Annotated in this window: 49 protein-coding genes and 1 pseudogene (1 of these 50 cut by a window edge); 26 read left to right on the top strand and 24 right to left on the bottom strand. The window is 72.3% G+C overall.

Annotation, left to right across the window (positions count from 1 at the left end):
- The 7 genes in view from M3147_RS17955 to M3147_RS17925 are tightly spaced (at most 42 nt apart) and all read right to left on the bottom strand, a layout consistent with a single transcriptional unit that may run on beyond the window.
- On the bottom strand, positions 1 to 602 hold the 5' portion of the coding sequence (locus tag M3147_RS17955) for a LacI family DNA-binding transcriptional regulator (RefSeq protein WP_251204780.1). It extends 436 nt beyond the left edge of the window; only the first 602 of its 1,038 coding nucleotides appear in the window; the start codon lies at positions 600 to 602; its stop codon lies beyond the left edge, outside the window.
- A 42-nt stretch (positions 603 to 644) separates the two neighbouring features.
- The gene (locus tag M3147_RS17950) at positions 645 to 1,925 is read right to left on the bottom strand and encodes an amidohydrolase family protein (protein WP_251204779.1); all 1,281 of its coding nucleotides are present in this window, start codon (positions 1,923 to 1,925) and stop codon (positions 645 to 647) included.
- Positions 1,915 to 2,670: a (S)-ureidoglycine aminohydrolase gene (gene allE / locus M3147_RS17945; protein ID WP_251204778.1), complete on the bottom strand. Its 756-nt coding sequence runs from the start codon at positions 2,668 to 2,670 to the stop codon at positions 1,915 to 1,917. The genes M3147_RS17950 and allE overlap by 11 nt, the downstream gene beginning before the upstream one ends.
- On the bottom strand, positions 2,667 to 3,752 hold the full coding sequence (locus M3147_RS17940) for an aminopeptidase (RefSeq protein WP_251204777.1): 1,086 nt from the start codon (positions 3,750 to 3,752) through the stop codon (positions 2,667 to 2,669). Before M3147_RS17940 ends, allE begins: the two co-directional genes overlap by 4 nt.
- Positions 3,749 to 5,134 carry a dihydroorotase gene (locus M3147_RS17935; RefSeq protein ID WP_251204776.1) on the bottom strand — a complete coding sequence of 462 codons (1,386 nt, stop codon included), beginning with the start codon at positions 5,132 to 5,134 and terminating at the stop codon, positions 3,749 to 3,751. Before M3147_RS17935 ends, M3147_RS17940 begins: the two co-directional genes overlap by 4 nt.
- Entirely contained in the window at positions 5,131 to 6,450 is a 1,320-nt protein-coding gene (locus M3147_RS17930) for an amidohydrolase family protein (RefSeq protein ID WP_251204775.1), read from the bottom strand. The genes M3147_RS17935 and M3147_RS17930 overlap by 4 nt, the downstream gene beginning before the upstream one ends.
- Positions 6,451 to 6,455: 5 nt before the next feature.
- A complete protein-coding gene (locus M3147_RS17925; protein WP_251204774.1) occupies positions 6,456 to 7,145 on the bottom strand; it encodes a pyroglutamyl-peptidase I family protein in 690 nt (229 codons plus the stop codon).
- 260 nt (positions 7,146 to 7,405) lie between these two features.
- Between M3147_RS17925 and M3147_RS17920 the strand changes: the two genes are divergently transcribed.
- From M3147_RS17920 to M3147_RS17895, 6 genes and pseudogenes are all read left to right on the top strand, one after another.
- A complete protein-coding gene (locus tag M3147_RS17920; protein ID WP_251204773.1) occupies positions 7,406 to 9,046 on the top strand; it encodes an ABC transporter substrate-binding protein in 1,641 nt (546 codons plus the stop codon).
- The gene (locus M3147_RS17915; protein WP_251204772.1) at positions 9,043 to 9,999 is read left to right on the top strand and encodes an ABC transporter permease; all 957 of its coding nucleotides are present in this window, start codon (positions 9,043 to 9,045) and stop codon (positions 9,997 to 9,999) included. Before M3147_RS17920 ends, M3147_RS17915 begins: the two co-directional genes overlap by 4 nt.
- Positions 9,996 to 10,874 carry an ABC transporter permease gene (locus M3147_RS17910; RefSeq protein WP_251204771.1) on the top strand — a complete coding sequence of 293 codons (879 nt, stop codon included), beginning with the start codon at positions 9,996 to 9,998 and terminating at the stop codon, positions 10,872 to 10,874. The genes M3147_RS17915 and M3147_RS17910 overlap by 4 nt, the downstream gene beginning before the upstream one ends.
- Positions 10,871 to 11,716, top strand: coding sequence for an ABC transporter ATP-binding protein (locus tag M3147_RS17905; protein ID WP_251204770.1), 846 nt, complete (start codon positions 10,871 to 10,873; stop codon positions 11,714 to 11,716). The genes M3147_RS17910 and M3147_RS17905 overlap by 4 nt, the downstream gene beginning before the upstream one ends.
- Entirely contained in the window at positions 11,713 to 12,528 is an 816-nt protein-coding gene (locus tag M3147_RS17900) for an ABC transporter ATP-binding protein (protein WP_251204769.1), read from the top strand. The genes M3147_RS17905 and M3147_RS17900 overlap by 4 nt, the downstream gene beginning before the upstream one ends.
- Positions 12,471 to 14,201, top strand: a pseudogene (locus M3147_RS17895) (ABC transporter substrate-binding protein). Before M3147_RS17900 ends, M3147_RS17895 begins: the two are co-directional and overlap by 58 nt.
- A gap of 111 nt (positions 14,202 to 14,312) precedes the next feature.
- Here the strand turns inward: M3147_RS17895 and M3147_RS17890 are convergent.
- Positions 14,313 to 15,362 carry an alpha/beta hydrolase gene (locus M3147_RS17890; RefSeq protein ID WP_251204768.1) on the bottom strand — a complete coding sequence of 350 codons (1,050 nt, stop codon included), beginning with the start codon at positions 15,360 to 15,362 and terminating at the stop codon, positions 14,313 to 14,315.
- Between the two features lie 13 nt (positions 15,363 to 15,375).
- Positions 15,376 to 15,915: a GNAT family N-acetyltransferase gene (locus M3147_RS17885; protein WP_251204767.1), complete on the bottom strand. Its 540-nt coding sequence runs from the start codon at positions 15,913 to 15,915 to the stop codon at positions 15,376 to 15,378.
- Positions 15,916 to 17,256: 1,341 nt separating this feature from the next.
- Between M3147_RS17885 and M3147_RS19875 the strand changes: the two genes are divergently transcribed.
- The gene (locus M3147_RS19875; protein ID WP_439954211.1) at positions 17,257 to 18,630 is read left to right on the top strand and encodes a DEAD/DEAH box helicase; all 1,374 of its coding nucleotides are present in this window, start codon (positions 17,257 to 17,259) and stop codon (positions 18,628 to 18,630) included.
- Between the two features lie 105 nt (positions 18,631 to 18,735).
- Here M3147_RS19875 and M3147_RS17875 read toward each other — a convergent pair whose 3' ends face one another.
- Positions 18,736 to 20,868, bottom strand: a complete 2,133-nt coding sequence (locus M3147_RS17875) for a RecQ family ATP-dependent DNA helicase (RefSeq protein ID WP_251204766.1) — start codon at positions 20,866 to 20,868, stop codon at positions 18,736 to 18,738.
- 201 nt (positions 20,869 to 21,069) lie between these two features.
- On the opposite strand from M3147_RS17875, the gene M3147_RS17870 reads away from it, so the two are divergent.
- The 5 genes from M3147_RS17870 to paaZ all read left to right on the top strand — a co-directional run bounded on the left by M3147_RS17870 (position 21,070) and on the right by paaZ (position 27,602).
- Positions 21,070 to 22,389, top strand: coding sequence for an MFS transporter (locus tag M3147_RS17870; protein WP_251204765.1), 1,320 nt, complete (start codon positions 21,070 to 21,072; stop codon positions 22,387 to 22,389).
- 224 nt (positions 22,390 to 22,613) lie between these two features.
- Positions 22,614 to 23,810: a thiolase family protein gene (locus tag M3147_RS17865; protein ID WP_251204764.1), complete on the top strand. Its 1,197-nt coding sequence runs from the start codon at positions 22,614 to 22,616 to the stop codon at positions 23,808 to 23,810.
- On the top strand, positions 23,807 to 24,556 hold the full coding sequence (locus M3147_RS17860; protein WP_251204763.1) for an enoyl-CoA hydratase/isomerase family protein: 750 nt from the start codon (positions 23,807 to 23,809) through the stop codon (positions 24,554 to 24,556). Before M3147_RS17865 ends, M3147_RS17860 begins: the two co-directional genes overlap by 4 nt.
- 32 nt (positions 24,557 to 24,588) lie before the next feature.
- Positions 24,589 to 25,479: a 3-hydroxyacyl-CoA dehydrogenase family protein gene (locus M3147_RS17855; protein ID WP_251204811.1), complete on the top strand. Its 891-nt coding sequence runs from the start codon at positions 24,589 to 24,591 to the stop codon at positions 25,477 to 25,479.
- 26 nt (positions 25,480 to 25,505) lie between these two features.
- The gene (gene paaZ / locus M3147_RS17850) at positions 25,506 to 27,602 is read left to right on the top strand and encodes a phenylacetic acid degradation bifunctional protein PaaZ (RefSeq protein WP_251204762.1); all 2,097 of its coding nucleotides are present in this window, start codon (positions 25,506 to 25,508) and stop codon (positions 27,600 to 27,602) included.
- A gap of 23 nt (positions 27,603 to 27,625) precedes the next feature.
- On the opposite strand, the gene M3147_RS17845 is transcribed toward paaZ, so the two are convergent.
- Positions 27,626 to 28,150 (bottom strand): CGNR zinc finger domain-containing protein, encoded by a 525-nt coding sequence (locus tag M3147_RS17845; RefSeq protein ID WP_251204761.1) that lies wholly within the window; start codon positions 28,148 to 28,150, stop codon positions 27,626 to 27,628.
- Between the two features lie 26 nt (positions 28,151 to 28,176).
- Between M3147_RS17845 and M3147_RS17840 the strand changes: the two genes are divergently transcribed.
- Positions 28,177 to 28,374, top strand: coding sequence for a hypothetical protein (locus M3147_RS17840; RefSeq protein ID WP_251204760.1), 198 nt, complete (start codon positions 28,177 to 28,179; stop codon positions 28,372 to 28,374).
- A gap of 118 nt (positions 28,375 to 28,492) precedes the next feature.
- On the opposite strand, the gene M3147_RS17835 is transcribed toward M3147_RS17840, so the two are convergent.
- Together M3147_RS17835 and M3147_RS17830 are read right to left on the bottom strand one after the other, a co-directional pair.
- Positions 28,493 to 28,981, bottom strand: a complete 489-nt coding sequence (locus M3147_RS17835) for a hypothetical protein (RefSeq protein ID WP_251204759.1) — start codon at positions 28,979 to 28,981, stop codon at positions 28,493 to 28,495.
- Complete coding sequence (locus M3147_RS17830) at positions 28,978 to 29,400, bottom strand: hypothetical protein (RefSeq protein WP_251204758.1); 423 nt, start codon at positions 29,398 to 29,400, stop codon at positions 28,978 to 28,980. Before M3147_RS17830 ends, M3147_RS17835 begins: the two co-directional genes overlap by 4 nt.
- Before the next feature lie 360 nt (positions 29,401 to 29,760).
- Here M3147_RS17830 and M3147_RS17825 point away from each other — a divergent pair, with 360 nt between their 5' ends.
- Both M3147_RS17825 and M3147_RS17820 read left to right on the top strand, forming a co-directional pair.
- Positions 29,761 to 32,895 carry a DUF5979 domain-containing protein gene (locus M3147_RS17825; RefSeq protein WP_251204757.1) on the top strand — a complete coding sequence of 1,045 codons (3,135 nt, stop codon included), beginning with the start codon at positions 29,761 to 29,763 and terminating at the stop codon, positions 32,893 to 32,895.
- Between the two features lie 173 nt (positions 32,896 to 33,068).
- Positions 33,069 to 33,533 (top strand): DUF2871 domain-containing protein, encoded by a 465-nt coding sequence (locus M3147_RS17820; protein ID WP_251204756.1) that lies wholly within the window; start codon positions 33,069 to 33,071, stop codon positions 33,531 to 33,533.
- A 527-nt stretch (positions 33,534 to 34,060) separates the two neighbouring features.
- On the opposite strand, the gene M3147_RS17815 is transcribed toward M3147_RS17820, so the two are convergent.
- From M3147_RS17815 to paaI, 3 genes are read right to left on the bottom strand one after another with little or no spacing between them, the layout of a single operon-like run.
- Entirely contained in the window at positions 34,061 to 34,711 is a 651-nt protein-coding gene (locus tag M3147_RS17815; protein WP_251204755.1) for a TetR/AcrR family transcriptional regulator, read from the bottom strand.
- A 44-nt stretch (positions 34,712 to 34,755) separates the two neighbouring features.
- Positions 34,756 to 36,093 (bottom strand): phenylacetate--CoA ligase PaaK, encoded by a 1,338-nt coding sequence (gene paaK, locus M3147_RS17810; RefSeq protein ID WP_439954210.1) that lies wholly within the window; start codon positions 36,091 to 36,093, stop codon positions 34,756 to 34,758.
- A gap of 44 nt (positions 36,094 to 36,137) precedes the next feature.
- Positions 36,138 to 36,554, bottom strand: coding sequence for a hydroxyphenylacetyl-CoA thioesterase PaaI (gene paaI, locus M3147_RS17805; RefSeq protein ID WP_251204754.1), 417 nt, complete (start codon positions 36,552 to 36,554; stop codon positions 36,138 to 36,140).
- 156 nt (positions 36,555 to 36,710) lie between these two features.
- Here paaI and paaA point away from each other — a divergent pair, with 156 nt between their 5' ends.
- From paaA to M3147_RS17775, 6 genes are all read left to right on the top strand, one after another.
- Positions 36,711 to 37,718 (top strand): 1,2-phenylacetyl-CoA epoxidase subunit PaaA, encoded by a 1,008-nt coding sequence (gene paaA / locus M3147_RS17800; RefSeq protein WP_251204753.1) that lies wholly within the window; start codon positions 36,711 to 36,713, stop codon positions 37,716 to 37,718.
- Positions 37,719 to 37,786: 68 nt separating this feature from the next.
- Entirely contained in the window at positions 37,787 to 38,116 is a 330-nt protein-coding gene (paaB, locus tag M3147_RS17795; protein WP_251204809.1) for a 1,2-phenylacetyl-CoA epoxidase subunit PaaB, read from the top strand.
- Positions 38,113 to 39,042 carry a 1,2-phenylacetyl-CoA epoxidase subunit PaaC gene (gene paaC / locus M3147_RS17790; protein ID WP_251204752.1) on the top strand — a complete coding sequence of 310 codons (930 nt, stop codon included), beginning with the start codon at positions 38,113 to 38,115 and terminating at the stop codon, positions 39,040 to 39,042. The genes paaB and paaC overlap by 4 nt, the downstream gene beginning before the upstream one ends.
- A 92-nt stretch (positions 39,043 to 39,134) precedes the next feature.
- A complete protein-coding gene (paaD, locus tag M3147_RS17785; RefSeq protein WP_251204751.1) occupies positions 39,135 to 39,635 on the top strand; it encodes a 1,2-phenylacetyl-CoA epoxidase subunit PaaD in 501 nt (166 codons plus the stop codon).
- On the top strand, positions 39,635 to 40,858 hold the full coding sequence (gene paaE / locus M3147_RS17780) for a 1,2-phenylacetyl-CoA epoxidase subunit PaaE (protein ID WP_251204750.1): 1,224 nt from the start codon (positions 39,635 to 39,637) through the stop codon (positions 40,856 to 40,858). The genes paaD and paaE overlap by 1 nt, the downstream gene beginning before the upstream one ends.
- A 42-nt stretch (positions 40,859 to 40,900) precedes the next feature.
- On the top strand, positions 40,901 to 41,686 hold the full coding sequence (locus M3147_RS17775; RefSeq protein ID WP_251204749.1) for an enoyl-CoA hydratase/isomerase family protein: 786 nt from the start codon (positions 40,901 to 40,903) through the stop codon (positions 41,684 to 41,686).
- A 453-nt stretch (positions 41,687 to 42,139) separates the two neighbouring features.
- Here the strand turns inward: M3147_RS17775 and M3147_RS17770 are convergent, their stop codons facing one another.
- Together M3147_RS17770 and M3147_RS17765 are read right to left on the bottom strand one after the other, a co-directional pair.
- Positions 42,140 to 43,183 carry an ADP-ribosylglycohydrolase family protein gene (locus M3147_RS17770; protein WP_251204748.1) on the bottom strand — a complete coding sequence of 348 codons (1,044 nt, stop codon included), beginning with the start codon at positions 43,181 to 43,183 and terminating at the stop codon, positions 42,140 to 42,142.
- Entirely contained in the window at positions 43,173 to 44,180 is a 1,008-nt protein-coding gene (locus M3147_RS17765) for an ADP-ribosylglycohydrolase family protein (protein WP_251204747.1), read from the bottom strand. The genes M3147_RS17770 and M3147_RS17765 overlap by 11 nt, the downstream gene beginning before the upstream one ends.
- Positions 44,181 to 44,339: 159 nt before the next feature.
- Here M3147_RS17765 and M3147_RS17760 point away from each other — a divergent pair, with 159 nt between their 5' ends.
- The 4 genes from M3147_RS17760 to M3147_RS17745 are packed head-to-tail and all read left to right on the top strand — an operon-like array spanning position 44,340 to position 48,555.
- Positions 44,340 to 45,365: a LacI family DNA-binding transcriptional regulator gene (locus M3147_RS17760; protein WP_251204746.1), complete on the top strand. Its 1,026-nt coding sequence runs from the start codon at positions 44,340 to 44,342 to the stop codon at positions 45,363 to 45,365.
- Positions 45,366 to 45,368: 3 nt separating this feature from the next.
- Positions 45,369 to 46,718: an ABC transporter substrate-binding protein gene (locus M3147_RS17755; RefSeq protein ID WP_251204745.1), complete on the top strand. Its 1,350-nt coding sequence runs from the start codon at positions 45,369 to 45,371 to the stop codon at positions 46,716 to 46,718.
- Positions 46,715 to 47,638: a carbohydrate ABC transporter permease gene (locus M3147_RS17750; protein ID WP_251204744.1), complete on the top strand. Its 924-nt coding sequence runs from the start codon at positions 46,715 to 46,717 to the stop codon at positions 47,636 to 47,638. The genes M3147_RS17755 and M3147_RS17750 overlap by 4 nt, the downstream gene beginning before the upstream one ends.
- On the top strand, positions 47,635 to 48,555 hold the full coding sequence (locus M3147_RS17745) for a carbohydrate ABC transporter permease (RefSeq protein ID WP_251204808.1): 921 nt from the start codon (positions 47,635 to 47,637) through the stop codon (positions 48,553 to 48,555). Before M3147_RS17750 ends, M3147_RS17745 begins: the two co-directional genes overlap by 4 nt.
- Positions 48,556 to 49,084: 529 nt before the next feature.
- Here the strand turns inward: M3147_RS17745 and mnhG are convergent.
- Genes mnhG through M3147_RS17715 form a run of 6 tightly spaced genes read right to left on the bottom strand, consistent with a single transcriptional unit; the run spans position 49,085 to position 55,367 of the window.
- Positions 49,085 to 49,432, bottom strand: a complete 348-nt coding sequence (mnhG, locus tag M3147_RS17740) for a monovalent cation/H(+) antiporter subunit G (protein WP_230763789.1) — start codon at positions 49,430 to 49,432, stop codon at positions 49,085 to 49,087.
- Positions 49,429 to 49,701: a monovalent cation/H+ antiporter complex subunit F gene (locus tag M3147_RS17735; protein WP_251204743.1), complete on the bottom strand. Its 273-nt coding sequence runs from the start codon at positions 49,699 to 49,701 to the stop codon at positions 49,429 to 49,431. Before M3147_RS17735 ends, mnhG begins: the two co-directional genes overlap by 4 nt.
- The gene (locus M3147_RS17730; protein ID WP_251204742.1) at positions 49,698 to 50,336 is read right to left on the bottom strand and encodes a Na+/H+ antiporter subunit E; all 639 of its coding nucleotides are present in this window, start codon (positions 50,334 to 50,336) and stop codon (positions 49,698 to 49,700) included. Before M3147_RS17730 ends, M3147_RS17735 begins: the two co-directional genes overlap by 4 nt.
- Positions 50,333 to 51,925 carry a Na+/H+ antiporter subunit D gene (locus M3147_RS17725; RefSeq protein ID WP_251204741.1) on the bottom strand — a complete coding sequence of 531 codons (1,593 nt, stop codon included), beginning with the start codon at positions 51,923 to 51,925 and terminating at the stop codon, positions 50,333 to 50,335. Before M3147_RS17725 ends, M3147_RS17730 begins: the two co-directional genes overlap by 4 nt.
- Entirely contained in the window at positions 51,922 to 52,407 is a 486-nt protein-coding gene (locus tag M3147_RS17720) for an NADH-quinone oxidoreductase subunit K (RefSeq protein ID WP_251204740.1), read from the bottom strand. Before M3147_RS17720 ends, M3147_RS17725 begins: the two co-directional genes overlap by 4 nt.
- Positions 52,404 to 55,367 (bottom strand): Na+/H+ antiporter subunit A, encoded by a 2,964-nt coding sequence (locus tag M3147_RS17715; RefSeq protein WP_251204739.1) that lies wholly within the window; start codon positions 55,365 to 55,367, stop codon positions 52,404 to 52,406. Before M3147_RS17715 ends, M3147_RS17720 begins: the two co-directional genes overlap by 4 nt.
- Before the next feature lie 111 nt (positions 55,368 to 55,478).
- On the opposite strand from M3147_RS17715, the gene M3147_RS17710 reads away from it, so the two are divergent.
- Complete coding sequence (locus tag M3147_RS17710) at positions 55,479 to 56,699, top strand: ATP-binding protein (RefSeq protein ID WP_251204738.1); 1,221 nt, start codon at positions 55,479 to 55,481, stop codon at positions 56,697 to 56,699.
- Positions 56,700 to 56,812 lie beyond the last annotated feature (113 nt).

Raw genomic sequence — 56,812 nt, 5'->3', positions numbered from 1 at the left:
CAGCTCGCGTCGGCGCTGATCAGCGCGATCCGCCGTGCGCCCTGCTCGTGCAGGTGGTCGAGCAGCGTCCGCATGTTCTCGCCGTGGTCGCTCGTGACCGCGTAGGGCCAGTCGGGGCGGGCGGCATCCCGCTCCACCGTGACGACCGGCGTGCCGAGCCGCTCGAGCGCGGCGAGCCGCTCGTCGTTGCGCACGGGGTCGCAGAGCACGACCCCGTCGGCGCCGATGAGCCGCCAGCCGTCCTCGCTCGTCACCGTCGGCGGGGTGAGCGTGAGCGCGTACCCCGCCTCGAAGGCCTTCGTCGCGGCCGCGCGCGCCGCGGTCATGTAGAAGTCGAGGTCGAGCATCGGCACGGCGCCCTCGTCGACGGACGGCAGGGCGAACGCGATCGTGCCGGTGCGGCCGAGGCGGAAGGCGAGCGCCGCGCGGCTCGGCCGGTAGCCGAGCTCGTCGGCGGTGCGCTGCACCCGGTCCCTCGTCGACTGGCGGAGCTTGCCGCTGCCGTTGAGCGCGGCCGAGACCGTGCTCGTGGACAGGCCGAGCTCGCGGGCGACGTCGTGGATGGTGACGCGTTTCGTCGCCGGCTGATCACGCTCCGTCATGGACCTCGACCTCTCCGTCGGCACCAGGCGCGGGGAACGCCATCAACTGTAGACGAGCTCGGTGCTGACGCGGCGCGACGCGACGAGCGCGCCGCGGCGCACCGTCCAGCGCGACCCGGCCTCGTTGCGGAGCGCGTGCAGGCGGTCGCCCGCGGCGAGCACGACGAAAGAGGCCTCCGCGCCCGCCTCGAGCCGCGGGGCCGGTCGGCCGACGGCGGCGCGGGCCGAGCTCGTCACCATCCGCCAGGCGTCGTCCACGCCCTCGCCCGCGCGGTCGGCGAGCGGCAGCGCGTGCCACGCGAAGCGGGCCCGTTCGAGCGGATCGAGGGTGCCGAGCGACTCCCAGTTGTCCTCGTGGTTGCCCGTGCCGATCGTCACGGTCACCCCGGCGTCCAGCAGCTCGTTCGGCCGCGAGACGCCGCGGTACGGGTACGAGCTCTGCAGGTTCGACGGGCAGACGGTGATGGCGATGCCGGCCGCGGCGACCTTCTCGATTACCCGGGCGTCGTCGTCGTCGGCGTAGGTCTCGAGGGCGCCGACGTGGTTCGCGTTGACGAGCCCCTGCATGCCGTACGCGATGGTGAGCTCGGCGAGCGGTTCGAGCATGCGCTCGCTCGGGTCGGTGAAGTAGTCGACGTTGATGTCGATGGGGCGGCCGAACCGTTCGGCGAGTTCGAAGACGAGCCGGAGGTGCGTGAGCCGGGCCTCGTCGTCGGCCTCGTTGTTGGGCCAGCCGCCGACGCGGTCGGCACCCATCGCGAGGGCCTCGGCGACGAGCCCGTAGGCGCGCGCGTCGCCGACCATGCCCTCCTGCGGGAACGCGGTGACGACCGTCTCGATCACGCCGTCGCACTCGGCTCGGGCGCGCAGCACGCCCTCCACGGAGGCGAGCCCCGTGATCGAGTCGATGTCGGCCTGCCCGGCGATGAGGCCGACGCCCTCGAGCGCCGAGGCGCGGAGGAAGCGGCCGGCGCGATCGGCGACGTCGTCGACGGTGAACGCCGCCTTGAGGTCGCGCTGGCGCTGCATGAGCACGGGCCGCGGGCCGTGGGCGACAAGCCCGAGCTCGGCGATCCGCTGCCGGCTGTAGACCTTGTCGGGGTGGCTGTGCGGTTCGACGAACGGGGTGGTCACGAGGCCGCCGTCGGCGTCGATCACCTCGGTCGCCGTTGTTCCGGTCGCGGCATCCGGCCCGATCGCGGTGATCGCGCCGTCGCGCACGACGACGTCCACGAGCGCGCCGGCGGGCGCACCGCCGCCCGCGGCGTCCCGGTCGAGCCGGGCGCCGCGCACGACGAGGTCGGCGGTCGTCTCAGAAGCCATCGCGGTTCACATCCTTGTAGAGCAGGTAGGCGGATGCCTCGGGGCCGGTCGCGGTGAACGCCTGCGTGCAGTACGGCGCCATGTAGATGAAGTCGTCCTGCTGCACGTCGACGTGCTCGCCGTCGAGGTGGTACACGCCGCCGCCCTCGAGGAGATAGAGGCCGTGCTCCTGGTGGTGGATCTCGACCATGCGGAACCGGGCGCCGCCCTGGAAGCGCATGACGTTCATCGCGAGGTCGAAGCGCTCGTCGTCGGGCAGCAGCTGTCCGTAGCTGCCGTCGATGCCGTCGTCGTCGATGCCGACGATGTCGCCGAGCCGGCCGGAGACGACGGGCGGCGCCTCGACGCCCTCGACGGCGAGGTAGCGTTTCTTCACCCAGAGGGCGCGGGATGCCGCGACCGCCTCGAGCTCGAAGGTGCGGCCCTCCGGGAGGAAGAGGTAGCCGCCGTTTTCGAGCAGCCATTCCTCGCCGGCGGAGCGCACGCGGAGCCCGCCGCCGAGCGCGATGAGGAAGTTCTCGAAGCCCGCGCCCTGCGGGAGCGTGCTCGCGGCGCCGGCGTCGAGCTGCAGCAGGTACTGGCCGAAGCGGGCGGGGCTGCCCTGCGGGGCGGCGAGCACGGTGGCGGCGTAGGGCGGCAGGCCCGGCAGCGTGTTCTCGACCATCGTGTCGGGCGTCATCAGGTAGTAGCGGTCGCCGACGCGGCCGCGGCTCGCGCTCAGGTAGTCGTTGCGGTAGCTCGTCACTCGGGGCTCCAATCGGCCGGAAGGGGGTCGGGGTAGCGGCCGTCGACGAGGAGCGGTGCCCCGTCGACGGTGATGGTGGGGCGTTCGACGACGAGGTCGACGTGCACCTCGGAGTGCCAGTGCGCCCCGGTGTAGTCGCCGAAGGGGTGGCCGAGGGCGATGTGGCAGCCGGGGACGTTCTCGTCGAAGAGCAGGGTGCCGCTGAGCGCCGTGCAGGCGCGATTGGTGCCGACGGCGAACTCGCCGATGCGGCCGGCGTGCTCGTCGCGGCCGAACCAGGCGCGGAGGCGTGCGGCGAGCTCCGCGTCGGGGTGGTCGAGCGCGACGAGCCGGCCGCCGCGCACCTCGAAGCGCACGGGATCGGCGAGCAGGCCGGTCGAGGCGTTGAAGGGGTAGCCGAGCACGCTCGCCGCGATCACGCCGTCGGCGCCGACCGGGGAGCAGAACACCTCGCCCTGCGGCAGTCGGCCGCCCTCGCCGGCGGCGTGGTAAAGCCCCGTGAACGCGGTCCACGGCCGGGCCGGGTCGAGGGTGAAGCGGATGTCCGTGCCGAGGGCGTTGCGCACCTCGGCGGTCGTCGCGCCGGTGAGCCGTTCGCGGACGAGCCCGCTGAAGCGGGCCACTTCGCGGTAGTCGGCGGCGAGACCGATGCCGAGGCTCGGCCGGTCGAGCGCGGTGAGCTGGGCGTGCCTGGCGCCCACGGTGTCGAGGAGGGCCCAGAAGCGCTCGTCCCAGGCGAGGCGGTCGTCGCCGTCGCGCGCGGCGAACGCCGTCACGGTCGGCCGGTGCCCGGTGATCGCGCGCTCGATCTCGGCGAAGGCGGCCGGGTAGTCGTCGTCGAGTCCGGGCACGAGGTGCAGCCTGGCGTCGTCGGTGACGCGGGCCGCCGCGGCGACGATGTGCTCGGCGAGCCCGCGGGTCGCGTCGTCCGAGATGACGAGCACCCGGTCGCCGGAACCGACGGCGAGGCAGGTGTCGATGAGCTCGCGCGCCCCGCGGTCGAGGTCGGCGTCACTGACGGGCGGCAGCGCGCTCGGGCGCCGGAGCCCGGACGCGGCGCTGCTCGCGGCCGCCCCGCTCACGCGGAGCTCCTCGCGGGCGCGGGGACCGCGAGCGGCACGAAGGCGCCGGGGCCGTGGTCGGTGACGAGCCCGCCGTCGAGCACGACGAACTCGCCGCGGGCGACGGTCGCGCGCACCCGGACGGTGCTCGGCCGGCCCTCGTAGGGCGACCAGGGGTCCGGGCCGAACTGGCCCGACGCCTGCACGGGCCGGGCCGGGCCGAGCTGCAGCACCGCGAGGTCGGCGTCCGCGCCGGGCGCGATGCGCCCCTTCGCGGGCGCGGCGCCGCAGCGCTCGGCGGGTCGGCTCGTGACGAGGGCGAGCGCCTCGGGCAGCATCCAGCCGCGCCGCAGGGCCTCGTCGAGGAAGAGCGGGGCGAACTCACGGGCGCTCTGGATGCCGAACGGCCCGCCGAGCGCGTCGTGCTCGGCGACGGCCTTGTCGGCGAGGGAGTAGACGCAGTGGTCCGAGACGACGGCGTCGATCGCCCCGTCGCGGAGCCGCTGCCACATCCCCTCGACCGCGGGCCGGGCGCGCAGCGGCGGCGCACAGAGCGCGGTCCAGCCGAGTCGGAGGAAGTCCTCGGCGTCGAGCAGCAGGTGGTGGGCGGTGACCTCGCAGCTCGCGGCGACGCCGCGGTCCCGCGCCGCGGTCACGAGGTCGACCGCCTCGGGCAGCGAGAGGTGCACGAAGTGCACGGCCCCGCCGGTCTCCTCGGCGATGGCGAGCACGCGGCGCACGGCGTCGAGCTCGAGTTCGGGGCTGCGGGCCGCGAGCACGGCGGCGTAGTCGGTGCGGCCGGCGGCGCGCTCGGTGGCGATGCGGGCGCTCAGCCCCTCGCGGTCCTCGGCGTGCACGAGCACGAGCCCGCCGTGCCGCGCGGTCTCGGCGAGCCCCTGGCGGAGGTCGTCGTCGCTCGCCGAGGGGTAGTCCATGTCGTTCTCGGGGAGGAAGGCCTTGAAGCCGGGGGCGCCGAGCTCGCGCTGCCCGCCGAGTTCGCCGAGGCCGGGCCCGGTGAGCGCGCCCCACAGGCCGAAGTCGACGATCGCGCCGTGCGCGCCGAGCTCGGACTTCGCCGCGAAGCGCTCGGCGGTCGTCGTCGGCGGGGTCGTGAAGGGATGCTCGATGACGAAGGTGCAGCCGCCGAGCGCGGCGTTCGCCGTGCCGATGCGGTAGTCGGCGGCGAGGTCGTCGCCGGGGTTGTCGAAGTGCACGTGCAGGTCGACGAAGCCGGGGGAGACGACGTCGTCGCCGGCGTCGAAGACGCGCTCGGCGTCGACCTCGCGGTCGGCCCCGCGGCGCACGGCCGTGATCCGGCCGCCCTCGACGAGCACCGTGGCGGGCACCAGCTCGCCGCCGACGAGCACGCGCTCACCGATGACCGCGAGCTCGGCGCGGCTCATGCGCCGGCCCCCGCCGCGAGCCGGGCGTCGGCTCCGGCTCCGGCGATCGCCTCGTCGACGCTCCGCCGGGCGACGATGCGTCCCGCCTTGATCGTGGTGAGCGGGCCGCCCGGGCGGCGGAGCGCCTCGAGCCGGTCGCGGGCGCCGAGCAGCACCAGGTCGGCGGGCATGCCCGCCGTCACGTCCGGGCCGCGCCAGGCCTCGGCATCCGCCCGGCCGCGATCGTCGAGCGCGTGCGCCGCGCCCGCGGCGACCATGTGCCAGACGAGGTCGACGTCGTCGTCGCCGTAGCCGCCGCCGACGAGGGTCATGTAGGCGCGGTCGAGCGGGCTCAGCGTGCCGAGCGGGTACCAGCCGTCGTTGAGATTGTCGCTGCCGACGACGAGCTCGGCGCCGGCGCGGCGCAGCTCGTGCGGGCGGGAGAGTCCGCGCGGGCCGCCGTCGACGAGGTTCAGCGGGATGATCGCGACGCGCACGTCGGCCTCGGCGATCCGGGCGGCGACGCGGCGGGCGTCCTCCTCGGAGTAGCGCTCGATGCCGCAGCAGTGGCTCGCGAGCACGCGGCCCTGGTAGCCGCGGGCGATGGTCTCGTCGGCGACGACCTCGAGCATGCGCTCGCGCTCGTCGAGCCAGCAGTCGGCGTGGATGTCGACGTCGACGTCGAACTCCTCGGCGAGCTCGAACACGGTGCGCACGTGGGCGCGCTGCTCGGCATCCCCCTCCTCGACGTTGGGCCAGCCGCCGACGAGGTCCGCGCCCGAGCGCAGTGCCTCGCGGAGCAGCGGGAGCGCGCCGGGGTCGCGGCCGAGCCCCTCCTGCGGGAAGGCGACGAGGTCGACGTCGAGGATGCCGCGCACCTCCTCGCGCGCCTGCAGCACGCCCTCGAAGCCGCGGAGCCCGGCGATGAAGTCGATGTCGATGTTCGCGCGCAGCCGGGTGACGCCGTTCGCGACGGCGAGCTCGAACGCCCGGCGGGCGCGGCGGGCGACCCGCTCGGGCGTGAAGCCGGCCTTGATGCGGCTGGAGCGGGCGAAGTGGTCGAGCCCGGATGCCTCGGCGGGGTCGAGCTCGGAGAGGCTGAACGACTTGTCGGGGTGCAGGTGCGGTTCGACGAAGGCGCGGGCGAGCAGGCCGCCGCGAGCGTCGAGCCGTTCGGCGCCGGCGCGGTCGGCCCACTCGGCGAGAGCGACCGCGCCGATGGAGCCGCTCGCTTCGATGGCGGCGACGGCGCCATCCCGGAGGAGCACGTCGTGCGTGCCGGGGCGACCGTGCAGCGCGGCGCCGGCGACGAGGAGGGCGGGGGCGCTCGGTGCCATCCCGCTCACCACTCCCACTCGTTCGCCGGGACGTCGAGGTCGGCGTCGGGGTTCGCGATCGCGGCCGCGGCGGCGATCCGCACGGCCTCGGCCTGGAGGCGGAGGTCCATGCTCGGGCCGTTGCTGCCGATGCTCGCGACGTGGCCGGGGGTGTCGGGCAGATGGATGAATCCGGCACGGCTCGTGAGCCCCCGCTCGGCCACGAGGTGCAGGGCGGTGTACATCACCGCGTTGCAGCCGTGCGTGGACGCGGAGTTCGAGAGGAGGGCGGGGATGCCGCGTTCGCGGATCGCGTGCGTGATGGCCTTGATGGGCAGCGTCGCGAGGTAGGCGGTGGGGCCGTCGGCGTAGACGGGGTCGCCGGCCGGGCGGTAGCCGTCGTCGTCGGCGAACTGGAAGTCCTGCACGTTCGCGGCGATGCGCTCGATCGAGACGGTGCTGCGCCCGGAGAACACGCCCGTGGAGAGGATGACGGCGGGCGGCGTGGCGGCCTCGTCGAGGATCGGCGCGAGCGCCTCGGCGGGATGACGGTGCCAGGCGAGGCTCCGGCCGACCAGCAGGTGCCCGGCCACGGTCTCGCCGTCGAGCTCGGCGGCGAGCTCGGAACTCGGGTTGACCGGGTAGCGCAGGTCGGTGCGTTCGGCGGTGTCGCCGAACCCGCCGTTGCCGGTGATCAGGATCCACGGTTGGCTCACGTCTCGCTCCTTCGCATCACGGATTCGACGTGCCGGGAAGCCACCGGACCACGTCGTCGCCGGACCTCACGGTAGCTCATGCCGAGACGAAAAGGAACGTTACATTCGAAAAAAAGAACGTTCCATTTGCTTGACAGCGATCCGCGCCGCCGTGTTTACTCATCCGCAGACGGCCCCCATCGGCCACCGCAGGCGGAACCCCCCGACCGCACCCGGAACGCCGTCGATCGCACGTACCCACGACGAGGTGAGGAGCAGTGATGAGGCGCACAGCCAAGGCCGCCCGACGGGCCATGATCGCAGGAGGCGCGGCAGCCGTCGTGGTCCTCGCCGGGTGCGCGTCGCCCGCGGCCCCCGAACGCTCCGACCCGGCGGCGGTCGACGTCGTCGAACTCACCCCGGCCCCGACCGGCGAGCTCGACCGCATCACCTGGGCCGTCTCCAGCGAACCGGCCTCGCTCGACTGGATCTACAACGCCGACAACACCACCGGCTCGATCCTCGCGAACGTCTGCGAGGGCCTGCTGCGCCTCGCTCCGGACCTCTCGCTCGAGCCCGCGCTCGCCGAGTCGTTCGACCACCCCGACCCCACCACCTGGGTCTACACCCTGCGCGACGGGGCGAGGTTCCACGACGGCTCGCCGCTGACCGCCGACGACGTCGTCTTCAGTCTGCAGCGGCACCTCGACCCCGCCGCCGGCTCGTTCTGGTCCGGCGCGTTCGCGAACGTCGCCTCGATCGACGCCACCGGGCCGCTCGAGGTCACCGTCACCCTGAGCGCCCCCGACGAGCTGTTCAACGCCTACCTGTCGAGCCCCGCCGGCATCGTCGAGCGCGCCGCCACCGTGCAGGAGCTCGGCGAGCGCTACGGCACACCCCAGGGCGGCGTGAACTGCATCGGCCCGTACGAGTTCGACCGCTGGGACTCCGGGCAGACGATCACCCTCGTCCGCGACGACGACTACTTCGACGCCGAGCTGCGCGCCAAGACCGAGACCGTGGAGTTCGCCATCGTGCGCGACCCCGCCGCGGTCGTGAACGGCCTGCTCTCCGGCTCGCTCGACGGCACCTGGGACGTCGCCCCCTCGGCGATCACCCGGCTCTCGGGCAGCGGCGTCGGCACCGTCTACTACGGGCCGAGCACGCAGGGCTACAACGCGATCGTGATGGACCCCACCGGCCCCCTCGCCGACCCCGTCGTGCGCGAGGCCCTCTCCATGGTCATCGACCGGCAGGCCATCATCGACGTCGCCATCGCCGGCGCCGGCCAGGAGCAGCGCGCCCCCGCGGTGCCCGGCACCTGGGGCTACGAGCGCGACGCCTTCCGGGCCGCCTGGGACGACATCGACTCGGCGACCCTCGACCTGGATGCCGCGAAGGAACTGCTCGCCACCACCACGGCGCCCACCGAGCCGATCGTGCTCGCCACGACGAGCGCCGAGGCGCAGACGCCCGTGATCGGCGCCGAGATCCAATCGGCCGCCGCCAAGATCGGCCTCGACGTCGAGATCAGCTCGGTGCCCGTCGACCAGTACTACGCCGTCTACACCGACGCCGAGGCGCGGAAGGGCATCGACCTCTACCTCACCGCCTGGGGCACCGACTTCGCCGACCCGCTGCAGATGTACCGCTACTTCGAGACGGGCAACTTCTACAACTTCTTCGGCTTCTCGAACCCCGACTACGACGCCCTCATCGCGCAGGCGGGCACTCAGTCCGACCCCGCCGAGCGTGCGGCATCCATCGTCGAGGCGCAGCGGATCGTCGTCGACGAGTCGCTCTGGATCCCGCTCTACGCGCCCTACAACACGATGTTCCTGAACGCCCGCGCCACCGGGGCCCCGGCCTCCTACGTGCAGCTGCACTCGCCGTGGGCGGCGATGATCGGGGCCGCCGGATGAGCGCCTGGCTGCTCCCGCTCGCGCGGCGCGTCGGCTCCCTCGCCCTCGTGCTCCTCGCGACCTCCTTCATCGTCTTCGGGGCCATGTACCTCGCGCCCGGCTCGCCCGAGTCCTTCCTCGTGCGCGGCAACTCGGTGACGGCGGAGACGCTGCAGGCGATCCGCGACCAGTACCACCTCGACGAGCCGTTCCTGTCGCAGTACGTGCTGTGGCTCGGCGGCGTCGTGCAGGGCGACTTCGGCCTCTCCATCCAGTTCCGCCAGCCGGTCTCCGAGCTCATCGCGAGCCGGGTGCCGACGACGGCGCTGCTCGTCGGCTACGCCGCGGTGCTGATCCTCGTGATCGGCGTGCTCGTCGGCGTCCTCGCCGCGGTAAAGCGCGGCGGCGTCGACGGCACGGCGATCGTCGTCAGCACGGTCGCGATGGCCACCCCGTCGTTCGTCGTCGCGATGGCGCTCACCTCGCTGTTCGCGGTGACGCTCGGCTGGTTCCCGGCGTTCGGGGCGGGGGAGGGCTTCGGCGACCGGCTCTGGCATCTGACCCTGCCGGCGGTCGCCCTCGCACTCTCCTCCGCCGCGCTCGTGCTGAGAACCACGCGCACCTCGATGATCGGCGCCCTCGGCAAGGAGTACGTCGAGACGGCCAGGGTGCGCGGCTTCTCCTCCTCGCGCGTGGTGTGGGGGCAGGCGTTCCGCGGCGGCATCGTGCCCGTCGTGACCCTCGCCGGCCTCGTCATCTCCGGCCTGCTCGTGACGACCACGATCGTCGAGACGGTGTTCGGCCTGAACGGCATCGGCTCGCTGCTCGTGCAGGCCGTCAACGTGAAGGACTTCCCCGTCGTGCAGGCCGTGATCCTCATCATCGTCGCCGTGTTCGTGCTCTCGAACCTCGTCGTCGACCTGCTCTACCCGGTGCTCGAACCCCGCGCCCGGGCGAAGGGAGGCGCACGGTGACGCTCCCCACCACCGAGACGCGCTCGACGCACCTGCTCACGCGGCGCTCCTGGCTCGCCATCCGCCACCGCGGCAACGCGCTCACGCTCGCCGCCGTCATCGCGCTCGGCGTGCTCGTGCTCGTCGCGATCCTCGCGCCCGTCATCGCGCCGTACGATCCCAACCAGGTCTCCCTCATCGACGCCCTGCAGCCGCCGTCGGCGGCCCACCTGCTCGGCACCGACGAGGCCGGCCGCGACGTGCTCTCCCGGGTCATCTGGGGCGCACGGATCTCGCTCCTCGGCCCGCTCGGCGTCGTGCTCGGCTCGACCCTCATCGGCGTGACCGTGGGCGTGCTGTCGGCCTGGCGCGGCGGGTGGGTCGACGCGACCGCCTCGCGCTTCGTCGAGATCCTCTTCGCGTTCCCCGGCGTGCTGCTCGCCATCCTGATCGTCGCGGTCTTCGGCCCCGGCCTCGCCTCGACCGTGGTCGCGCTCGCCGTCGCGTACATCCCGTACATGGCGCGCACGACCCGGAGCGTCGCACTCGCCGAGCGGCAGACGCCGTACATCCGGGCGCTCGAACTGCAGGGCATGTCGGCCTGGCGGATCACCTCGCTGCACCTCGTGCCGAACATCGCCCCGTTCGTGCTGGCCCAGGCGACGCTGTGCTTCGGCTACGCCATGATCGACCTCGCCGGCCTCTCCTTCCTCGGCTTCGGCGTGCAGCCGCCCGAAGCCGACTGGGGCGCCATGGTCGCCGCGGGCCAGGCCGCCCTGATCCAGGGCTCGCCGGCCCCGGCGCTCGCGCCCGGCGTCGTCATCGTCATCGCCGTCGTCAGCTTCAGCCTGCTGGGCGAGGGCATCGCCGAACGCGTGAGGAGGACGAGCGCATGAGCGGATCGAACCAGCAGGTGGATGCCGCGGTGCTCGCGATCGATGACCTCCGCCTCGACGTCGGCGCCGGAGAGACCGCCGTGCGCATCCTCGACGGTGTCGGCCTCAGCTGCGCCGCAGGCGAGATCGTCGGCCTCGTCGGCGAGTCCGGTTCGGGCAAGTCGATGACGCTCCGCGCCGCCGTCGGCCTCGCACCGAAGGGCGCCCGGCTCACCGGTTCGGTGCGGGTCGCCGGGCGCGAGCTCGTCGGCGCCGGACGCCGCGAGGTGCTGCGGGTGCGCCGCGAGGTCGCCGCGATGATCTTCCAAGACCCGCGCGCCCACGTGAACCCGTACCAGCGCATCGGCGCGTTCGTCGCCGACGGCCTGCGCCGCACCCGCGGCTGGAGCCGCACCCGCGCGGCGCAGCAGGTCGTGTCGCTTCTCGACGAGGTCGGCCTGCCCGATCCGGAGACGCTCGCCGACCGCTACCCGCACGAGCTCTCGGGCGGCATGCTGCAGCGCGTGATGATCGCCTCGGCGCTCTCCACCGAACCCCGGCTGCTCCTCGCCGACGAGGCCACCACCGCGCTCGACGTCACCACGCAGGCCGAGATCATGGGCCTGCTGCGCCGCCTCCGCGAAGAGCGCGGCCTCGCGATCGTGTTCGTCACCCACGACCTCGACCTCGCCGCAGCGAGCTGCGACCGCATCCACGTCATGCAGTCCGGCGTCGTCGTCGAGCAGGGCCGCGCCCTCGACGTCTTCGAACGACCCGAGCACCCGTACACCCGCAAGCTCCTCGACGCGATGCCCTCCAGGCTCGACGCCGAGGCGCCCACGCCGATCGGAGGCGCCGCGTGAGCATCCTCACCGTCGAAGGGCTGAGCAAGAGCTACGACCACGGTCGGGTGAAGGCCGTCACCGACGTCTCCTTCGAGCTCGCCCAGGGCGGCTCCCTCGGCGTCGTCGGCGAGTCCGGCTCCGGCAAGACCACCCTCTCCCGGCTCATCACCGGCATCGAGCAGGCCGACGCCGGGCGCATCGTCGTCGCCGGCACCGAACTCGAGGCGCGCACCTCGCGGCGGGCCCGGCACGAGCGCGCCGGCATCATGCAGATGGTCTTCCAGGACCCGTACCAGAGCCTCGACCCGCGGCAGACCCCCGAGGAGGCGATCGACGAGATCATCACCCTGCACGGCGGCCTCCGCGGCGCGGCCCGCACCGCCCGCCGCCGCGAGGTGCTCGACCAGGTCGACCTGCCCGAACGGGCCCGGCGCGCCCTGCCCCGCGAGCTCTCCGGCGGGCAGCGGCAGCGCGTCGCGATCGCCCGGGCGCTCGCGGCATCCCCGCGCCTCCTGCTCCTCGACGAGGCGACGAGCGCGCTCGACGTCTCGGTGCAGGCGCAGATCCTCCGGCTGCTCGCGCGCATCCGCGCCGACACCGGGGTCGCCATCGTCTTCGTCAGCCACGACCTCGAGGTCGTCCGCTCGATCACCGAGGAGCTCATCGTGATGTTCCGCGGCGAGGTGGTCGAGTCGGGCGAGACGAGCCGGGTGCTGCGCGATCCGCAGCACCCGTACACGCGCCTGCTCCTCAGCAGCGTGCCCAGACCCGGATGGGACCCCGATCAGGTCTCCCGGGACCGCCGCACCTTCCTCCGTCAGCTCGCGTGACGGTTCCGCCGTCCCGCATCCCCCGCAAGGAGAGATCAATGTCGATGTCCCGCCGCACGCCGCGACTGGCCGGGGGCGCCGCCGCCCTCGCCGCCGCCGTGCTCCTCGCCGGCTGCACCGCCGCCGGCCCGTCCCCCTCGAAGGGGACGACGCCCGAGCTCACCGAGTCGCTGCCCGTCCCGACGAGCGAGGTGGACCGCCTCGACTGGGCGCTCTACGCCGAGCCGTCCTCGCTCGACCCCATCTACCCGAACGACTTCCCGCCGATGGAGGTGCTCGCGAACGTCTGCGAGAGCCTCATGCGCATCACGCCGGACTTCACGATCGAGCCCGCGCTCGCCGAGTCGTTCAAGCAGCCCGACCCGCTGACGCTCGTCTACACCCTCCGCGACGGGGTGAGGTTCCACAGCGGGGCGCCGCTCACGGCGGACGACGTCGTCTACAGCCTGAACCGCTCGCGCAGCGACGACCTCGGCTCGTTCCACACCGCCGTGTACGCGAACGTCGCCGACATCGTCGCGACCGCGCCGAATCAGGTCACGATCACGCTCACGGCACCCGACCAGACGCTGTCGCAGGCGCTCGCCACCGGCGCCGGCCGCATCGTGAACCGGGCGTCGACCGAGGCGCAGGGCACCGACTTCGGCACCCCCGGCTCCGACCTCGACTGCACCGGGCCGTACTCGCTCGCCTCCTGGCGGGCCGGTGAGGCGATCACCCTCGAACGCTTCGACGACTACTGGGACGACTCGCTGCCCTCGCTCGTCGCCGAGGTCGACTTCTCCTTCGTGCGCGACCCCGCCGCGCGGGTGAACGCGCTGCTCTCCGGCGAGGTCGACGGCACCTGGGGCGTCCCCGCCTCCGGCTTCGCACGTCTGCAGGGCGGCGGTCAGGGCACGCTCGCCTTCGGGCGCACCTCCGGCAGCTACGTCGCCATGGTGACCTCGCTCGACGGCGCGCTCGCCGACCCGCGCATCCGGCAGGCACTCGCGATGAGCATCGACCGGGAGGGCATCATCGCCGCCGCCGTCGCCGGAGCGGCCGACCCGCTCGCCGCACCCGCATCGCCCGGCACCTGAGGCTTCGCCCGCGAAGACTTCGAGCAGGCGTACCAGGAGATCGCCGACGCGACCGGCGGCCTCGAGGAGGCGAAGGCGCTCGTCGCCGAGGCCGGTGTGCCGAGCGAGACCCTCACCATCGCGGTGACGAACTCGCAGGCGGAGATGCCGATCATCGGCGCCGAGGTGCAGCGCGCCGCGCAGGCGATCGGGCTCGAGGCGGAGCTCACCTCGCTGCCCGCCGACGGCTACAACGCGCTCTACAGCGACCCCGCCGCCCGCGACGGCATCGACCTGATCTTCTCGCTCTGGCAGACCGACTTCCCGGACCCGACGCAGATCTACCAGTACCTGGAGAGCGACAACTTCTTCAACCTCTCCGGATGGTCGAACGCGGAGTTCGACCAGGCGATCGACGCCTCGCGGGCGAGCTCCGACGACGCCGAGCGGGCCGCCTCGCTCATCGCGGCCCAGTCGATCGAGATCGACGACCCGACGTGGCTGCCGATCTACACGCCGTACAACGCGGTGTTCCTCGGGAAGGGCCTGACCGGGGCGCCGACCGCCGCCGTGCAGCTCAACTACCCCTGGGCGGCGATGATCGGCGGCGAGTAGCAAGTGGTTCGCTGAGCTTGTCGAAGCGAGGAGTCCGCTTCGACGGGCTCAGCGAACCAATCCAGGTTCGCTGAGCTTGTCGAAGCGATCGCCGCTGTCGCTTCGACGGGCTCAGCGAACCACGCCGTCGAGCGCCGCGTGCAGGAACGCCGCCACCCGTGCGCGCATCGGCGCGTCGAGGATGCCGATCGAGTGCGCCGATCCCGGCACCACGAGCGACTCGACGGGAACCCCGGCCGCCTCGAGCGCCGCGACGAACGCGGTCTGCTGCCCGAGCGGGATGACCTCCGCATCCGACTGGGCGAGGAACACCGGCGGATCGCTCGCATCCAGGTGCGTCGCCGCGGATGCCTCGGCCGCCGCCCCGCACGCGGCGTCCCCCGGGGCGCAGCCGAGGTAGTCGGTCACGATCGACCGCAGCCACGGGGAGGCGCCGTCGGTGTCGAGGGCGGGCCCGGTGAGCCCGACCGGGCCGGACAGCTCGGCGACGGCCGCCACCCGCGATCCGGTGTCGAGCGGGCCGTCGCCGCGGGCGCCGAGCAGGGCGGCGAGGCTGCCGCCCGCCGAGCCGCCGAAGGCGCCGATGCGCCCGGGATCGATGCCGAACTCCGCCAGCTGCTCGGGCTCCCGCAGCCACTCGACGGCGAGCGCCACGTCGTCGAGCTGTGCGGGGAACACGGCGTCCGGCACGAGTCGGTAGTTCACCGAGGCGGCGACGAAGCCCTCGCTCGCGAGCCACAGGCAGACGTTGCGCCAGTCCGCGTTCGCCTTGTCGCCGCGGGCCCAGCTGCCGCCGTGGATCGAGACGACCGCGGGCAGTGCGCCCGTCGCGGCATCCGTCCCCTCCGTGCTCGACGCCGACCCGACCGCGTCCGCAGGCCGGCAGACGTCGAGCGTGAGCAGCGTGCCGTCCTCGCGCACGCCGTACGGGAGGTCCTCGTCGACGACGAGCCCAGCCGGTGCCTCGAAGGTGCGGATGCCGATCGGCACCACGCTCGCGAGCTCGCTGCGGGACTCCGCGGCGTCGGGCTCGATCGGCTGCAGCGGCAGGTGGAAGCCCGAGAGCATGCCGGTCACGGCGAGGCCGACGAGGGCGGCAGCGGCGACCAGCACCAGGCGCGTGCGCCCGCCGCGACCGCCGGAGGATCGAGTGCGGGTCACGGGGGCTCCGGGTTCAGGGGTGCAGCGATGCTACCTCCGCGTCGGCCGAACGCGAAGTCAGCGCCTTCGCCATGCAGATGCTGTACTCCTCGCCCACGTACGGCCCGAAGAGCGGAACCACCCGGTAGCCGTGCTTCGCGTACAGCGCCTGGGCGGGCAGGTGCAGGGTGCCGGTCTCGAGCACGAGCTCCCGGATGCCTCGGCTCGCGGCATCCGCCTCGACCGCGTCGAGCAGGCGACCGGCGACGCCGAGCCCCCTGGCTCGTTCGTCGACGTACATGCGCTTGAGTTCGCCCCGCCCGGCGAAGTCGGCCGCGTGCTCGTCGTCCGCATGGCCACCCTCGACGAGCGCGGCGATACCGAGCGCCGTGCCCGACCCGTCGCGAGCGACGAAGAGCCGCACGCCCGGCTGCTCGAGCTGCCCGACGTCGAGCAGGAAGCAGGCCTCCGGCGGGTAGCCGAGCGAGAAGGAGTACTCGCTGCTGCCGGCAAGCAGACGCTCGATGTCGGGCTGGCGCGGGGCTTCGATGCGGATCGACACGGTGCTGGTCACGGGGCGAGGGTACGCGGCGCGTGTTTCCGCGGGATTTCGACGCACGGTGGGATGCCGGAGCGGCGCCGTCGTCGCCGCCGAGTGATGCCCGGCGCTTTCCCAGCGGCGATCGGGTATCGTTGGCAGGTCGGTTCTGGACACCGCGCTGTGCGCGGATGGGTTTGTGAGTCCTGAGGGCCGGTTCCGCAGCATCAGGCTGCGGATAGTCACCGTATGTGAACGGCCCCGGTCGACGATGCTCCCGGGTTCTCGGTGTGCCGCGCCTCGCGGCGGCACCGCCATGTACTCAAGCAAAACCCAGGAAGCACCACCATGCCGAAGAACAAGAAGCCCGCGGGCGGACGAGCCCACGACTTCGACCCCTCGTACGCGAAGAGCAGCCGCGCCGGTCGCCCGGCAGGCAGCGGCAAGCCCGGCTCGCGCAGCCCCGGCCACCGCGGCTACCGCCCCGAGGAGGCCTCCGACCGCAAGCCGCGCTGGACGCGCGAGGAGCGCACCGAGAGCGGTCGTGCCCCGCACCGCTCCGAGCGCGACGGCCGCGACGACGCTTCGACGGGCCGCCGCCCGGGCCGTTCGTACGATCGTGACGAGCGCGCCCCGCGTCGCTTCGACCCTTCGGCGGGCTCAGCGCACCGCCGGGACGACCGCCCGGCGCGTTCGTACGATCGGGATGATCGCGCTCCGCGTCGTTCGTACGATCGTGACGATCGGGCTCCGCGTCGCTTCGACCGTGATGAGCGTGCGCCGCGTCGCTTCGATCGGGATGAGCGTGCGCCGCGTCGATTCGATCGGGATGACGCTTCGACGGGCTCAGCGAACCAGCGTGGCCCGCGTCGGTTCGATCGGGATGACCGACCGGCTCGTTCGTTCGATCGTGACGACCGTCCGCGTCGTTCGTTCGATCGGGATGATCGCGCGCCGCGTCGCTTCGATCGGGATGACGCTTCGACGGGCTCAGCGAACCAGCGTGGCCCGCGTCGTTTCGATCGTGACGACCGTCCCGCGCGTTCCTTCGATCGTGACGAGCGTCCGCGTCGTTCGTTCGATCGTGACGAGCGTGCGCCGCGTCGGTTCGATCGCGATGAGCGTCCCGCGCGTTCCTTCGATCGTGACGACCGCCCGCGTCGTTCGTTCGACCGGGACGGCGCTTCGACGGGCTCAGCGAACCAGCGCGGCCAGCGCCGCGACTTCGACCGGGACGGCGCTTCGACGGGCTCAGCGAACCAGCGCGGCCAGCGTCGGGACTTCGACCGTCCGGGCTTCCGGGACTCGGAGCGTCGCCCCTCCTCGTTCTACCCGGCGAAGGACGAGCGCAGCCACTTCTCCCCGGAGGACGACGTCGTGCTCGAGCGTCTCGAAGCGAAGGCCATCCAGGCCGACGAGGTGGACGGCATCGGCTTCGGCGAGCTCGGCCTCGGTGACAACATCGTCCGCGCGCTGAAGGAGCTCGGTGCCGAGTCGCCGTTCCCGATCCAGGCGGCGACCATCCCCGTCGTGCTCGAGGGACGCGATGTGCTCGGCCGTGGCCGCACCGGCTCCGGCAAGACCATCGCCTTCGGCGCGCCGACCGTGGAGCGGCTCATGCAGCTCTGGGCCGAGCAGCAGCGCGACACGGAGAACGGTCCCGACGGTCGCCGCAAGCGGCAGATGGGCCGCGCCCCCCGCGCCCTGATCCTCGCGCCGACCCGTGAGCTCGCCCTGCAGATCGACCGCACCGTGCAGCCGATCGCCCAGTCCGTGGGACTGTTCACCACGCAGGTCTACGGCGGTGTGCCGCAGGCCCGCCAGGTGGGCGCGCTCCGCCGCGGCGTCGACATCGTCATCGGCACGCCCGGCCGCATCGAGGACCTGCTCGCGCAGGGACACCTCGACCTGTCCGACATCCGCATCACGGTGCTCGACGAGGCCGACCACATGTGCGACCTCGGCTTCCTCGAGCCGGTGCAACGCATCCTTCGCGAGACCCGCGACGGCGGCCAGAAGCTGCTCTTCTCGGCGACGCTCGACACGGGTGTGGCCACGCTCGTCGAGGAATTCCTCGACGACCCGGCCGTGCACGAGGTCGCCGGCGAGGACCAGGCCTCCGGCACCATCGAGCACCGCGTGTTCGTGATCGACAACCGCGACAAGCGCGACATCGTCGCCCAGCTCGCCGACCGCGACGGCAAGACCCTCGTCTTCTCGCGCACCCGCGCGTTCGCCGAGGACCTCACCGAGCACCTCGGGGACGCCGGCGTGCGCGCCGTCGCCCTGCACGGCGACCTGAACCAGTCGCGACGCACCCGCAACCTGCAGCAGCTCACGAGCGGCCGGGTCGACGTGCTCGTCGCGACCGACGTCGCGGCCCGAGGCATCCACGTCGACGACATCGACCTGGTGATCCAGGCCGACGCGCCCGAGGAGTACAAGACCTACCTGCACCGCTCGGGCCGCACCGGCCGCGCCGGTCGCACCGGCCGGGTCGTGACCCTCATCCCGCGCAACCGGCAGCGTCGCATGAACGAGCTGCTCGACCGCGCCGAGATCGAGGTCGACTTCGAGGACGTGCGCCTCGGCGACGAGCTCCTGTTCGACCTCGGGCCCGTCGAGGTCGCGGCTGCGCCCGAGCCGGCTGACGCCGAGCTGGCTGACGCCGAGGCGGCTGCTGCAGAGCCGGCTGACGCCGAGCCGTCTGACGACGCATCCGTCGAGCAGGGCGAGACGCCCGCCGAGTAGGCGCGTCGCCCGCCCGGCGACCTGTCTCCGAACGAACCCGTCCGCACCCGAGCAGGGCTGCGGGCGGGTTCTTCGTCTGCCGGGGGCGACGCGGCGGGGCCCGCCTCAGCCCCGGAGCGCGAGCACGAAGGGCAGTACTTCTGCGCCGCCCGCCTCGCGCAGCGTGCGGGCGGCGACCGTGAGCGTCCACCGGCTGTCGGCCTGGTCGTCGACGAGCAGCACCGGGCCGTCGGGCAGTTCGAGGCCGTCGGCGGAGAACCGCCCCCACACGCCGGCCAGGCGGAACGCGCTGTTGCCTCCCGGCTCGCCGCTCGGCCCACCCTCGACCAGCTGCAGTGCGCCGAGGTACGGCAGTCGGCCGATCTCGGCGAGACCGCGGGCGAGCGAGTCGACGAGCTGCGGCCGCGAGCGTGCGGGCATCGCGACGACCGCGGCCGGGCGCTCGGCCCAGCCCCAGCCCGCGAGCACGCGCACGCAGGCGTCGAGCACGCGCGGCGGCACCGGCTGGTCTGGAGCGCCCGCGGCGAAGAGCTCGCGCAGCACGCCACCCCAACCGAGGTCGGTGAGCCTCGCGAGGGCTCGGCCCTCGGCGGCGCGGGCCTCGACGGGGATGCGGCCCTTCACCGGTACGCCGAGCGAGTCGGCGCCCGTCGGCCACTGCGCGCGCGGTTCGATCGGGACGCCCACCCGGTCGAGGGCGCCGCGGGCGGCCGCCGTCGCCTCCTGGCCGATGGCCGCGGGGTACCAGGGACCGGCGCAGCTGTCGCAGCGGCCGCACGGGGTCGCGGTGTCGTCGTCGAGGCTGCGCTGCAGGTAGGCCATGCGGCACTCGGAGGTGCGCTCGTACTCGAGCATGTGCTGCTGCTCGGCGACCCGCTCGGCCGCGATGCGGCGATAGCGCTCGGCGTCGTACACCCACGGTTCGCCGGTGGCGACCCAGCCGCCCTGCACCCGACGAACGGCCCCATCGACATCGAGCACCTTGAGCAGCAGTTCGAGCGGCGTGCGGCGGATATCGACCATCGCCTCGAGCGCCGGCGTCGACACGGGCTGATCGCCGAGCGCGGCGATGACGCGGCTCGCGCGCTCTTCGTCGGGCATCGAGGCGGTGGCGAAGTAGTGCCAGATGTCGCGGTCTTCGACCCCGGGCAGGAGCAGCACGTCGGCGTTGTCGGTCGCTCGGCCCGCTCGGCCCACCTGCTGGTAGTACGCCACGGGGGAGGAGGGGGCGCCGAGGTGCAGCACGAAGCCGAGGTCGGGCTTGTCGAAACCCATGCCGAGCGCACTCGTGGCGACGAGCGCCTTGACCTCGTTGCGCTTCAGCATGCCCTCGGACTCGGCCCGCTCGTCGGGGTCGGTCTGGCCCGTGTAGGCGCGCACCTCGTGCCCGTGCTCGCGCAGCAGCCGGGCCGTGTCGACGGCGGCGGCGACCGTGAGGGTGTAGATGATGCCGGAGCCCGGCAGCTCGTCGAGATGACCGAGGAGCCAGGCCAGTCGGCTCGGCGAGTCGGGGAGCTCGAGCACCCCGAGGCGCAGCGAGGCGCGGGCGAGCGGCCCGCGGATGGTCAACACCTCGGCCGAGGCGTCCGCCCCGCCCGTCGTGAGCCGGCCCGAGGCGTCGGCGACGGTCGCCCCCAACTGTTCGGCGACGTCGGCGACCACCCGGCTGTTCGCGGTCGCCGTCGTTGCGAGCACCGGCACGCCCACCGGCATGCGCGCGATGAGCTCGCGCAGGCGTCGGTAGTCGGGCCGGAAGTCGTGCCCCCAGTCGCTGATGCAGTGCGCCTCGTCGATGACGAGCAGGCCGATGCGATCGACGAGCCGCGGCAGCTGCGTCTCGCGGAAGGCCGGATTGTTGAGCCGCTCGGGTGAGACGAGCAGCACGTCGACCTCGTCGTCGGCGAGGCGCTGCTCGACCTCGCGCCACTCGTGCGCGTTGGTGGAGTTGATGGCGACCGCGCGCACCCCGGCGCGCTCGGCCGCCGCGATCTGGTCGCGCATCAGGGCGATGAGCGGCGAGACGAGCAGGGTGGGGCCCGCGCCGGCGCGGCGCAGCAGCAGGGTCGAGACGAAGTACACGGCGGACTTGCCCCAGCCGGTGCGCTGCACGACGAGCGCTCGGCGGCGCTCCTCGACGAGGGCGCGGATGGCCTCGAACTGGCCGTCGTGGAAGTCGACGTCGTCGCGACCCACGAGTTCGCGGAGGGCGTCGAGGGCAGCGGGGCGCAGTTCGGTCATGGCATCCAGCCTGCCCGATCCCGCTGACAGCCGATTCAGTCGGCGAAAGTCGGCGGATCCGGCACTTCCAGGATCCCGGACGGATGCGCTACGCTCGGGTTTCCCGACCGACCAATCGGTCAGGAAATGTCCCATGATCCTGCAGGGGTCCCTGCCCGGCATCCCGTGCCGCGCCCCGCCCGACCGAACACCGGAGTTCGCATGTCGACAGCTGTCACCGATCCCGCTCGCACCGAGCGGATGTCCCCCGAGGAGCGGAAGGTGCTCGCGGGCACCCTCGTCGGCACCTCGATCGAGTGGTACGACTTCTTCATCTACGCCCAGGCGGCCGGCCTCGTGCTTGCGCCGCTCTTCCTCGCCCCCGTCGCCGAGTCGAACCCGGGCCTCGCCCAGGTGCTCTCCTTCGCGACCATCGGCATCTCCTTCCTCTTCCGCCCGCTCGGGGCGATCGTCGCCGGCTACCTCGGCGACAAGCTCGGCCGCAAGAAGATGCTCGTCTTCACGCTCATCATGATGGGCCTGTCGACCGCGCTCATCGGCGTGCTCCCGACGTACGCGGCGATCGGCATCGCGGCGCCCATGCTGCTGATCCTGCTGCGCATCCTGCAGGGCTTCTCCGCCGGCGGCGAGTGGGGCGGCGCCGCCCTCATGGCCGTCGAGCACGCGCCGAACGGCAAGCGCGGCTTCTTCGGCGCGTTCCCGCAGATCGGCGTGCCCGTCGGCATGATCCTCGCGACGTTCACGCTCTGGCTGCTGACGAGCTCGATGTCGCCCGAGGCCTTCCTCGAGTGGGGCTGGCGCATCCCGTTCCTGCTCTCGATCGTGCTCATCGTCGTCGGCTACGTCATCCGCCGCGCCGTCGAGGAAAGCCCGGTCTTCGAGGAGCTGCTGCGCCGCCGCAAGGAGTCCTCGGCGCCGCTCGGCCAGCTCTTCCGCCGCAACACCAAGCAGGTGCTGCTGACGGCGGTCATCTTCATCGCGAACAACGCTGCGGGGTACCTCCTCATCGCGTACTTCGCGACCTACGCCGTCGCGGCGCTCGGCATGGATCGTCCCACCGTGCTGCTCGCCACGACGCTCGCTTCGTTCGGCTGGCTGATCTTCACCCTCTGGGGCGGTCGCCTGTCCGATCGGCTCGGGCGGGTGCGCACGTTCCAGATCGGCTACCTGTTCCTCGCGCTGTGGGCGGTGCCGATGTGGTTCCTCATCGACACCGGCAACATCGTCTGGTACTTCGTCGCGCTGTTCGTGATGACGTTCGGCCTCGGCCTGTCCTACGGCCCGCAGGCGGCGCTCTACGCCGAGATGTTCCCGGCGAACGTGCGGTACTCGGGCGTCTCGATCGGCTATGCGCTCGGGGCCATCCTGGGCGGTGCGTTCGCGCCGATGATCGCCGAGGCGCTGATGAACACCTTCCACGCCTCGTGGACGATCGGCCTCTACATCGCGATCGCGGCGGTGATCTCGCTCATCGGCGTCTCGCTCGTGAAGGAGACCAAGGGCGTCGACCTGCTCGACTGACCGCCCCACCGGTCTGTCCACCCCGACTTGCCCGACCTTCATGAAAGTCGGGCAAGTCGGTGGCCTTGACTGGGTTGCCCGACTTTCATGAAAGTCGGGCAAGTCGGTTTTCGGGGTTGGGCGTGCGGGCCGGGGCGGGGCATGCCATAATTACTTTCCGAACGCTCGGTCAGGAATTCGGCCAGGCGAACCGCCCTCGCAGACACCGTAGTCAGGAGACCCGCATGGCCGAGGCCTACCTCGTCGGAGGCGTGCGCACGCCCGTCGGCCGCTACGGCGGCGCCCTCGCCGGGGTGCGCCCCGACGATCTCGCCGCCCTCGTCGTCCGCGAAGCGGTCGCCCGGGCCGGCATCGGCGCCGATCAGGCGGGCGAGCTCGACGAGGTCATCCTCGGCGCCGCGAACCAGGCCGGCGAGGACAACCGCAACGTCGCCAGGATGGCCGTGCTGCTCGCGGGCCTGCCCGACGAGGTGCCCGGCATCACCGTCAACCGCCTCTGCGCCTCCGGCATGTCGGCGGTCACGATGGCCGCGCAGGCGATCCGGGCGGGCGACGCCGAGCTCATCGTCGCGGGCGGCGTCGAGTCAATGACCCGCGCCCCCTGGGTGCAGCAGAAGCCCGAGCGCGCCTGGGCGAAGCCCGGCGCCGCCTACGACACCTCGATCGGCTGGCGCTTCCCGAACCCCGAGCTGCTCGCCCGCGACAAGGCCACCTACGCCATGCCCGAGACCGCTGAGGAGGTCGCGCGGGTCGACGGCATCACCCGGGAGGAGGCGGATGCCTTCGCCCTCCGCTCGCAGCAGCGCGCCGCCGCCGCCATCGCCGCCGGGCGCTTCGAGGCCGAGATCGTGGGCGTCGCGACCCGCGCCGGCGAGGTGCTCGTCGACGAGGGGCCGCGGCCGGAGACGACGCTCGAGGCGCTCGCGGGCCTGCGCCCGGTCGTCGCGGGCGGCTCGGTCGTCACCGCCGGCAACTCGAGCTCGCTGAACGACGGCGCCTCGGCGATCGTCGTGGCGAGCGGCGCCGCCGTCGAACGCTACGGGCTCGTGCCCCGCGCCCGCATCGTCGTCGGCACGAGCGCCGGGCTCGCTCCCGAGATCATGGGGCTCGGGCCGGTGCCCGCGACCGAGAAGGCGCTCGAGCGTTCCGGCCTCGACCTCGACGAGATCGGCTCGATCGAACTCAACGAGGCGTTCGCCACCCAGTCGATCGCCTGCATCCGCCGGCTCGGGCTCGACGAGTCGCGCGTGAACGCCGACGGCGGCGCGATCGCGCTCGGGCATCCGCTCGGTTCCTCCGGTTCGCGCCTGCTCGTGACGCTGCTCGGCCGGATGGAACGCGAGGGCTCCCGCTACGGCCTCGCCACCATGTGCGTCGGCGTCGGCCAGGGCGCCGCGGTCATCCTGGAGTCGGTGCGATGAGCGCCGCGAACGCCCGCGTGCTCCGGGTCGAGCGCCGCGACGACCGGGTCGTGGCGACCCTCGACCGCCCCGAGAAGCGCAACGCGATCGACCAGGCCATGATCGACGAGCTGCACGAGCTCTGCGCCGAGCTCGAGGCCGAGCCGCGCATCCTGATCCTGACGGGAGCGGACGGGGTGTTCGCCTCCGGCGCCGACATCGCCGAACTGCGCGAGCGCCGGGCCGACGACGCCCGGAAGGGCATCAACGCGCACGCCTTCGTGCGCGTCGCCGAACTGCCGATGCCCGTCATCGCCGCGCTCGACGGTTACGCGCTCGGCGGCGGTGCCGAGCTCGCCTACGCCGCAGACCTGCGGCTCGGCACCCCGGCACTGAAGATCGGCAACCCCGAGACCGGCCTCGGCATCCTCGCCGCGGCCGGTGCGAGCTGGCGGCTCCGCGAGATCGTGGGCGACGCCCGCGCCATGGAGCTGCTGCTCACCGGCCGCACCGTCGGTGCCGAGGAAGCCCTCGCCATCGGCCTGGTCTCGGCGGTGCATCCGCCCGAGGAGCTGCTGCCCGCCGCCCATGCGCTCGCCGACCGCATCGCCCGCAACGACCGCGCGGCCACGATGGCGACGAAGCGCGTGTTCCGTGCGCCGCGCGCGGCGCACCCCGCCGTCGACCTCGAGGAGCAGGCGGCGCTGTTCGAGAGCCCGGAGAAGTTCCGGCGGATGACCGAGTTCCTGGAACGGCGGAACGGATGAGCGCGGCGGAACGGATTCGCGCGGCGGAACAGATGCCGGAGGCGGCCCGCGTGCGGGAAGGCGGCGTCGGCGGCGCGCCGGCCGCGGTCGGGGTGCTCGGCGGCGGACGCATGGGCGCGGGGATCGCGCACGCCTTCCTGCTCGCCGGCTCCCGGGTCACGGTCGTCGAGCGCGACGCCGAGGCGGCGGAGGCGGCCGGACGCCGGGTGCGCGACGCCGTCGCCCGGTCGGTCGAACGCGGCACGGCGGACGAGTCGCCGGGCGCCTACGCCGCCCGCTTCGCGACGAGCACTGAGATCTCGGACTTCGCGGCCTGCGGCCTCGTCGTCGAGGCCGTTCCGGAGGAGCTCTCGCTGAAGGCCGACGCCCTCACCCGGGTCGAGGCGGTGCTCCCGCCGGAGGCCGCGCTCGCGACGAACACCTCTTCGATCTCCATCGACGAGCTCGCGGCGCTCCTCGACCGCCCGCACCGCTTCCTCGGCATGCACTTCTTCAACCCGGTGCCCGCCTCGGCGCTCGTCGAACTCGTGCGCGGCGCCGTCACCGAGTCGACGCTGGTGGTCGAGGCGCAGTCGTGGGTGCAGGCGATCGGCAAGACCCCGATCGTCGTGGCGGATGCGCCGGGCTTCGCCTCCTCGCGCCTCGGCGTCGTGCTCGGGCTCGAGGCGATCCGCATGCTCGAGGCCGGCGTCGCCTCGGCGGAGGACATCGACCGGGCCATGACGCTCGGCTACAAGCATCCCGTCGGCCCGCTGCGACTCACCGACCTCGTCGGGCTCGACGTGCGGCTCGGCATCGCCGAGTACCTCGCGAGCACGCTCGGCGAGCGCTTCGAGCCGCCGGCGCTGCTGCGGCGGATGGTCGCCGAGGGCCGCCTCGGCCGCAAGAGCGGCGAGGGCTTCTACCTGTGGGACGCGCCGTGAGCGTGCAGACGAGCGAGAGGAACACGATGAGCGAGAACCGGACGGACGCGGCGCTGCAGAGTTACGTGCAGGATGCCTGGTGGAGCCCGGATGCCTCGGCCGCCACGAGCGAGGTGCGCGACGCCGCCACCGGCGAGGTGGTCGCGCGTGTCTCGACCGAGGGCATCGATCTCGCCGGCGCCCTCGAGCATGCGCGCACCGTCGGCCAGGCGAGCCTCGGCGAGCTCACGTTCCACCAACGCGCCGTGCTGTTGAAGCGGATGGCGCTCGCACTCACCGAGCGAAAGGCCGAGCTCTACGAGCTGTCGAGCCGCACCGGTGCGACGAAGCAGGACTCCTGGGTCGACATCGACGGCGGCATCGGCGTGCTCTTCACCTACTCGAGCAAGGGTCGGCGCGAGATGCCGAACGCGAAGGTGTACGTCGACGGCGCGGTCGAGCAGCTCTCGAAGGACGGCACATTCCTCGGGCGGCATGTGTACACGAGGCTGCCCGGCGTCGCCGTGCAGATCAACGCCTTCAACTTCCCCGTGTGGGGGTCGCTCGAGAAGTTCGCGCCCGCCTTCCTCGCCGGCGTGCCGACGCTCGTGAAGCCCGCGACGCCGAGCGGATACCTCGCCGTCGCGATGGTGCGGATCCTCGTCGAATCGGGCCTGCTGCCCGCCGGCTCGCTCCAGCTCGTCGCGGGAAGCGTGCCCGGCCTCTTCGACGAGCTGCGCCTCGGCGACCTCGTCGCGTTCACCGGCTCCGCGTCGACGGCGGAACGACTGCGCTCGCACGACTCGGTGCAGACCGGCGGCGTGCGCTTCACGAGCGAGACCGACTCGATCAACGCCTCCGTGCTCGGCACCGACGCGACCGCGGGCACGCCCGAGTTCGACGCCTACGTGAAACAGCTCGTCGTCGAGCTCACGACGAAGGCGGGGCAGAAGTGCACCGCCATCCGCCGGGCGATCGTGCCGGAGGCATCCGTCGACGACGTCATCGCCGCAGTGCGCGCCCGCATCGCGGAGCGCGTCGTCGTCGGCGACCCGCGTGCCGAGGGCGTCACGATGGGCCCGCTCGCCTCGACCGAGCAGCGCGACGAGGTGCTGCGCCAGCTCGCGAAGCTCGAGGCCGCGGGCGGGGAGCGCGTCATCGGCGAACCGGGGGAGCCCGAGGTGGTGCGCGCCGACGGCACCCGCGGCACGCTCCCGGACGGTGCCTTCGTCGTACCGACCGTGCTGCGGTTCCAGGATGCCGGCAGCCCGGCCCTGCACGAGGTCGAAGCCTTCGGCCCCGTCTCCTCGATCGTCGGCTACCGCACGCTCGCCGAGGCGGCCGAGCTCGTCGCGCGCGGCGGCGGATCACTCGTCACGAGCGTCGCGACCCACGATCCGGAGGTCGCCGTCGCCCTCGCCGGCACCGTGGCCGCCTACAACGGCCGGCTGCTCTTCCTCGACCGCGACGACGCCCGAACCTCGACCGGGCACGGCTCGCCGCTGCCGAACCTCGTGCACGGCGGCCCGGGCCGGGCCGGCGGAGGCGAGGAGCTCGGCGGCATCCGCGCGGTGCTGCACCACATGCAGCGCACGGCCGTGCAGGGCTCACCCGAGATGCTCACGGCGCTCACGGGCGTGTGGCACGCCGGGGCATCCGCCCGCCCGTACGAGGCGAGTGGCGAGCGCCACCCGTTCCGCAAGTCGCTGGCGGAGCTGCGGATCGGCGACCAGGTGGTGAGCCCGGCGCGCACCGTCTCGCTCGACGACATCGAGACCTTCGCGGCCTTCACCGGCGACACCTTCTACGCCCACATGGACGAGACCTCGGCGGCGGCGAACCCGTTCTTCCCGGGGCGGGTCGCGCACGGGTACCTGCTCGTGTCGTGGGCGGCCGGGCTCTTCGTCGACCCGGAGCCCGGGCCGGTGCTCGCGAACTCCGGGCTGGAGAACCTGCGCTTCGTGACGCCCGTCTCGCCGGGCGACGACATCCGGGTGGAGCTCACGGCCAAGCAGATCACGCCGCGCGAGACCGACGAGTACGGCGAGGTGCGCTGGGACGCGGTGCTGCGCAACCAGCGCGACGAGCTCGTGGCGAGCTACGACGTGCTGACCCTCGTCGCGAAGGAGCCGCTCACCGCGTAGCCCGCGCCCGGCGGGTGGGCTGGTCAGCGGGCGGCGTGCCGCTCGCGGTGCCGGCGGACGGCTGCTCGGTTCGCGCAGCGCACGGAGCAGTAGCGCTGGCGGCCGTTGCGGGTCACATCGACGACGACGTGCGTGCAGGGGGATGCCTCGCAGCGGCCGAGCCGGTCCATCCCGCGGGTTGTGAGGTGCAGTGCCGTACCCACCGAGATGACCGCGGCGAGCACCTCGGGGAGCGTCTGCAGGTCGTCGCGGTAGTGCAGGTGCCAGCCCTCGCCGTCGTGGTCGGTGAGTCGCGGGTACGCGGCGACCGCCGCCATCTGGGCGTTCAGGATGCCGGCGCGCTCGGGGGCGTTCGGCGCATCCACGACCTCGAGCCACGCATCGATCATCCGGCGCGTACCGGCGTGGTCCTCGGCGTGCACCGGGAACGTCATCGTCATGCCGAACTCGCGCGTGCGCGCCTCGATGCCGGCGCGGTCGTCGGGCCAGTCGTCGGCGAGTGAGGCGGCGAGCAGCACCGCGTACTCACCGTAAGGGTTGAGGTGCATAAGGGCATTACATCATCGTGGAGGGTATGACCGGAAGCCTCACGACCCAGGCGCCCCACGCGGTGCCGACCGGGCACGAGCACGGCTGGCTCGTCGAGTCGGCGCATCGCACCTCCGACGGGATCGTGCAGTACGTGCGCTGCGCCGTCTGCGGTGCACGCCGGGTGGATGTCGCGGCCATCCCGATCCCTGTCCCCGCCGCCGCGAGCCGCGTGGTCGGCTGACGCCCGCTTCGACAAGCTCAGCGAACCAGGGGGCGCTTCGACAGGCTCAGCGGGCCAGGGGCGCTTCGACAAGCTCAGCGAACCACTGGTTCGCTGAGCCCGTCGAAGCGCGGCTCCCTCAACTGGACGGGATGTTCATGACCGGGCAGTCGGCTCGGGCGCGTTCGAGGTCGTCGACGAACTCCCACGGGATCCAGGGTGCGGTGTCGTAGGTGTCGCGGAACCGCTCTTCACTCGGGCGCTCCGGGGCGTCCCAACCGTGCGAGCGCAGACACTCCTCGATCTCCTGGTACCAGCGGTAGGCGGTCGTGAACTCTTCATCGGTGAGGCCGGCGTCTGCGTCGACGCCCGCCTCCTCCAGACAGGCCAGGTTGTCCGCCTCGAACGCCGCTTCCTGCTCGGGCGGATAGTTGGCGAGGATCGCGCCCTGCGCATCGAGGCTCACGTCCCATCCGCGATCCGAGAGGCACGCCGTGCGGGCCTGAGCGACGTCCATCCCGCTGAACAGCGAGCCCGGATCGACCGGTGGTGGTTCGCTCGCGCTGCAGCCCGCGAGGGCTGCCACGACGAGCGCCGCGGCCGCGGCTGCGATCGTGCGGGTGCTCACGCCTGGCAATACCGCGAGGCCTTGGTCACGTTGCCGCTGGCGGTGAGGCCGTACGCGTAGAAGTTTCCTGCGCCGGAGGTGATCCACTTGTATCCCCACGGGGCGTACGTTGCCGACCTGCCGAGGTAGACGGTTCCGATGGGGCCGAGATTGTCTTTCCGGTTGAGCTGGAACTTCACATCGCCCCGAGCGGTCGCGCTCGTGCCGACCCAGATCGCGGGCCAGGACCGGCATTCGATGACGCCGGTGACCGACCTCATGCCGACGGCCTGCGCCGGGGCGGGTGCAGCTGCGGCGAGCAGGAGTGCGGCTGCGGCCGACGCTGCGGCCGCCCCGAGTCGAGCGCGCCGCCACGGGGTGCCTCGCCGCTTCGATGTGAGGTGCGTTCCGGTCGCGGTGGTCTGGTTCTGATGCTCCATGGTTCTCCTCGATTCGTTGGAGTGGTGGAACCATGTCTAGCGGAAATGCAGGTAGACACGCTAGAGGTAGAAACACTGCAAATGGCGCACCGGGAGAAGTTCAGTCGAACCGGCGTCATGATCCGGCCGATCCGCCATCTCTCAAGTGGCGGCACTGACGGCCGCCCGTCCTGACCCGACAGGACGCCCGGTCCGCGCCCGAACGCGAACCGGCGCTCGCATTGCGCGCGGACGTGCCCGGCACGTCCGCGCGCAGGCGCGTGCTTCGCGCACGCTCCTTCCGTGCATCCTCCCGACGGGTCGCCGTGCGGTCTTCCCCGGACCGCTCGGTCGGACGCACCCGAAGGAAGGAATGCAGTCTTGTCGAGCCTCGTGCGTGCGGTCAGCCCCGGCCGCCACCGCGGAGCGAGGGCAGCCATCGCGGCTGTGCTCAGCCTCCTCCTCGCCGTCGTCGCGAACGTCTTCATCGCGGTGCCCGCCGCGAACGCGGCACCCGGCACTCCGATCTCCATCGACGACGTCCGGTTCACCACGTCGAAGATCCCCGACGGCAGCCGTCAAGAGCTCACCGTCGACTGGAGCGTGCCCGGCGAGGCAGCCAACCCGGTCGCCGTCGTCGTGGACCTCCCCGATGGCCTTCGCGGCTTCGCCGACCGATTCCCGATGCTCGACCCCGACGGCGTGGCCGCCGGCGAGTGCGTCGTCGACGCCGAGCAGATCACCTGCACCGTCGACCCCGGGTACATCGAGGGGCACGAGCTCGGGATGCGGGGCTCCTTCACCTTCCTCGCGGACGTCTGGCTCGAGAACCTCGAGACCGTCGAGCACGTCTTCGACTTCGGCACCGTGCAGACCCCGGTGACGGTCGAGCCCAACCCCGACCGCTGCACCGAGAACTGCGAGTTCGGCGGCTGGGACGCCTGGAAGAGCGGCTCCTACCAGAACCTCGAGGACACCATCAGCTGGTGGGTCGGCGTTCCGAGCGGCCCCGACGGCATCCCCGCCGATCAGCGCGTCGCCGTCGAGGACGTGCTCGACCCGACCGTCTTCGAGCTCGTCGGCGAGCCTCGCGTGCTCGAGGCCCGCTCGCTCGCCTACGACTCGCTCGGCCGGCAGTCGCCGCAGTTCGCCTGGAAGCCGAGCTCGGAGTACACCGTCTCGAACAACGGGCTCCGCGTCGAGTTCACCTCCGTCGCCGGACTCGGCGACGCCGCCCCCGAGGGCCAGCAGGGCATCACCGGCTCCGTCTACGAGGTCGTCTGGACCGTCAAGGTGCTCGACCTCGGCAAGGCGAAGACGTACACGAACGTCGCGAACTGGGAGATCGAGGGGGAGCGCAGCGGCACCACCACGGGAACCGCGACCCGCTACTCGGGCTCCGGCACGGTCGTCGGAACGAACTTCGGCAAGTTCCGCCTGACGAAGGAGCTCGCCGGTGACACCTCGCTCACGCCCGCGTTCACCGTGAACTACACGAGCGAGCTCGACGGTGTCGTCACCGAGGAGAAGCCGATCACGATCCACGCGGGCGAGTCGTTCCTGAGCGAGGAGCTGTTCCGAGGCACGACGATCACGCTCGACGAGCTGACGCCCGCCGAGCCCGCGAACGTGGACTGGGCCGACCCGGTGTTCGTGCTCCCCGACGGCACCCGCACCGACCGCGTCGAACTCACCCTCGACGGGACGCAGGGCAAGCTCGGCCAGATCACCGACATCCGCCTCGAGAACCGCGCCACGCTGCAGCGGGCCTCCCTCGGCGCCGCCAAGACCGTCGTGAACCCCGACGGCATGCGCATCCCCGGCGACACGAGCTTCACCCTGAACTACCGCTGGGCCGCGAACGCCGAGCTCGGCATCCCCGCCGGCGGCGGCTCGGTGCAGCTGCCGCTCGACGGCAGCCGCGTCGACATCCCGGGGCTGCCCGTCGGCGCCGAGGTGGCGTTCTCCGAGTCGGCACCCGCCGCGGTGCCGGGCGCGAGCTGGCAGCAGCCGGTCATCGAGCCCGCCAGCGTCACCGTCGGCGCCGACTCGGCCGAGGTGCAGGTGCAGGTGACGAACACGCTCACCCGCGACCTCGGCTCCTTCGAGATCCTGAAGCGCCTCGGCGGCGCCGGCTCCGGCCTCGTCGACGACCCGACCTTCACGGTGCAGTGGTCGTATCCGGCCGACCCGGAGCGCGGCGTCTACGAGGCCGGCAGTGGCACGGTCGAGGTCACGGCCGGCGGTGATCCGGTCGCGGTCGAGGGGCTGCCCGCGGGCGCGGTCGTCACGCTCGAGGAGCTGCTCGAGCAGGTCGAGGGCGGCACCTGGCAGGAACCCGTCTTCAGCGAGAAGACGTTCACCGTCGTGAAGGGCACCCGCATCGCGGTCGATCTCGACAACGAGCTCGCCCTGAACACCGGGGAGTTCTCGGTCGTCAAGCGTCTCGAGGGCACCGGCGCCGGGCTCGTCCCCGCCACCGACTCCTTCACGGTGCGGTACGAGTACGACGCGGGGATCGGCTTCGGCGCGGGCTCGGGCGAGCTCGTCGTGCGCGCCGACGGGCAGGCCGTCTCGAGCGGTCCCCTGCCCTACGGCGCCGTGCTGCGGCTCACCGAGCTGGCGCCCGCCCCGGTCGTCGGCGCCACCTGGTCCGAGGGATACGTCTTCTCGCCCGACACCGTCACCATCGGCGACGGCACGACCGTCGAGGTGAGCCTCACCAACACGATCACCCGCGACGTCGGCGCGATCGAGCTGCGCAAGCAGCTCGAGGGCACCGGCGCGCACCTCGTCGGCAGCGACCGGGAGTACACCTTCACGTACGAGTACCCGGCGGGCGCCGCCTGGGACGCGGCCGGCCCGACCGAGGTGGTGGTGCCCGGCGACGGCAGCACCGTCACCGTCGCCGACCTTCCGGCCGGCGCGGTCGTGACGATCCGCGAGCTCGAGCCCGAGGCGGTCGAGGGCGGCAGCTGGGGTGCGCCCCGCTTCTCGGAGTCGAACGTCGTGACGGTCGGGAAGGATGCCTCCACCGAGGTGGTCGTCGTCAACACGCTCGAGCTGAACGCGGGCTCCTTCGCCGTGCGCAAGCAGGTCGAGGGCAGCGGAGCCGGGCTGCTCCCGAAGGGCACGGAGTTCACGGTGCGGTACAGCTACCCCGCCGGCCCGGGCTTCGAGGCCGGGGCGGGCGTGCTGACGGTGACCGGCGGGGGCGTCGCGACGAGCGATCCGCTCCCGTACGGGGCCCGGGTGAGCCTCAGCGAGGTGACCCCGGCGGCCGTCGACGGCGCCGAGTGGGCAGCCGTCCACTTCAGTGCCGACTCGATCGTGATCGGTGACGGCACGGTCGCCGAGATCGTGCTGACGAACACGCTCGAGCGCACGGGCGGCGAGGCGGACCTCGCGTCGACGGGCGTCGACGGCGTCGGCGCCGCCCTCCTCGGCGGCCTCGCCCTCCTCGCGGGTCTCGCGTTCCTCGTCGGAGGCGCGCTGCGCCGCCGCCGCACCGCATAGCCCGCGCCCGGGAGTTGCCCGACTTTCATGGAAGTCGGGCAACTCGGGGTTCGGGGCGCGAGTCGGCGGTGAACGTTCGATGGATGCGGCGGGGCGCGGGCCGGAGCAGACTGCACGTGAGCGTGCCCGCGAGCCCGCCCGCCCGCCCCCCCCGCGAACCGGAAGGACGCCCCATGAACCGCCTCTTCACCGCCGCCGTCGTCTACCTCGTGCTCGGCCTCGGCTCCGGCCTCTTCTACCGGGAGTTCACGAAGGCGAACGACTTCGTCGAGGGCGGTGCGACGCAGCTCTCGGTCGTGCACACGCACCTGCTGACGCTGGGCTTCCTTGCGATGCTCATCGTGCTCGCCCTCGAGCGCGTCTTCGCGCTGAGCGCGTCGCCGCTGTTCGGCTGGTTCTTCTGGGTCTACAACGCGGGCGTGCTGCTCACGAGCGCCATGATGGTCTGGCACGGCTCGCTGACGGTGCTCGGCGAGGAGTCGAACGCGGCGATCGCCGGCATCGCCGGGCTCGGACACATCGTCGTGACGGCCGGGCTCGTGCTGCTGATGATGGCGCTCCGGAAGGGCATCGTCGCGGCGAAGGCCGCTCCGGTGGGCGGTGCGCCGGCGGATGCCTCAGCCGCCGAGACCGTCTGAGGCATCCGACCGGCGCCCGTCTGAGGCATCCGACCGAGGTGAGCGACCGCGCCGAGGCGACGGCCGCCCAGGAATAGGGCGATCCTCGGATGCCGGGTGGCCACCTCAGCGCCGAGGCTGAATGTCGACAACGGAGGAGTCGACATGCACATCTCGGAGACAGCGTTCCCGCACCTCGTGGCAGCGGCGGACGAGCGGATGACTCGTGAGCTCGAGCAGCGCCGGGTGGCCGGCGAGCGGCGGAGCGAGGCGCAGGGGGCAGGGCAGCCGGCCAGCCGTGGCGAAGCCGTTGAGCGGCCGCGGCGCGGGTGGCTGCGGCGCCACTTCGGCACCGCTGCGCCAGCACGGATGGCGCGTTCGCACTGAAGTGGCGCGCGCGCTGATGTGGCGCGTGCGTGCTGATGTGGCGCGTGCGTGCTGAAGTGGCGCGCGGGCAATGGAGTGGCGCGCGCGCACTGAAGTGGCGCGCGCGTGCTGATGTGGCGCGCGCGGGGCCGGCGGAGCGTGCAGCCCGCGCGCCCCGGCGGTCAGCCGAGCAGTTCCTCGACGCGGTTCGAGGTGGGCATGCGCAGGCCGTCGAGGGCGATCGCGATCACGTCGTCGGCGAGGCCGTCGGCGTTCTCGCGGCCGCCGGGCCGGTACCACTCGACGATCGAGTTGATCATGCCGAACGCGAGCCGTGAGACGACGCTCGCGTCGATGTCGCTGCGCAGCGATCCCTCGCGCTGGGCGTCGGCGACGAGGGCGGTCACCCGCTTGTCGAAGTCGCGGCGGCGGGCGAGCGCGCGCCGCTCGACCTCGGTGTTGCCCCGCACCCGGAGCAGCAGGGTGACCGAGGGCAGCTGCTCGACGAGCACGTGCACCGCCCCGCGCAGCACCCGGTCGAGCCGATCTGCGGCGCGATCGACCGTTGGCCCCTCGACGAGCTCGGGGCGGGCGGCGTCGGCGACGACGGCCTCGAGTCCGCTGAGGGCGGTGTCGAGCGCCTGGTCGAGGATCTCGTCCTTCGACGCGAAGTGGTGGTAGATCGCCGACTTCGAGAGTCCGAGCCGCTCGGCGAGCACACCCATCGAGGTGGCGTCGTAGCCGTACTCGTTGAACGCTGCGACGGCGACGTCGAGGATGCCCTGCCGGTCGTACCCCGGGCGCCCGCGACGCATGCTCTGGTTCTCGGTCATCGGCATCAGTCTCTCACCAGGGCGGTGCCCCCCGGCATCCATGCTCAGCGCAGGTCGTACACCCGCCGGTACTTGCCCTCGCTGCGGGGCAGTGCGCCGGGCTCCTCGAGCCGCACGGCCACGGTCGAGCCGATGTGCACCTTGATGCGCTCGGCGAGCACGACCGCCGCTGCCTCGCACGTCTCGATCGAGAGCGCGGGGTGCCGTTCGATGCGCACGGTGAGCGCATCCATCCGCCCCTCCTTCGTGAGCTCCAGCACGAAGTGCGGTGTGAGCTGCTCGATGCCGAGCACGAGCTCCTCGATCTGCGTCGGGAACAGGTTCACGCCGCGCAGGATGATCATGTCGTCGTTGCGGCCGGTGATCTTCTCGATGCGCCGCATGCCGGGCCGCGCGGTGCCGGGCAGCAGTCGGGTGAGGTCGCGCGTGCGGTACCGGATGACGGGGAACGCCTCCTTCGTGAGCGAGGTGAACACGAGTTCACCGCGCTCGCCGTCGGGCAGCGGCGCACCCGTGTCGCCGTCGATCACCTCGGGCAGGAAGTGGTCCTCCCAGAGGTGCGGGCCGTCCTTCGTCTCGAGGCATTCGTTGCCGACGCCGGGCCCCATCACCTCGCTGAGCCCGTAGATGTCGAGCGCGTCGAGGCCGAGCCGCTGCTCGAGCTCGTGCCGCATCTCGTTGGTCCACGGCTCGGCGCCGAGCACGGCGACCTTGAGCGAGGTCGCGCGCGGGTCGATGCCCTGCTCGGCCATGCAGTCGGCGATGGTCAGCAGGTAGCTCGGGGTGCAGAGGATGGCGTCGGGCTCGAAGTCCATGATGAGCTGCACCTGGCGCGCGGTCTGCCCGCCCGACATCGGGATGACGGTCGCGCCGAGCGCCTCGATCCCGGCGTGCGCGCCGAGCCCGCCGGTGAACAGCCCGTAGCCGTAGGCGTTGTGCACCTTCATGCCGGCCCGGATGCCGCTCGCCCGCAGCGAGCGGGCGACGAGCGAGCCCCAGCGCTCCAGGTCGCCCTTCGTGTAGCCGACGACGGTGGGCCGGCCGGTGGTGCCGCTGGAGGCGTGGATGCGAGCCACCTCGGCCATCGGCACGGCGAACATGCCGAAGGGGTAGGTCTCGCGCAGGTCGGCCTTCGTGGTGAAGGGCAGGCGGGCGACGTCGGTGAGCGAACGGATGTCGCGGGGGTGCACGCCGGCCTCGTCGAACTTGCGCGTGTAGAGCGGCACCCGCTCGTACGCGTGCGCGACGGTGCGCTGCAGGCGCTCGAGCTGGAGGGCCTCGATGCCGGCGCGGTCGAGCCGCTCCTCGGGGTCGAGTTCGGCGGGCGCGGGCGTGTGCAGCCCGGAGACGGAGGCGGTGCGGGGGATGGTCGTCGTCGACACGGTGGCTCCTGAAGGTGGGAAGGGTGCTGGAGGGCTGGCCGGGCTCAGAACGTGCGGTTCGTCGAGATGGAGCGGCCGCGGAACTCGGCGACCGGCTCGCCCTGCTCGTCGACCACGGAGACGTCGTAGAGGCCGGTGCGACCCGAGCGGGTGCGGCGCACGGCGGTCGCGGTCAGCGTCTGACCGGGCACGGTGGACTTCAGGAAGGCGATGTCGGCGCCCGCGGCGACGGTGACCCGCTCGTCCTCGTTGCAGGAGATCGCGAAGGCCGTGTCGGCGAGGGCGAACACGAGGCCGCCGTGCGTGATGCCGAAGCCGTTCGTCATCTCCTCGCGCACGACCATGCTGACGACGGCGTGGCCGGGATCGTCGCGCTCGACGACGAGGCCCAGCCAGGCGGCCGCGCGATCGCGCTGCATCATCTCGCGGTTCAGCGCGGGTTCGGTCGCGGCATCCGTCATCTGGCACTCCTCATCGAGTTCAGCGCGCCGTTGCTGCGGCGTCTGGATCGACTATATACTAACTGAACGATCGGTTGGTAATATCGGATGCCACGGGCGCCCGCGCTCGACACGGCGAGCCGAACCCGGCCGCCCGCAGAGACACAGGAGTCGACGATGACCGCACCAGCAGAGCTGCGCCGAGCGAGCGAGCCGGCCGAGCCCACGGCCGACGACCTCGCAGGGCAAGCCGCCTTCGATGAACTCATCGCCGCCGACTCCCGTATCGAGCCGCGCGACTGGATGCCCGAGGCATACCGCAAGACGCTCATTCGCCAGATCAGCCAGCACGCGCACTCCGAGATCATCGGCATGCAGCCCGAGTCCAACTGGATCAGCCGTGCCCCGAGCCTGAAGCGCAAGGCGATCCTCATGGCGAAGGTGCAAGACGAGGCGGGCCACGGCCTCTACCTCTACTCCGCCGCGCAGACCCTCGGCATCGGCCGCGAAGAGATGATGCGCCAGCTCATCGAGGGCCGCGCCCGCTACTCCTCGATCTTCAACTACACGACGCCCACCTGGGCCGACATGGGCGCCATCGGCTGGCTCGTCGACGGCGCCGCGATCTGCAACCAGGTGCCGCTCTGCCGCGCCTCGTACGGCCCGTACGGCCGGGCGATGGTGCGCATCTGCAAGGAGGAGTCGTTCCACCAGCGGCAGGGCTTCGAGATCCTGCTCGAGCTCATGCAGGGCACCGAGGCCCAGCGGCAGATGGCGCAGGACGCCGTGAACCGGTGGTACTGGCCGAGCCTCATGATGTTCGGCCCGCCCGACGACGAGTCGCCGAACTCGGCGCAGTCGATGGCGTGGAACATCAAGCGCTTCTCCAACGACGAGCTGCGCCAGCGCTTCGTCGGCATGCTCGTGCCGCAGGCCGAGGTGCTCGGCGTCACCCTGCCCGACCCGGAGCTGGCGTGGAACGAGGAGCGCCAGGCCTACGACCTGAGCGAGATCGACTGGACCGAGTTCCACGAGGTGCTCGCCGGTCGCGGACCCGCGAACGCCGAGCGGCTGCGCCGCCGCCGCGAGGCGCACGAGGCCGGCGCCTGGGTGCGCGAGGCCGCCGCCGAGTACGCGCGCAAGCAGGCGGACCGCGCCGCCGAGCTCGCCGGGGCGGTGGCGTGATGTCGACGCCGGGGGCTTCGGCGGGCCAGGCGGGCGCTTCGACGGGCTCAGCGAACCAGGCGGGCGCGGTGGGGCAGGCGGGCGCTTCGACGGGCTCAGCGAACGAGGCGGGCTCAGCGGACCAGTGGCCGCTCTGGGAGGTCTTCGTGCGTGCCGGGCGCGGGCTCAGCCACGTGCACGTCGGCTCGCTGCACGCGCCCGACGCCGAACTCGCGGTGCGAAACGCCCGCGACCTCTACACCCGGCGCGGAGAGGGCGTCTCGATCTGGGTCGTCCCCGCCGACGCCGTGACGACGAGCGACCCCGACGCGAAGGGCGCCTTCTTCGAGAGCCCCGCCGGCAAGAACTACCGGCACGCCGTCTACTACACGAAGAGCGAAGGGGTGAAGCACCTGTGATCCTTCGACAGGCTCAGGACGGCGTCCCTCGACCGGCTCAGGACGGCGTCCTTCGACCGGCTCAGGGAACGGCGGACACGCACGGCGACGTCTCCGTCGACCGGCTCGCGCTCGCCGAGGAGCTCGCCGGCACCGGCTCCGCGTCCGGGCCGGGCGACGGCGCCCGGATCGCCCCGCCCGAGACGGCCGAGTACGCCCTCCGGCTCGGCGACGACGCCCTCGTGCTCGCGCAGCGGCTCGGCGACTGGATCACCCGCGCCCCCGAGCTCGAGGAGGACGTCGCACTCGGCAACATCGCCCTCGACCTCATCGGCCATGCGCGTTCGCTGCTGCACTACGCCGGCACCGCGACGGGCCGCAGCGAAGACGACCTCGCGTACTGGCGCGACGAGCCCGAGTGGCGCAACGCCTGGCTGTTCGAGCAGCCGAACGGCGACTTCGCGTGCACGATCGCGCGCCAGCTCCTCGCCTCGTGCTACTGGTTCGAGCTCTACACGGCGCTCTCGGCATCCGCCGATCCGACCCTCGCCGCCGTCGGCGCGAAGGCCGTCAAGGAGGTCGACTACCACCGCGACCACGCCGTGCAGTGGACGCTCCGCCTCGCGGGCGGCACCGAGGAATCGCGCCGCCGGATGATCCAGGGCGTCGCCGACGTCTGGCCGTACCTCGACGAGCTGTTCGAGGACGACGACCTCACGAGCCGGCTCTCGGCCGAGGGGATCGCCGTGCAGCCGTCGACGCTGCGGGCCGGTGCCGAGGCGGCGATCGCGCAGGTGTTCGCCGAGGCGGAGCTCGAGCCCCCCGCGGGACGCACCGCGTTCACTGCCTCGGGCGGGGGCCGCCGCGGCTCGCACACCGAGCACCTCGGGCCGCTCCTCGCGGAGCTGCAGGTGCTGGCCCGCCAGCACCCGGGAGCATCGTGGTAACCCCCGCTCGGGCCGCCGCCCCCCACCTCGACTTGCCCGACTTTCATGAAAGTCGGGCAAGTCGAGGGGGTGGCGAGGCCGTCGCGCGGCCGGTGCCGAGCGATCCGGCGGCGCGCCGGGCGTGGGACGTCGCCGCGACCGTCACCGACCCCGAGATCCCGGTGCTCACGATCGAAGACCTGGGCGTGCTCCGTTCGGTCGAGCTCACCGCGGATGGCGCGGTGCAGGTGCGGCTCACTCCGACCTACAGCGGATGCCCCGCGCTCGACGCGATGCGCGACGACGTGCTGCTCGCCCTCACCGCGGCCGGCTACGCCGAGGTGCGCGTCGAGCTCGTGCTCGCTCCCGCCTGGACGACCGACTGGATGAGCGACGCCGGTCGGGAGAAACTGCGCCGCTACGGCATCCAGGCTCCGTCCGGCCGCGCGGCCGCGCGCGACGCCGGGCCGGTGCGGCTCGCCCTCGCGGTGAAGTGCCCACGCTGCGACTCGCTGCACACCCGCGAGATCGCCCGTTTCGGGTCCACCTCGTGCAAGGCGCTCTACGAGTGCCTCGACTGCCTCGAGCCCTTCGACTACTTCAAGGTGCTCTGATGGCCGCCCGCAACCTCGGATCGACGACCCAAGGAGTCGGAGCACCGGCCGACCGTGACGTCGCGACCGCCTCGGCGCTGCTGCGCTCCGCCGTCGGCGGCGAGGCGCCGACGAAGCGGCCCCGCGCCCGCTTCCACCGGCTCCGGGTCGCGGAAGTGCGGCGGCTCACGGCGGATGCCGTCGAGGTGACCTTCGCCGTGCCCGCCGAGCTCGCCGCGGCGTACGACTACCTGCCCGGGCAGTACGTCGCCCTGCGCAAGGAGCTCGACGGCTACGAACGCCGCCGCAGCTACTCGCTCTGCCGGCCGCCGGAGCCCGCGGCCGACGGGCTCGGCACGAGCATCTCGGTCGCCATCAAACGCGACCTCGGCGGAGTGTTCTCCAGCTGGGCCACCAGTGAGCTCGCGGCCGGCGACGAGCTCGACGTGATGAGCCCGCAGGGCACCTTCACCTCGACGCTCGCGGAGCTCGACGGCAAGCACGTCGTCGGCATCGCCGCCGGGAGCGGCATCACCCCGCTGATGGCGCTCGCGCACGCGGTGCTCGCCCGCTCGTCCGACGCGACCTTCGAGCTCGTCTACACGAACCGCTCGACGCTCGACGTGATGTTCCTCGAGGAGCTCGCCGAGCTGAAGGACCGCTACCCGGCGCGCCTCGCGCTGCACCACGTGCTCTCCCGGGAGCAGCGCACTGCGCCGCTCCTCTCGGGCCGCATCGACGCCGCGAAGCTCGACGCGATGCTCGAGCACCTGATCCGGCCGGAGACGGTCGACGAGTGGTTCCTCTGCGGCCCGATGGAGCTGGTGCAACTCGCTCGCGACGCGCTCGAGTCGAGGGGGGTCCCCGCCGCCCGGGTGCGCTACGAGCTGTTCACCACCGACGCCGACCGGGGAGCGGAGCCGCGGAGCGGCCGACCGGTCGAGATCGTCGCGGGCGAGCAGACGGTCACGATCGAGTTCACCCTCGACGGGCAGTCGTCCACGGTCGAGAGCCCGGTCGCCGCGAACGAGACGATCCTGAACGCGGCGCTGCGGGTGCGGCCGGACGTGCCGTTCGCGTGCGCGGGCGGGGTCTGCGGCACGTGCCGGGCCCGGGTCGTCGACGGCAGCGTGCAGATGACCGAGAACTATGCGCTCGAGCCGGACGAACTGGAGCGCGGGTATGTGCTCACCTGCCAGTCGCACGTGAAGGGCGAGCGGGTGACGGTGGACTATGACGTGTGAGCCGGGGCGCGACGCGGGCCGGCCGGTGAAGGGGGAGCCGCGATGATCCGCTTCGAGGTCGACGGCGGGGTGGCCGAGCTCGTGCTCGACGCGCCCGACAAGCTGAATGCGCTCGACGAGTCGGCGCTCGGCGAGCTCGCGACGGCCCTCGCGGAGGCCGAACGGCTCGCCGACGCGGGAGAGCTGCGTGCGCTCGTGCTGCGCGGCGAGGGGCGGGCGTTCTGCGCCGGGCGGGATATCTCGCGCGTCGACCCCCGCGAGGACGACGTCGAGGGCTATCTCGGCGGACTCGTCGAGCCGCTCCTGCAGCGTCTCGCCGGGCTGCCCGTGCCGACCTTCGCGGTCGCGCACGGCGCGTGCCTCGGCGTCGGGCTGGGCCTGCTGATCGCGAGCGACGTCGTGTACGTCGCGGACACCGCGAAGATCGGCTCGCCGTTCGCGGCGCTCGGCGCGACGCTCGACTCCGGCGGGCACGCGCTGTTCTTCGAGCGGCTCGGCGCGCACCGCACCATGGACCTGATCGTCACCGGCCGGCTGATGACGGGGGAGGAGGCCGTCGCGGCCGGCCTCTTCTCGCGCGTGTTCCCGGCGGAAGAGGTGCTCGCGGCGGCCCGCGAGGCTGCGCGCGCCGCGGCATCCGGGGCCACCCTCGCCTTCGTCGCCTCGAAGCGGCTCATCGCCGCGCTCCGCGACGAGCGGCTCGGGCTCTGGGCCTCGATGGCCGAGGAGAACCGGGCCCAGGCCGCCCTCTGCGATACGGCCGACTACCGCGAGGGCTTCGCGGCGTTCCAGCAGAAGCGCCGTCCGGAGTTCACAGGCCGCGCCTGACCGCCGCCCGCCCCTCCGCGCCCCTCTCCCCGCCCGCCCTCCTTCCTGTACCCGCGCCCCGCGCCCCCGTGCCCCGCGAGGGGGTCGCTTTGCGACATCCGCACGCGGATCTCCTGGACGGAGCGCCGGAAAGTGACCCCGTGGTTTTGGAAGCGGGTTCGCGGGAGCGCGGGTTCAGCTGCGGGGTGCGGGGCGCGTTCCACCGCGGTGCCAATCCGTGAGGGGGTCGCTTTGCGACATCCGCACGCGGATCTCCTGGACGGAGCGCCGGAAAGTGACCCCGTGGTTCTGGAAGCGGGTTCGCGGATTCAGCTGCGGGGCGCGGGCACGTTCCCCCGCGGTGCCAATCCGCGAGGGGGTCGCTTTGCGACATCCGCACGCGGATGAACCGCGCGGGATGTCGGAAAGTGACCCCCTCGGGTTCTGAGAGTGGTTCGCGAGCGGGCCGGCGGGTCAGTTCGCCGCGCGGGCGGCGACGGATGCCTCGAGCTCGGCGGCGACGGCCGAGACGCGTTCCCCGGCGAGGGCCGGGTAGCAGACGCCCTCGACGCGGTCCACAGCTGCGGGCCAGGCCGCGCCGAACACGGCGGACCCGTGCGCAGCCCCGAGCAACGCCCCCACGAAAGCGGGCACGCTGTCGGACTCGCGGGCGAACAGGGTCGCATCCGCGAGCGCCTGCTCGGGCCGCTCGCCGTCGGCGCGCAGCAGCAGGAACGCGATCGGCAGCGTCTCGGGCGCGCTGCCCGGCTGGCTGTAGCGGCGCGGGTTCAGCTCGGCGAGGAGGCGCGGCAGCTCCAGGAGCACGGAGGACGGGGCCAGCCGGGCGGCGGCGCGGAAGCCCTCGGCGAGCCAGGAGTCGGCGGGCACGAGCGTCTCGGCGTCGTCGAGCGCCTGGGCGATCGGCGCGCCGACGGCGAGCGCCGCGATTGCGGAGGCCATGCAGGCCGCGGCCCATACGCCGTCGCGGGCGTGGGTGATCGAGGCCCACTCGGTGGCGGCCGCGGCGGCGGCGGCCGGGTCGCCCGCGTGGAACAGCCCCCAGACGACGCCGGCGGCGACGGCGCTGTCCGAGGCGTCCGCGGGGCCATCATTGCCGGTCACCGGGGGAACGAGGCCGCGCTCGGCGTTGATGATGGCCGAGCGCTCGGCGATGCCGGTCCAGACGTCGTCGCCCGCCGTGAGGCGGCGCCATTCGGCGAAGCGGCGCGTCGAGGCATCCGCCGCTCCCGCCGTCGCCAGCGCGATGCGCGCCGCGAGCACCGCGGTCTCGGTGTCGTCCGTGGGCGCCAGCCGCGCACCGTCGACCGTCGTCGCGTCGAAGGGGAGCAGCGGCTTCGCGACCCGAGCCTCGTCGAGCTCGGCCGAGCCCGCCCAGAGCCGGCCGCGCACCCAGGGCGAGCGCACGGCGCGGTGGTAGTCGGCGGCGAGCCCGACGGCGTCGCCGACGGCGAGTCCGAGGAGGGCGCCGTGGATGCGGTCTGCGCGGTCAGCCGACACTGGAAGTCCTTTCGTCAGCAGGGGCGGCAGCGGCGGGCGACCGCTCGAAGAGGCCGTCGGCCAGCTCGAGGAGATCGGTTCCGGCGGTCGCGAGGATGCAGCGGCCGTGCACGCGCACGACCTGCTCGCGCCACTCGACCGGCATCGCCTCGAAGCCGCACATCGCGCCGGCCAGCGCGCCGTTCATGGCGGCGATCGTGTCCGAGTCGCGGCCGATGTTCACCGAGGCGATGACGGCATCGACGAAGTCGCCCTTCGCCGCCTCGTAGAGGCCCATCGCGAGGGCGAGCGCCTCCGGGGCGGCGTCGGCCCAGGGGTAGTGGAAGAGCGAGATCTCGCGGTAGAGCTCCGGCGCGGCATCCTCGGCCCGTTCGTAACGGGCGCCGATGGCGAGCGCGCGGGCGACGAGGCGTCCGGTCCAGGAGTCGGCCGGCAGCGCCGTGACGACCGCGTCGACGACCTCGCGGTGCGAGTCCGCGACGAGCGCGGTGGCGACGCCGGCGGCGACGGCCTCGGCGGCGTAGACGCCGTCGACGGCGTGGCTGACGCTCGCGTCGATGCGGGCGAGGCGGCGCGCCTCGGCGGGGTCGCCGGCGGCGAGGATGCCGATGGGAGCCACGCGCATGGCGGCACCGTCGCTCCACCGCTCGTAGTTGCGGAGGCCGGTGGCGGGCGGGCGGAGGCCCGCGGCGAGGTTCGCGATCGCGACCATCTCGCTGAAACCGGCACCGGCGAAGCCGCCCTGCTGCTCGGCGACGGCGGCCGTCCACGTGGCGGCGACGTCGTCGGCGGTGAGTTCGAAGCCGTGCGCGAGGAGCGACTGTCCGGTGAGCACGGCGTACTCGGTGTCGTCGGTGCCGGCGGCGCCCGGCAGCAGCCCGGTGACCCGGCCGAAGTGCCGGGCGATCTCGTCGATGGTCATGCCCTCGGTGGGCGCCCCCATGGCATCGCCGATGGCGAGACCGATGAGTGCGCCGCGAGCTCGATCGCGGCTCATCCGTTTCCACATCGTTTTGCGTGCATGCTGGCCACTATAGGCGACCGACTCGCGCTGTCTAGTCCCGAATTTCCCGGGCGCATTGACAAGCGACCGAAGATGACGGATGCTTGCTCTCGTCAATCACGCAAAACGTTATGCGGACAGGGAGGTCGGCACGTGACGCAGAAGTCCGGCATCGCCGCGGTCGCCGAGACCGCCGGGGTGAGCGTTTCGACCGTCTCGCAGGTGCTGAGCGGCAACCGCCCCGTCAGCGACGCGACCCGCGCCCGGGTGAACGCGGCCATCGCCGAGCTCGGCTACACGCCGCATCCCGGTGCCCGCAGCCTGCGCAGCCGCCGCACCGAGTCGATCGCCCTCCTCGTGCCCGACATCACGAACCCGTTCTACCCGCTCGTCGCCGTCGGCATGCAGGACGTGCTGCTCCCCGCCGGCTACCTGCTCTCGATCCTCGACGCCGGCAGCCAGTCGGGCACCGGGCGCCTCCTGGGCCACGTGCTCGAGCGCCGCTTCGACGGCATCGCACTGCACATCGACGGGCTCTCCGACGCCGACCGGGCCCGCCTCGCGGACTCCGGCACCCGCGTCGTCGCCCTCGGCCGCGACATCGGCATCGAGGGCAGCGACTACGTCGAGTCCGACGACGCCGGCGGATTCGCGAAGCTCGGCGAGCACCTGCTCGCCACCGGCCGACGCCGGATCGGCTTCATCGGCGGCGAAGCCGAGTCCGACCCCTCGCGGCTGCGCCTCGGCGGCCTCCGCCAGGCGTTCGCCGCCGCCGGCACCGAATTCGCCGACGCAGCGACCGTCTTCACCAGCTTCACCCGCGACGGCGGGCGCGACGGCGTCGAGGCGCTCTACGCCCGCCGCGACGACTGGGACGCGATCGTCTGCGCGAACGACCTCATCGCCATCGGCGCGATGGACGAGCTCCGCCGCCGCGGCCTCAGCATCCCCGACGACGTCGCGGTGAGCGGCTACGACGACATCGACGCCGCCGCCCTCGTGCACCCCAGCCTCACCACCGTGGAGAACCCCGCCCGCGAGATCGGCCGCACCGCAGCCCGACTCCTGCTCACCCGGCTCGCCGGCGACGGCGACGACGCCCCGACGCAGCACATCACGCTGTCGACCCGGCTCGTCGTGCGCGACTCCACGACCTCCCCCATCCCCCAGGAAAGGTAAGCAATGCACCAGAAGTCGAAGCGTTGGGGCGCCGCAGTGGCCCTCATCGCCGCCGGTGGCCTCCTCGCCGGCTGCGCCTCGTCCGGCTCGTCCGGCGACGTCACCTACTGGTCGGCCTTCGTCTCGAAGGACACCGAGCGCTACTACCAGGAGCACTACGTCGACGCGTTCAACGAACAGTCCGACGACGCGAAGGTGAAGATGGAGGTGAAGCAGCTGCAGAACCTGGGCTCGCTCACCGACACCGCCTTCTCCGCCGGCCGCGGCGCCGACGTCGTCTACTCCGCCGGCCCCTCGAGTGCCCTCGGCTTCGCCTCGGCGAAGCGCATCGACGCGCTCGACGACTACGCCGCCGAGTACGGCTGGGCCGACAAGCTCCAGCCCTGGGCCTACCAGGCGAGCCAGGTCGACGGCACCCTCTACTCGGTGCCGGTCGAGTACGGCTCGATCGTCATGTACTACAATCCGGGCGTCTTCGAGGAGCACGGCTGGACCGTGCCGACCACGCTCGCCGAATTCGAGCAGGTCGCCACCGAGGCGCAGGCCGCCGGCATGATGCCGGTCGGCGCGGGCAACAGCGGCTACCAGGCGCAGAGCGAGTGGTACCTCTCCGCGTTCCTGAACATGGCCGTCGGGCCCGAGAAGCTGTACCAGGCGCTCACCGGCGAGGCGAAGTTCACCGACCCCGAGTTCGTCGACGCGATCACGCTGTTCCAGCAGCAGATCGACAAGAAGTGGTGGGGCGGCGGCAAGGACCGCTGGTTCACGAACACCGACACCGACCTGTTCACCGGGCTCGCCGACGGCACCGTCGCGATGTACATCACCGGCACCTGGTCGTTCGGCGACGCGGGCCGTTACTTCGGCGAGGCGGCCGGCAACGACGCCGAGTGGGACTGGGCGCCGCTGCCGTCGCTGAGCGACGACGTCGCCCCCGGCGTCTACCCGATGGCCATCGGCACCTCGCTCTCGGTGAACTCCGCGTCGAAGCAGGCGGATGCCGCGGCCGAGTACATCGACTTCGTGATCGACGACCCGGCGCGCTCGTACGACTACCTCGCCGCGACCGGCCAGAACCCGCCGCCGCTCAGCGACATCGCCTCGATGCCCGACACCGTCGACGAGCGATCGGCGCGCCTCTACACGGACGCCCCCGAGAGCGGGAACCTCGGCTACGCGAGCTGGACGTTCTTCCCCGCGGCGACCGACACCTACCTGTGGTCGGAGTTCGACAAGATCATCACGGGCGACCTCACCCCGCAGGCGTACCTCGAGGGCCTGCAGAAGGTCTTCGACGGCGAGCTCGCCGCCGGCAAGGTGATCACGCCCTTCGAGCCGGTTCCGGGCGCGTGACCTCCGCGACCGCCAGGATCGGGGCGGGGCCGGCCGTGCGCCGGCCCCGCCACCGGCGTCGCCTCGTGGCGTGGCTCTTCATCGCGCCGCTCGCGATCGTCAATCTGCTCGTGATCGGCGGTCCGGGGCTCTCCTCCCTGCTGTTCTCCTTCACCGACTGGGACGGCCTCGGCCAGGCCAACTTCGTCGGCATCGACAACTACGTCGAACTGTTCCAGAGCCCGAACGTGCTGGCCGCGATCTGGCACAACCTGCTCTGGACGCTCTTCTTCCTGATCGTGCCGATCAGCATGGCCCTGCTCGGGGCGTTCCTGCTCTCGCGGCTCCGCCGCGGCCAGGTGCTGTTCCGCACCCTGTACTTCATCCCGTACGTGCTCGCGACGATCGTGTCGGCCACCGTCTGGCGGCAGATCCTCAGCCCGGACGCCGGCATCGGCGCCGCGCTCGCGAACCTCGGCTTCGACGGCCTCGCCGGCGTGAACTTCCTCGGCGACCCGAGCCTCGCGCTCGGCTCCGTCGCGTTCGTCAACAACTGGCAGTGGTGGGGCTTCCTGCTCGTGCTCTTCCTCGCCGCGATGCAGGGGGTCAACCCGGCGCTCTACGAGGCGGCCCGGCTCGACGGCGCGAACGCGTGGCGGGAGTTCTGGCACATTACGCTGCCCGGCATCCGGCCCACCCTGATGTTCCTCGTGCTGATGACCGTGATCTGGTCGTTCCTCGTCTTCGACTACGTCTACATCCTGACCCAGGGCGGCCCAGCCGGCTCGAGCGACGTCCTCGCGACCGTGCTCTACCGCACGGCCTTCTCGGAGCAGCGTGCGGGCTACGCCTCGGCCATGGCCATGCTGCTCTCCTCGATCAGTGCGGTCGTCGTCGCCGGCTACCTCATCCTCCGCAAGAAGCTCGATTGGGACGTGTGATCCGCGTGCAGACCGACACCCTCGCCGCCCCCGCCGCCTCGCGGCGTGCGGCTCGCGCCGCCGCGCGGCCCCCGCGCCGCGCCGGCTTCCGCCCGGACCACCGCCCTCGACGGCCGTTCAGCGTGCTCATCCTCGTGGTGCTCGCGTTCTACGCGACCGGCCCGCTCGCCGTGTTCGTCTTCAACTCGCTGAAGTCGCCCGCCGAGATCAGCCGTTCGCCGATCGGCCTGCCGAGCGAATGGCGCTGGGAGAACTTCGCCACCGCCTTCGAGGACGCGAACATGGGCCAGGGGCTCCTGAACAGCGCGATCATCGCGGTCAGCACGGCGCTCGGCGTCTGCGTGATCGCGAGCATGGCGGCGTACGCGATGACCCGGCTCGAGCTGCCCGGCAAGAGCGCCTGGATCCTCTACATCCTGGTGTCCACCTCGGTGCCGATCCAGCTGTTCCTCGTGCCGCTGCTGTCCTGGTGGTCGACGCTCGGGCTCTACAACACCCAGTTCGGGCTCATCGTCATCTACTGGGCCGTGTACTCGCCGTTCGCGACGATGCTGCTGCGCTCGTTCCTGCTGACCATCCCGAAGGAGTACGAGGAGGCGGCCCGCCTCGACGGCGCCGGCGAGTGGCGCCTGTTCACGCGGGTGATGGTGCCGATGATCTGGCCCGGCATGCTGACCGTCGCGCTCGTCGCCGGGCTGCAGGCGTACAACGAGTTCCTGCTCGCGGTGACGTTCATCCAGGACAGCCAGCTGCTGCCGGTGTCGCTCTCGCTGTACTCGTTCCAGCAGTCGTACGCCGTGGACTGGTCGCTCGTGAGCGCGGCCGGGCTCATCATGGCCGCGCCGGTGATCGTGGTGTTTCTGCTGCTGCAGCGCCGCTTCATCGAGGGCTACACGCAGGGCGGGCTCGCGAACTAGCGGGTGCGCGGGGTGCGCGCCGGGCGCGCGGGCCCCGGCCTCCCGGCGCGCGGGCCCCGGCCCTCCCGACGCGCGGGCCCCGGCCCTCCCGACCTCGAGGGGGTCGCTTTCCGGCGTCCGAATGGGGAATCACCCAACGGGATGTCGGAAAGCGACCCCCTCGATGGGTGGACGGGCTCGTGCACCCGGGGTACGGCCACGGATGCGGTGCCGGGCGTGTCGCTCCGAGGCGCGGGGGCGGTGCGATGCCCGCGCGCTACCCGGGCGCCCCTGCCCCTTGCCGCCTGCCACCCGCCCCTTGCGTCCTGCTCCCTGCTCCCTGCTCCCTGCTCCCTGCTCCCTGCTCCCTGCTCCCTGCTCCCTGCTCCCTGCTCCCTGCTCGCTGCTCGCCGAGGGGGTCGCTTTGCGGCATCCGAATGGGGAATCACCCAACGGGATGTCGCAAAGCGACCCCCTCGGCGGTCGGCCGGGCCGGGCGGCCGGCCCGGGCGGGCCGGCGGGCCGCGCGGGCGCGCGGGCGAGCCCGCGCTCAGTCCTTCGCGTGCTCCTCGATGTCGCGGCCGAGCTCGTCCTCGATGAGCACGTCGCGCCGCACGTGGTCGGTGCGGTAGGCGCTGCGGCCGAGCATGTGCGCGGTCATCGGCTGGGTGAGCAGCTGGAACGTCATGATCAGGATGACGGTCGTCAGCACGCCCCACGTGGGCACCCGCAGCACGATCGCGAGCAGCACCGCGGCGAGGCCGAACACCTGCGGCTTCGTGGCGGCGTGCAGCCGCGTGAGCACGTCGGGGAAGCGGACGATGCCGATGCCGGCCGCCATCGAGAGGAACGCACTCACGAGCACGAGCAGGCCGACGGCGATGTCCGCGGCGTTCACGAGGCGTCCTGCTTCGCCATGAACCGGGCGATCGAGATCGAGCCGACGACCGCGAACATCGCAAGTACGAGCAGCACCACGAGCGTGTCGGTGTGCCGGTTGATCGCCATCTCGGCACCGAGGGCGCAGATCGCGATGGCGAGCAGCACGTCGGTGGCGAGCGCGCGGTCGAGGATCGAGGGACCGCGGATGATCCGGTAGACCGCCGCGATGGCGCCGATGCCGAACATCAGCCCGGCGACGATGGAGACGATGGTGAGGAAGGTCATGCGTCCTCCTTCGGGGTGTGGTCGTGCGGGGTCCCGGCCGGCGGGCGGCCGGCGCGGCCGGCGCGTTCGGCGCGGCGGGCCTTGCGGGCGAGCCGCACGTCGACCGCCTGCTGGTGGGTGCCCATCGCGAGCACGATGCGCTCCTCGGTGCCGAGCACCTGGCGCTTGACACGCTCGACGTCGGCGTGGGTGCGGGTGCCGAGCGCGTGGAGGTAGAGCAGGCCCCGCTCGCGGTCGATGTCGACCACGACGGTGCCGGGCACCACGGAGATCGCCTCGGCGGTCAGCGTGGTCACGAGGTCGCTGCGGGTGAGCAGCTGCACGGCGATGATCGCGTTCGACGGCTTCCACCACGGGGCGACCGCGAGGAACGCGACCTGCAGCGAGGCGAAGCCCACATCGAACATCATGCGGAGGCCGAGCAGCAGGCCGCGCCAGGGGTTGAACCGGCCCGAGAGCAGCACGGGCGGCAGGTAGAGCGCCCGCGTCACCGTGATGGCGAGCACGACGCCGCTGACGACGGTGAGCACGTCGATGTGGTCCCAGAGCATCACCCAGAGCAGCACGAGCACGATGAGCAACGGCAGCTGCCGCCACACCGCACCCCAGCGCGACACATCGTGGGCCTGGCTCATCGCACGCCTCCCGGGAAGACGAGGCCGATGTACACGCTCGGGTCGACGAGGTCGGCCGCGGTGCGCCCGGCGAGGTCGAAGAGCGGGCCGGCGAAGACGGTGAGGAGCACGGTGATCGCGACGAGCGCCGTCGTCACGACGACCATCGGCACGGGCGTGGTGCGGGTCGCGACCGCCGTGTCGCCGCTGCCCTCCCACTCGAGCACCGAGTTCAGCAGGGGCGAGTCGTAGCCCTCGACCTCGTCGCGGTCGCGCCAGAACGCCATGTTCCAGAAGCGGGTGAGCGCGTACAGCGTGATGAGCGAGGTCGCGGCGCCGGCGGCGATCACGGTCCAGGTGAGCCACGCCGGGCCCCCGACGGACTCCGGCGCGCCCTCGGCGCCCGCGATGAAGAGGCCCAGCTTGCCGAGGAAGCCCGAGAACGGCGGGATGCCGCCGAGGTTCAGGGCGGGGATGAAGAACAGGATGGCGAGCAGGGGCGACGCCTTGAGCAGTCCCGCGAGCCGATTGATCGAGGTGGAGCCGCCGAACCGCTCGATGAGCCCGGTGGTGAGGAACAGCGCCGTCTGCACGGTGATGTGGTGCACGACGTAGTAGATGGTCGCGGCGAGGCCGAGCTCGGTGGCGAGCCCGATGCCGAAGATCATGTAGCCGATGTGGCTCACGAGGGTGAACGACAGGAGCCGTTTGATGTCGGCCTGGGTGAGCGCACCGAGGATGCCCACGAGCATGGTGAGCCCACCGATGACGAGCAGCAGGGTCGAGACGTCGCTCTCCTGGAAGATCACCGTCTCGGTGCGGATGATCGCGTAGACGCCGACCTTCGTGAGCAGGCCCGCGAACACGGCGGTGACGGGCGCCGGCGCGGTCGGGTACGAGTCGGGCAGCCAGAACGACAGAGGGAAGACCGCGGCTTTGATGCCGAAGGCGAGGAGGAGGAGCAGGTGCAGGATGAGCTGCACGCTGTCGGGCAGCTCGGCGATGCGCACCGAGAGCTGGGCGATGTTCGCCGTGCCCGTGGCGCCGTAGATGAGCGCGATCGCGGAGAGGAAGAACAGCGAGGAGACGAGGCTCACGAGGATGTAGGTGACGCCCGCGCGGATGCGTTCGCCGGTGCCGCCGAGGGTCAGCAGCACATAGCTCGCCGAGAGCAGGATCTCGAAGCCCACGTAGAGGTTGAAGAGGTCGCCCGCGATGAAGGCGTTGAAGACCCCCGCCGACAGGATCAGGTACGCGGGGTGGAAGATCGACACCGGCGTCTCGCGATGCCGGTCGGCGACGCCCTGGCTCACGGCGTAGACGAGCACGCCCAGCAGCACGATCGCCGAGATGAGCAGCATGATCGCCGCGAGCCGGTCGACGACGAGCGAGATGCCGAACGGCGGCTCCCAGCCGCCGACCTGCACGACGACGCCCGCCCCGCTCGCGTCGACCGTGGCGAGCAGCACGGCGGAGATCACGGCGACGGCGGCGAGCACGCTCGCCGAGACGGCCATCTGGGCGCGCCGGTGCCGACCGAGCACGAGGGTGACGGCCGCGCCGAGCAGTGGCAGCAGCACGACGAGGGGCACGAGGATCGCTGGGTTCACGGGCGCACCTCCTCATCGGGTCGTTCGGGGGACGGCTCGAATTCCTCGTCGCTCGCGTCGATGAGCTCCTGGATGGCGAGGTCGTCGGCCGCGGAGCTGCGGATGAGGCCCTCGACCTCCTCGGCCTCCTCTTCGAGATCGTCCTCGTCGTCGACCAGGTCGCCCTTCTCGCCCAGCCGGGCGAGCCACCAGGAGCGGTAGATGAGCGCGAGCATGAACGCGGTGATGCCGAGGTTGATGACGATCGCGGTGAGCACGAAGGCCTGCGGCACCGGGTCGGAGATGTCGTCGGCGGAGACGTCGTCGCCGAGCAGCGGGGCGAGCCCGGGGGCGCCGCTCATCAGGAAGATGAGGATGTTCACGGCGTTGCCGACGAGCAGGAAGCCGATGAGCACGCGGGTGAGGCTGCGCTCGAGCATGATCGTGATGCCCGCGCCGAAGAGCACGGCCATCAGCACCACGAGGGTCAGCGAGGCGGTCATGCGCGCACCTCCGTCTCGGCGTCGTTCTGTTCGAGCTCGTTCTCTTCCTGCTGGCGGTCCACCTCGGCGCCGAGCGACCGCAGGATGTCGAGCACGAGCCCGACGACGACGAGGTACACGCCGATGTCGAACAGGGTCGAGGTGCCGATCGAGATGGTGCCGAGCAGCGGAACCTCGGTCTCGAACCAGCTCGACTCGAAGACGGTGAGCCCGAAGAAGAGCGAGGAGGTCGCGGTGCCCGCCGCGAGCAGCAGGCCGGTGCCGAGCAGGTGCCCCGCGTCGACCGGGGCCGCCTCGCCGAGCTCGTAGCGCCCGCCCGCGAGATAGCGCGCGACGAGCGCGAGCCCGGCCAGCAGGCCGCCGGCGAACCCGCCGCCGGGCGCATTGTGGCCGACGAAGAGCAGGTACACCGAGACGACGATCGCGGGGTGGAAGAGGAGCCGCACCAGCACCTCGATGAGGATGGAGCGCCGGCGGGGCGACAGGGTGCGGCCGGCCAGCAGCCACGTCTGCCGCGTGGCCGCGGCTTCGGCTGCGGCATCCGACTCGCCCTCGACGTCGGCGAGACGCGGACGCGCGCCGCCGATGCTCGACGCCGTCTCGGGGACCGGGCGGAGCCGGTTGCGGCGGTCGGGTCGCTCGTCGAGGCGGGGCGCGCCGCCCGTGCGGCCGGAGATGAAGATGAGGCTCGCGACGCCGGTGGCCACCGCGACGAGCACGGAGATCTCGCCGAGGGTGTCCCACGCGCGCAGGTCGACGAGCATGACGTTCACGATGTTCGTGCCGTGCGCCTCGAGCGCGCGCTCGGCGAGGCCGTCGACGATGTCGGGGGCGGTGCGGGCGCCGAGGGCGATGAAGCCGATGACGCCCATGACGATGCCCGCGAGGGCACCGATGAGGGCGCGGCCGAGGCGGTGGACGGGCGGATGCGTCGTCGCGATCTGCTTCGGCAGGCGCCGCATGACGAGCACGAACACGACGAGCACGATCGTCTCGACGAGCGCCTGGGTGAGGGCGAGATCGGGCGCGCCCGACATGCCGAAGATGAGCACGAGGCCGTAGCCCGTGACGCTGACGAGGAGCACCGCCGTCATGCGCTGCTTCACGATCGCCGCCGCGATGGCGGCGATGCCCATGACGAGGGCGAGGAAGGGCTGCGCCGGATAGTCCCACAGTCGCACGCTGCCGGGCCAGGCGGTGTTCACGAGCGCCGAGACGCCGAGCCCGCCGATGAACACGAGCACGATCATGCCGAGGTAGCCGGGCAGGCCGCGGTGCTGGATGGCGGTGGTGACGGCTGCCGCGAAGCGGTCGATCGCCGAGACCACGCCGAGGTAGCCCCGGCCGGAGTCGATGAGCGGCGGCAGCGAGGCCTGCATGCGGGCGACCTTGGCGCGGCCCCAGACGAGGAGCGCGCCGAGGGCGAAGACGGCGAGGGAGAGCCAGAGCGCGGGCTCGAGGCCGTGCCAGATCGCGAGGTGGTACTCATCGGGGCCCGGCAGCCCGTCGGCGTAGCTCGTGTAGAGCGGCTCGATGGCGGTGACGGCGAAGGCGGCGACGACGCTCGCGGTGGCGAGCACGGCGGGGCTCGCCGCGACCATCGCCGGCTCGCGGTGGAGCGGGGTGGGCGCGCAGCCCGGCCGGGTCCAGAAGGCGCCCCACACGAAACGCACGCTGTACGCGACGGTGAGCACGGAGCCGAGGAACGCGAGCACGAGGGCGAGCCAGCCCCAGCCGGCCGCCGGCCCGCCGTCGGCGGTGGCGGTGCCGGCCTCGAGGAACGAGGTGAACACGCCCTCCTTCGCCACGAAGCCGAGCAGCGGCGGGAGGCCGGCCATCGAGGCTGCGGCGACGAAGCCGATGGTCGCCACCACCGGCATGCGGCGGCCGAGCCCGGAGAGCTTGCGCCAGTCGCGGGTGCCGGCCGCATGGTCGACGATGCCGACGACGAGGAAGAGCGCCGACTTGAACAGCGCGTGCGCGGTGAGCAGGGCGACGCCCGCCAGGGCCGCATCACGAGTGCCGAAGCCGGTGACGAGCACGAGGAAGCCGAGCTGACTCACCGTGCCGTGCGCCAGCAGCAGCTTGAGGTCGTACTGCCGCAGCGCGCGCCAGCCGCCGACGAGCATCGTGAAGCCGCCGAGCGCGATGACGATCGGATGCCACACCTCGAGCTCGGCGTAGCCGGGAGCGAGGCGGGCGACGAGGTAGATGCCGGCCTTCACCATCGCGGCGGCGTGCAGGTAGGCCGAGACCGGGGTCGGCGCGGCCATCGCGGCGGGCAGCCAGAAGTTGAACGGGACGAGCGCGCTCTTCGAGATGGCGCCGACGAGCACGAGCGCGATGCCCCACTCGCCGGCGACGCCGAGGACCGGGTTCGCGACGAGCTCCGCGATCGAGGTGGTGCCGCCCTCGACCGTCAGCAGCACGAGGCCGACGAGCATCGCGAGGCCGCCGAAGGTGGTCACGGTGAGCGCCTGCAGTGCGGCACCGCGGCTCTCGCGGCGGCCGGTGTAGTGACCGATGAGCAGGTAGGAGAGGACGCTCGTCGCCTCCCAGAACATGAACATCACGTAGACGTCGTCGGACGTGACGAGGCCGAGCATGACGCCGGCGAAGGCGAGGAGCAGCGCGGCGAAACGGCCGAGGGCCGGCTCGTCGTCGCGGAAGTACCAGGTGCAATACACGAGCACGAGGGCACCGACGCCGGTGACGACGAGGGCGAGCAGCAGCGCGAGCCCGTCGAGGCGGAAGGCGAGTGAGACGTCGAGCGCCTGAATCCACTCGACGCGCTCGGTGACGACGCCACCGGACACGATCTCGGGCAGCAGCGTGAGCAGCCAGCCGAAGACCGCCGCGGGCAGCAGGGCGATGACGAGGAAGACGCACCGGCCGATCAGCCTCGTCAACAGGGGCGTCAGCAGGGAGAGGGCGCCGAACACGACGAGGCTGAAGAGCATTCACCCTCCTCACGTCGCAATCGTCCGGGCTCCAGCGTACCGGATGCCTCGCAGGTTTAGCCAGTTTTATGCAATCTGGATAAACCATCCCAAACTCACTAAGATGCCTCCATGGACAGCGTCAGCAATCCGTACACTCCGAATGCGGGGGCGGCGCCGGAGGTCATGGTCGGCCGCGACGAGCAACTCGAGGCCTTCCGGGTGCTCCTTCAGCGGCTCGAACGGCATCGGACCGAGCAGTCGATGATCATCACGGGGCTACGCGGCGTCGGCAAGACGGTGCTGCTCGGCCGTTTCGGTGAGCTGGCCCGGGCCGCGCACTGGGAGGTCGTGGAGTTCGAGGCGAGCCGGCACGACGAGGCCCGGTTCCGTCAGCTGCTGTTCTCCCAGTTGAAGTCGACGCTGCTGCGCCTCTCGCCGCGCGCGCGGTGGACGGAGTGCGACCGCCGGGCCGCAGAGGTGCTGAGCGCGTTCGCCCTGCCGATGGTCAAGCCCGGGGCGTTCGGGCTGTCGTGGGACGTGGTCCCCGCCGAGGGCGCCGGCGATCACGGCGACCTCGGCATGGATCTCACCGACGTGCTGCTCGCCTTCGGGGAAGCCGCCGATGAACGCGGTCACGGCATCGCCCTCCTCGTCGACGAGGTGCAGTTCCTCGCCCGCACCCAGTTGGAGGCGCTCATCCAGGCGGTGCACAAGACCGTGCAGCGCAAGCTCCCGGTCGCCTTCGTCGGCGCCGGGCTGCCGCAGACGGTCGAGCTCGCCGGCGACGTCAAGGCGTACGCCGAGCGGTTGTTCAGCTTCTCGCACCTCGGGGTCCTGACGCGCGACGACGCCCGCCGCGCGCTCACGGAGCCCGCGCGGCTCGAGGGAGTGGAGTTCGACGACGACGCCCTCGAGCTCGCGCTCGAGCTCACTCACGGCTACCCGTGCTTCCTGCAGGAGCTGGGCGCGCAGGTCTGGAGTCTCGCCGAGGCGCCCCGGGTGCGCCGGGTCGACGTCGCGCTCGCCCGCGAGGCCTACGAGGCGAGGCTCGACGGCACCTTCTTCCGGGTGCGGCTCGACCGCATCACCCCGCTGCAGACCGCTTACCTCCGGGCGATGGCCGAGCTCGGGCCCGAACCGCAGAAGGCGGGCGACGTCGCCCGGGTCATGCACCGCGAGTCGACCCAGGTCGGCCCCACGCGGGCCGAACTCATCGACCTCGGCCTGCTCTACACCCCCGAGCACGGGTATGCGGCGTTCACCGCGCCAGACTTCGACGCCTTCCTGAAGCGGGCGATCCCCGAGCTCGTGGTCCCCGAGGTGCAGCGCCGCCCGCGCAAGCCCGACTGACCCCGCCCCCGCCCCCAAACCCGACTTGCCCAACTTTCATGAAAGTCGGGCAACCCTGTGGCAGATTCCGACTTGCCCAGCTTTCATGAAAGTTGGGCAAGTCGGAATCTGCC

Source organism: Agromyces mediolanus (assembly GCF_023715325.1).
GTDB classification, from domain to species: Bacteria; Actinomycetota; Actinomycetes; order Actinomycetales; family Microbacteriaceae; genus Agromyces; species Agromyces mediolanus_A.
This window is presented reverse-complemented; position numbering and strand designations above follow the sequence as displayed.

Bases quoted from the DNA above. Each gene is read 5' to 3' on its own strand.
- M3147_RS17735 (WP_251204743.1), bottom strand. From the start codon at position 49,701: ATGACCTTCCTCACCATCGTCTCCATCGTCGCCGGGCTGATGTTCGGC.
- M3147_RS17875 (WP_251204766.1), bottom strand. From the start codon at position 20,868: ATGACCGAACTGCGCCCCGCTGCCCTCGACGCCCTCCGCGAACTCGTG.
- paaZ (WP_251204762.1), top strand. From the start codon at position 25,506: ATGAGCGAGAACCGGACGGACGCGGCGCTGCAGAGTTACGTGCAGGAT.
- paaI (WP_251204754.1), bottom strand. From the start codon at position 36,554: ATGACGGATGCCGCGACCGAACCCGCGCTGAACCGCGAGATGATGCAG.
- M3147_RS17915 (WP_251204772.1), top strand. From the start codon at position 9,043: ATGAGCGCCTGGCTGCTCCCGCTCGCGCGGCGCGTCGGCTCCCTCGCC.
- M3147_RS17830 (WP_251204758.1), bottom strand. From the start codon at position 29,400: ATGGAGCATCAGAACCAGACCACCGCGACCGGAACGCACCTCACATCG.
- M3147_RS17930 (WP_251204775.1), bottom strand. From the start codon at position 6,450: ATGGCACCGAGCGCCCCCGCCCTCCTCGTCGCCGGCGCCGCGCTGCAC.
- M3147_RS17815 (WP_251204755.1), bottom strand. From the start codon at position 34,711: ATGACCGAGAACCAGAGCATGCGTCGCGGGCGCCCGGGGTACGACCGG.
- M3147_RS17710 (WP_251204738.1), top strand. From the start codon at position 55,479: ATGGACAGCGTCAGCAATCCGTACACTCCGAATGCGGGGGCGGCGCCG.
- M3147_RS17935 (WP_251204776.1), bottom strand. From the start codon at position 5,134: ATGAGCCGCGCCGAGCTCGCGGTCATCGGTGAGCGCGTGCTCGTCGGC.
- M3147_RS17715 (WP_251204739.1), bottom strand. From the start codon at position 55,367: ATGCTCTTCAGCCTCGTCGTGTTCGGCGCCCTCTCCCTGCTGACGCCC.
- paaA (WP_251204753.1), top strand. From the start codon at position 36,711: ATGACCGCACCAGCAGAGCTGCGCCGAGCGAGCGAGCCGGCCGAGCCC.
- M3147_RS17845 (WP_251204761.1), bottom strand. From the start codon at position 28,150: ATGCACCTCAACCCTTACGGTGAGTACGCGGTGCTGCTCGCCGCCTCA.
- M3147_RS17860 (WP_251204763.1), top strand. From the start codon at position 23,807: ATGAGCGCCGCGAACGCCCGCGTGCTCCGGGTCGAGCGCCGCGACGAC.
- M3147_RS17820 (WP_251204756.1), top strand. From the start codon at position 33,069: ATGAACCGCCTCTTCACCGCCGCCGTCGTCTACCTCGTGCTCGGCCTC.
- paaE (WP_251204750.1), top strand. From the start codon at position 39,635: ATGGCCGCCCGCAACCTCGGATCGACGACCCAAGGAGTCGGAGCACCG.
- M3147_RS17920 (WP_251204773.1), top strand. From the start codon at position 7,406: ATGAGGCGCACAGCCAAGGCCGCCCGACGGGCCATGATCGCAGGAGGC.
- M3147_RS17870 (WP_251204765.1), top strand. From the start codon at position 21,070: ATGTCGACAGCTGTCACCGATCCCGCTCGCACCGAGCGGATGTCCCCC.
- M3147_RS17720 (WP_251204740.1), bottom strand. From the start codon at position 52,407: ATGACCGCCTCGCTGACCCTCGTGGTGCTGATGGCCGTGCTCTTCGGC.
- M3147_RS17840 (WP_251204760.1), top strand. From the start codon at position 28,177: ATGACCGGAAGCCTCACGACCCAGGCGCCCCACGCGGTGCCGACCGGG.
- M3147_RS17775 (WP_251204749.1), top strand. From the start codon at position 40,901: ATGATCCGCTTCGAGGTCGACGGCGGGGTGGCCGAGCTCGTGCTCGAC.
- M3147_RS17950 (WP_251204779.1), bottom strand. From the start codon at position 1,925: ATGGCTTCTGAGACGACCGCCGACCTCGTCGTGCGCGGCGCCCGGCTC.
- M3147_RS17730 (WP_251204742.1), bottom strand. From the start codon at position 50,336: ATGAGCCAGGCCCACGATGTGTCGCGCTGGGGTGCGGTGTGGCGGCAG.
- M3147_RS17755 (WP_251204745.1), top strand. From the start codon at position 45,369: ATGCACCAGAAGTCGAAGCGTTGGGGCGCCGCAGTGGCCCTCATCGCC.
- M3147_RS17765 (WP_251204747.1), bottom strand. From the start codon at position 44,180: ATGAGCCGCGATCGAGCTCGCGGCGCACTCATCGGTCTCGCCATCGGC.
- M3147_RS17865 (WP_251204764.1), top strand. From the start codon at position 22,614: ATGGCCGAGGCCTACCTCGTCGGAGGCGTGCGCACGCCCGTCGGCCGC.
- M3147_RS17855 (WP_251204811.1), top strand. From the start codon at position 24,589: ATGCCGGAGGCGGCCCGCGTGCGGGAAGGCGGCGTCGGCGGCGCGCCG.
- M3147_RS17905 (WP_251204770.1), top strand. From the start codon at position 10,871: ATGAGCGGATCGAACCAGCAGGTGGATGCCGCGGTGCTCGCGATCGAT.